The following is a 56,825-nucleotide window of genomic DNA, read 5'->3' as shown; positions in this document are numbered from 1 at the left end:
TCAGGAACCGTTTCAGTCTTGGTCGAGTCGGGCAGCTCGACTTGCACGGCAAAATGTCCCTTGGCCGAGAAGTCTTTGCTGAGTCGGGCGTGCAAGTGTTTGCGAGTGAAATCGTCACGGGGTTCCAGGGCGATTGTCATGAGTTCGTGACTTTTATGCATCGCCGAGATGTACGCCTCGATGATTTTTTTGAGCCGGGTACGCTCGGGTCCTTTCAGATTGATCAGCCAGTCCGGAAGATTGGCAGCGAGGGTGCCACTGCGGTCTTGCTCCAGCAGATGGGCGAAGGCCAGGTTTCTGGCGGCGTGTACTGGAACCTGCAACGTGGCGCGCGCGCTTTGGCGTAAAATATCCAGTTGTTCGGCAAGTTGCTCGGCTGCGGCAGGCCCGGCATGAAGCTGGCTTAGTGCGTCGGCCTGTTCTTCGAAGTCGCTGGTCAGTTGGTTCAAGCCATACAGGAGCGCGTCGCCGGTGATTTTTTTTGGCTGCACCGTCAACCCGTTGTTGCGATCGTGAATCTTGAATACCTGGCGTTCCAGCTCGCGAAGGTTGGCGAACCGTTGCAGGCCACCCCCCGTGCCGAGCCAGTAGAGCAGCACGCTCTGCGGCGAGTCGGCGTCGCTGAGTGCATCCGCTCGGGTCACGATAAACGCGCCTTTGAGTTCCTCGGTGGTGACCGTGGAAGTGTCACCCGCCTGTTCCGTCATCGATAGGGTCAGGCTGGCTGCTACCGGGTCGGGGCCGGGATCGTCGGGTGTGTCCAGCAGGGCTTTGAGCAGGCTGTACTCATCGTCGTCCAGTTGCTTGAGGGCCTGTTGCAGTGTGGCCTCGGCGTGCAGTGCTGCCTTGTGCGCGCTGTGCAGGGCGGTGAATTCTTGCTGGAACGTGACCAGATTCAGTGCTCGCGATTGGTTCAACAAGCCGGAGGCAGCCTTGTCGGCAGCTTGTTCGGCGGTTTCCAGGGCTTCGAGCGAGTGCTTGAACGGTTGCAGGCCATCGCTTTCACCCACTGCTTTCACCAGTGTTTCGAGCGCATCGCGTTGTTTGTTCAGCGCCACCTGGCGCAAGGACAAGGGGATATCGGCATACAGGTTGCCGAACAGTGACGTCTCATCTGTCTCGGTATGGTCATCGGCCGTTTCCAGCCTGGGTGGTGAGGCGAAAAAGGTGATGTTGCTTCGCTGTCGGTCAACCTGGTCGGCCTGGACGAGAGATTGAGCACCATGCGTCGCCAACCCGGGCTTGCCACGGGTTCCGTGGCGTAAAGCAGTGACCTGAGCCTGCAGGTGAGCCGCAAACAGATCGCTCGCGCCCACGATCAACGGGGTGGTGTTTGCGGTGTACTCAAAGCGCATGTTGTCGGTGGGTAATCCGGTCGGGACGAGTCCCTGTCCGGACAGCCAGTTTTCCATGTCGCTGCGTTGATTGAATACCTGGATGGCCACGGGCTTACCCGGCAGATACAGCAATTGCCTGCCGCTGGCTGCATCTCCCGTAGTGATGACCCATGCACCTGTGAGTTTGACTCGGATGTGATTGCTTAACACCAGAGCCACTTGCTCGGTATGAATGGGCTGCTCGTTCAGCCTCAGCGCCCCGACGGGCGGGTCAATGAGCAACTGCAAGGGTTTGAGCTGTTCCTCCGTCAGGGCTTTGCGGGCGAATGCCAGTTGGGCGGCTGCCTCGAAATGCTGACGGTAAAGCTGTATCACTCGTGCTTGTCGCGATACGGCAGTGCCGGGAGCACGCTGGGCCCAAAAGGTTCGCCAGCGGTCGCCGTGAAACTGTTCCGGGTCGAGCGTCTTGAACCGTTCGAGCATCTGTACCGGTGTCAGGGACGTTAACGGGTGGGCTTGCCTCAGGCCGGTCACTCGGCAGCGCTGATCCAGCGTCGTCTCCAGCGTCGGGTGTTGCAGGACGAAGGCGCAGGCATGGGTAAAGCTGACAAAACATTCCGGCTGTTCATCCGTGCCGGCGAAGAGCAAGCCGGCTTGTTGCCCGTCCAGGTCCAGTGTCTGTTTCAGCAGTTGATCGAGCGTGTCGCGCATTCCCGGACTGGCAGCAACCAGCTCGCGCAGGCCCTGGCTGCTTTCGCGCCAGCGTGCCGAGGCATTCAGAAACAGGCTTTCGTCGTGGAGGGGCGGCACCGGGGAGAAGGGTGGCATGACAGCCGGCGCCGGGAGGGGAAGGTCGAAGAGCAGTCTATCGGGCATGGCAATATGGCTCGCAGTGGCGGAGCGGCGGTTGCGCTCCATGAGCGAGCCATTTAAGGAGAGTTCTGCGGGGCATTGGCACTACATAGTTACCGCACCGACCATTCAGCGAGGTTCATCAAACTGTCACGCAACTGTGGCAGCGGGCTTGAACGAATATCATCAGACTCGCGCTCTACTGGGGTTCTGCGTTTTGGTGTTTTTCATGCGTGCTTTGTTTTTATCGGCGGTCGTTTTTCTGGCCGCGCTGTTCAGCCTGCCATCTTTGGCGGCTTCTCGTTGTGAGGTGAATGTTCCAACCGAACGGGTCGATCTGGCGCAGGTGAGCCTGGCATACCAGAGCATCGGTCGTGCGTCGGACCCGGCGTTGCTGCTGGTGATGGGCCTGGGCGGGCAGTTGATTCATTGGCCGGACGAGGTAGTGGTGGCGCTGTGTCAGCAGGGTTTTCGGGTGATCCGGTACGACAATCGCGATGTCGGGCTGTCCACCTGGCGGCAAACGCCCGTCGACGCCAACCTGACGTTCGAAGTGCTGCGCTACAAACTCGGTTTACCCGTGGCGGCACCGTATACCCTGACCGACATGGCTGACGATGCCTTTGGGCTGATGGATGCCTTGCACGTCGAACAGTTCCACGTGCTGGGCGTCAGCATGGGCGGGATGATCGCCCAGCATATGGCGGCCATGGCGCCGCAACGGGTCGAAAGCCTGACCCTGATCATGACCAGCTCCGGCGCCGAAGGCTTGCCGGCACCGAGTGCGGCGTTGGTACAGCTCCTTTCGCGCCGGGGCGCGCCGAATCGCGAAGTGGCGCTCGAGCAGCAGGCCGATCTGCTGGCAGCGCTGGGCAGTCCGACGGTGAGTGATGATCGACAGGCTCTGTTGCAACAGGCGGCACTGTCCTACGACCGGGCGTTCAACCCCGAGGGCGTGAAGCGCCAGATCATGGCGATCCTCGCCGAGCCGAGCCGGGTGGCGCTGCTCAACCAATTGCGATTGCCGACGCTGGTGGTGCATGGCACGGCCGATCCGCTATTGCCGGTGATGCATGGCGTGCACTTGGCGGCCCATATCCGCGGCAGTCAGTTGAAGCTGATTCCGGGCCTGGCCCATCGATTCCAGGAAGCGTTCAAGACGCCGTTGCTGGCGGCGGTGTTGCCGTACTTGCAGGCCCATCGCGAAGACACTTCACATTGGGCGCAGATTGATCCGGTGCCGGCGCCGAACCTCCTGTAACCCCCGCAACCCCTGTAGGAGCTGGCTTGCCAGCGAAGAGGGCATGTCAGGCGACATCGATGCTGGATGTGCTGGCCTCTTCGCGAGCAAGCTCGCTCCCACATTAGAACTTCGCCGGGCACAGGATTTGTGTACACCCCGACAAGCCAGCACCTATATGAATAGATCTGCTACCGCCTTCAGCTCCATCAGTGACTCAGCCCGTACTTCTTGACCTTGTCGAACAGCGTGGTCTTGGCCATCCCCAGTTCGTGGCTGGCCTGGGTCAGGTTGCCGCCGCTGCGTTGCAAGGCGTCGCCGAGCAGGTTGCGTTCGAAGGCTTCCACGGCTTCGGCGAAGGCCAGGCCTTGATTGTTGCCGCTGGCGCCGGACTTCTTGAAGGCCGGCAGACCGAGGGCGAAGCGTTCGGCGACGTTACGCAGTTCACGCACGTTGCCCGGCCAGTCGTGGCTCATCAGGTTTGACAGGGTCTGGTTGTCCAGCTCCGGCACCGCGCGGTCGAAGCGCAGGGACGACTGCTGCAGGAAGTGTTCGAACAGTTGCAGGATGTCTTCACGACGCTCGCGCAGCGGTGGCAGTTCCAGGGTCACCACGTTCAGGCGGTAATACAGGTCGCTGCGGAATTCGCCGGCCTTGCTCGATTCGTCCAGATCGGACTTGGTCGCCGCGATCACCCGGCAATCCACCGCCACGCTCTGGTTCGAACCGAGGCGTTCGAGGGTGCGCTCCTGCAGCACCCGCAGCAGTTTGATCTGCAAGGGCAGGGGCATGCTTTCCACTTCATCGAGGAACAGCGTGCCGCCGTCGGCGTGTTCGATCTTGCCGATCCGCCGCTTGCCGGCGCCGGTGAACGCGTTGGCTTCATGGCCGAAGATTTCACTTTCGAACAGGTTCTCCGGCAGGCCGCCGCAGTTCAGCGCCACGAACTGCTTGGTATGTCGGCGGCTGAAATCATGCAGGCAGCGCGCGACCAGTTCCTTGCCGGTACCGGTTTCGCCTTCGATCAACACGTTGGCCGAGGTATCGGCGACGTTGGCGATCAGTTCCCGCAGATTCTGCATGGCCGGTGAGCGGCCGATGATGCGACCTTCCAGGGAATCCCGTTCCGCCAGTTGCCGGCGCAACGACGATACTTCCCGCGCCAGGCTACGTTGTTCCAGCGCACGGCGGGCGACATCCACCAGACGTTCGGGAGAGAAGGGTTTCTCCATGAAGTCGTAGGCGCCTTTTTGCATGGCGCCGACGGCCATGGAAATGTCGCCGTGGCCGGTGATCAGCACTACTGGCAGGCTGCGATCACGGGCCTTGAGCCGGGTCAGCAGCTCCATGCCGTCGATGCCCGGCAGGCGGATGTCGCTGATGACGATCCCGGCAAAGTTATCGCCGACGCGCTCCAGCGCTTCTTCGGCGCTGCCCACGCCCACGCAGGGAATGTCTTCCAGGGTCAGCGCCTGTTGGCAGCCGAGCAGCACATGGGGGTCGTCTTCGACGATCAGCACACTAAGGTCGTTGTTCATATTGGCTCGGCGTGAAGGGGGCTTACCAACGGTAAACTGAGGACAAAGGTGGTACCACCGCTGGCCGGGTGTTCGACGCCCAGGTGGCCGCCGGTGGCCGCGGCCAGGCTCGCCGACAGCGTCAGGCCGAGGCCCAGGCCCTGTTCGCCGGGTTTGGTGGTGAAGAAGGGTTCGAACAGATGCTTGCGCGTCTCGACGTCGATGCCATGGCCGTTGTCGCGAACCCGAAGACGATACTTGCCATCGAACTCCTCGCCTTCAAGCCACAGCTCCGGCAGCGGCTGGGCCTGCATGGCATCGAGGGCGTTGCCGATCAGGTTGACCAGGATCTGCTCCAGTCGCGTCTGGTCGATCTGCACCTGCAGGTCGGTGAAGTCACGATGCAGTTGCAGGTGCGCGCCTTCCACACGACTGCCGAGCACTTGCAGGGCGGCGTCCACGGCCTTGCCGAGGCTGGCCTGGCCTTTGTCGTCGCCGCGACGGGCAAAGGAACGCAGGCTGGCGGTGATCCGGCCCATGCGGTCGATCAGTTCGTTGATGGTCTTGAGGTTGGTGCTGGCGACGTCCAGCTGACCGCGCTCCAGAAAACGCACGGTGTTGCCGGACAAGGTCCGCAGGGCGGCGAGCGGCTGGTTCAGTTCGTGGGCGATGCTGGTGGACATCTGGCCAATGGCGGCGAGTTTACCGGCCTGCACCAGTTCATCCTGGGCGCGGCGCAAGGTCTCTTCGGCCTGCCGGCGTTCGCGGATCTGCCCCTTGAGCCGTTCGTTGCTGGCGCGCAGGTCGGTGGTGCGTTCGGTAATCCGACGCTCCAGTTGATTGTTGGCTTCCTGCAAGGCTTCCCGGGCGGCGAGGCGGGTGGCGATCACTTTGCGCCGCTCGTTCCAGGCGATCAGCAGGAACGCCACCAGGGCAAACGCCACCGCCACCAGAATCCCCTGATTGATCGCTTCACGTCGCAAATCCTGGAGAGGGGTGAGCAGGGTGAAATTCCAGGGGGTGTCGCTCAGCGGGCGAGTTTGTGACAGGTAGCTGATGTTTTCTTCGTCGGACACCAGCTCGCTGTTGGCCGGAAAGGTCAGTTTTTCCTCGCCTTCGGCCAGTTTTTCCCGGGCCAGCGGTTGCAGTTCGTTCAACGGGAACCAGTAGTACTGCAGGCTGCGGGCCAGTTTTTCCTTGGTCTCTTCGCTGAGCGGTATCACCGATTTCAGGCGCCGCGCCGGATCGCTGGAAAGAATGATAATGCCGTTCTCGTCGCTGACGAAGGCCTCCAGGCGCGCCCGCTGCCAACGTTCTTCCATGGCTTCGAGGCGGACCTTGACCACCGCTACACCGATGATCTTGCCGCGTTCTTCCAGGCCGTGGGCCAGGTAGTAACCCGGCTCGCCGCTGGTGCTGCCGATGCCATAGAAGCGTCCCGGCTGGCCACGAACGGCATTCTGGAAGTAAGCGCGAAAGGACAGGTCTTCACCCAGGTAACTGTCGACGTCGCGCCAATTGCTGGTGGCCATGACGCGGCCGGTGGTGTCCATCACGTAGATAGCCCGACTGCGGCTGCGCCGGTTCAGGCCTTCGAGGTATTCATTGACCGTCTGCCGGTGTTCCGGTGACGGGTCGCCCAGCAACCTGGAAACACTGGATTCGAGTTCCAGCAGGCTGGGCAGGTAGGTGTACTTGCTGATCTCGCTCTCGACGGCGCGGGCGTGCAATTCCAGCTGACGCTGGCCGTTCTCGCTGAGGCTGCGAATCCCGTAGTGCTCACTGACCCAGAAGCCGAGGTAACCCAATCCGATCATCAGGGCGATGACCAGCGGCGGCAGGAACAGATGACGGATCAGACGAGGTTTCACGGCGAGTGATGGCGGCGCGGCGCGGTAAAGAGTGGGGTCGCATTTCATCACAGATGCCTTGGGTCAACCACAACACAAATCTACAAGCCACCACCGACCCCCTGTGGGAGCGGTGCCGTTCTTAGTGCTGCAGAATCTTGGCAAGGAAATGCTGTGTACGTTCGGCGCGGGCGTTGATGTCGCCGAAGAACTCCTCTTTCTTGCAGTCTTCGATGATCTTGCCCTGGTCCATGAAAATCACCCGATCCGCCACTTTGCGGGCGAAGCCCATTTCGTGGGTCACGCACATCATGGTCATGCCTTCGTGGGCCAGTTGCACCATCACATCCAGCACTTCGTTGACCATTTCGGGGTCGAGCGCCGAGGTCGGTTCGTCGAACAGCATGACGATCGGGTCCATCGCCAGTGCACGGGCAATCGCCACGCGCTGCTGCTGACCACCGGAGAGTTGCCCGGGATGCTTTTTGGCGTGGGCCGAAAGGCCGACGCGCTCGAGCAGTTGCAGGGCTTTCTTGGAGGCCTCTGCCTTGCTGCGACCCAACACCTTGACCTGTGCGATGGTCAGGTTGTCCATGATGCTCAGGTGCGGGAACAGTTCGAAATGCTGGAACACCATGCCCACGCGCGAGCGCAGTTTTGGCAGATTGGTCTTCGGATCGGCGATGGAGGTGCCGTCGACCACGATGTCGCCTTTCTGGAACGGTTCCAGGGCGTTGACGCATTTGATCAGGGTGGATTTGCCGGAGCCGGACGGCCCGCACACCACGATCACCTCGCCTTTTTTGACCTCGGTGCTGCAATCAGTCAGTACCTGGAAGTCCCCATACCACTTGTTGACGTTCTTGATAGAGATCATACGGCGAACCTTTTTTGCAGACGCTTGACCAGCTGCGAGGCGGCAAAGCTGATAATGAAGTAGGTGAAACCGGCGAAGATCAGGAACTCATTGGAGCGGCCGATGATGTCGCCACTGGCACGGGAGGCATTGAGAAAATCCACCAGGCCGACCGCGTAGACCAGCGAGGTGTCCTGAAACAGGATGATGCTCTGTTGCAGCAGTAGCGGGGTCATCTTTCGGAACGCTTGCGGCAGGATGATCAAGCGCATCATCTGGCCGTAGTTCATGCCCAGGGCCTGGGCCGCACCCATCTGGCCCTTGGGAATCGACTGCACGCCGGCCCGGACGATTTCGCAGAAGTACGCCGCTTCGAACATCATGAATGCCACGATGCACGAGGCGAACGCGCCGATCGGCGTGTCTTCGCCGGTGATCCAGCGCAGCACGAACGGCACCGCCAGGTAGAACCAGGTGATGACCAGCAGCAGCGGGATCGAGCGGAAGTAGTTGACGTAGGCGCCGGCAATGTTCGACAGCAGTTTGCTATGGGACAGGCGCATCAGGGCCAGGATCGTGCCGAGGATAATCCCGCCGGTCACGCCCAGGGCCATGAGTTTGAGGGTCATGACCATGCCGTTCCACAAGCCCGGCAAGGACGGGATGATGCCCGAGAAGTCGAATTCCATCATTTACCCCCTACGGAGATCAGGCCCGGTACGGCCACTTTCTTCTCGACACCGCGCATCAGCAGCATCAGGCCCATGTTCAGGGTGAAGTAGATCAGCGTCGCCAGGGTGAAGGCTTCGAACAGGTTGGCGGAGAACTCGGCGGTCTGCTTGGTCTGCGCCAGCAGTTCCATCAGGCCGATCAGCGAGGCCACGGAGGAGTTCTTGAACACGTTCAGGAATTCCGAGGTCAGCGGCGGAATGATGATCCGATAGGCCTGGGGCAGCAGCACGTTCCAGTAGATCTGCGGCAGCTTGAAGCCCATGGCGCGGGCCGCCGATTCCTGGCCGCGGGGCAGCGCCTGGATACCGGTACGCACTTGTTCGCAAACCCGCGCGGTGGTGAACAGGCCCAGGCACACGACGACGCTGAGGAAGGCCGAGGTGGTCGGGTTCAGGTCCTGTTTGTACCAGTCCTGCAGGTTTTGCGGCAGCAGGTCTGGCACCAGGAAGTACCAGATGAACAGCTGCACCAGCAGCGGCACGTTACGGAAGAGTTCAACGTAGCAGGTCGCGATGCCCGACACGATGCGGTTCGGCACCGTGCGCATGACGCCCAGGATCGAGCCCAGCAGCAGCGCAATGATCCAGGCCGCGACGGCGATGGCGATGGTCCAGCCCAGACCGGACAGGTACCAGTCGAAATAAATCTCGCTGCCCACGCCGGTGGGCTTGAAGAAAACGCCCCAGTCCCAGTTGTAATTCATCAGGGTCTCCCCTCGGATTCAATCGATGTACAAATGCCCGCCTGGGGGAACTCCGTTCCCGCCTGACCTTGAAGATCAGGCACACACGAGCGGCTCGACAGCCACCGGTTCGAGTGTTTCCAAAAAATGCCAGCAGGGAGTGACCATCCCTGAAAGGGCAGAGGCCCTCTCAGGAGATAAGGTTAGTCAGAAATCAGGATTTCTTTTCGTCAGCCGCTTTATCGGTTGGGTTGGCGATCAATTCCTTGATCTTGTCGCTCATCGGGAAGTTCAGGTTCAGGCCTTTAGGCGGGATTGGCTGCAGGAACCATTTTTCGTAGATCTTGTTGATCTCGCCCGACTTGTAGGTGGCGATGATTGCGTCGTCGACCGCCTTCTTGAACGGCTCGTCACCCTTGCGAACCATGCAGCCGTAGATTTCATAGGACTGGGCAGTGCCGGTCACCGCCCAGTCAGCCGGCTTCTTGGCCTTGGCCATTTCACCGGCCAGCAAGGCGTCGTCCATCATGAAGGCCACCGCGCGGCCGGTTTCCAGCATTTGGAAGGACTCGCCGTGGTCCTTGGCGGAGATCACGTTCATGCCCATCTGCTTGTCGGCGTTCATCGACTTGAGGATACGCTCGGACGTGGTGCCGGCGGTCGTCACGACGTTCTTGCCTTTGAGATTGTCGAAGTCCTTGTACTCCGAAGCGGCTTTCGACAACAGGCGAGTACCCACTTCGAAGATGCCGACAGAGAAGTCGACTTGCTGCTGACGCTCGACGTTGTTGGTGGTGGAGCCGCACTCGACATCCACGGTGCCGTTCTGCACCAGCGGAATACGGGTTTGCGAAGTCACGAGGTTGTATTTGACCTGGAGATTGGGCATGTCCAGGTCTTTTTTGATGGCTTCAACGATTTTCAACTGGATATCGTGGGAGTAGCCAACCGGTTTGCCGGAAGCGTCTGCGATATAGGAAAACGGAATGGAAGCGTCACGATGCCCGAGGGTGATGGTGCCGGACTCTTTGATCTTCTTCAGGGTGCCGGTGAGTTCGGCAGCGAAAACCGGAGTGCTGATCAGAGCGGCAGCAATGGCTGCGCCCAGGAGATGGGGAACGATGCGCATCAAATTTTCCTCGACATTGTTTTTTTTATGGAGCCAGTTGATCGGCCCTTTTGTGCTTCGAATGGCTGCCGGCTAAGGAAGTGTCGGCGCAACAGGCATTCGTCCAAGAGTGTAGAGCATGACTCGTGCCAGGCCAGGCTGTATAGGTCAAGCTACTGATTTATAAGAGAATTAATTTTTATTGAGGTGATTACTGTCGACGAATAATCCGGTTTACCGAATCGACCGCCGGGTCGCGTTCGGAAAACCGAATGCGAACGCAGCGCGCCCCCGTAGGAACGAGGCTTGCCCGCGAAGAACGACGACGCGGACATTCAGGCAGACCGCGGCGATCCCTTCGCGGGCAAGCCTCGCTCCTACAGGGGGCGGCGGTGTTATCCAGAATGCAAAAAAGCCCCTGAATCGTTGGATTCAGGGGCTGTGGTTAACCGGCTTGCCGATCAGGCCGCTTCGATCTTGCTGCGGTTCTGTTCGACCTTGCTCAAGTAGTCCGCCAGCTTCTGCTGTTCTGCCGCCGTGGTGAACAACCCGAGCTTGCTGCGACGCCACAGAATGTCGTGCGCGGTGGTCGCCCACTCCTCGGCGCACAGGTAATCGACTTCGCGGGTGTAAAGACCGCCACCGATGTGTTCGCCCAGATCACTCAGGTTCTGCACGCCTTCGAGCATGCGCCAGGTGCGGCTGCCATAGGTGGTGGCCCAGCGGCGTGAAATTTCAGTCGGTACCCAGTCGAACTTGTCGCGAATCAGCGAGCTCAGCGCCTGCGGGGTGGTCATGTCTTCGCCGCCGGGCAGGGCGGCCGTCGCGGTCCAGCTTGGCTTGATCTGCGTGAAGTACGGAGCCAATTGCGCCAGCGCCGACTCGGCCAATTTGCGATAAGTGGTCAGCTTGCCGCCGAACACCGACAGCAGCGGCGCTTCTTCGCCCGTGCCCGACAAGGCCAGGGTGTAGTCGCGGGTGACGGCCGACGGGTTGTCGGATTCGTCGTTGCACAGCGGCCGAACGCCGGAATAACTGTGCAGGATGTCGTCGCGGCTGATGCGCTTCTTGAAGTGGGCGTTGACCACTTTGAGCAGGTAATCGGTTTCGCCTTCGGTAATCGCGACCTTGGCCGGGTCGCCGGTGTACTCGCGGTCGGTGGTGCCGATCAGGGTGAAGTGGTTCAGGTACGGAATGGTGAAGACGATACGCTGATCTTCGTTTTGCAGAATGTGCGCGTGTTCGCCTTCATACATTTTCGGCACGATCAGGTGGCTGCCCTGGATCAGGCGGATGCCATACGGCGATTCCATTTTCAGGTCGTCACGGATGAACCTGGCGACCCACGGACCCGCCGCGTTGACCAGCGCCTTGGCGCGGATCGAAAACAGGCTGCCATCGGCGCGTTCCAGGTGCAGGTGCCACAGGCCCTTGGTACGACGAGCGCTGACGCAACGGGTCTGGGTGTGAACGTGGGCGCCATTTTCGCGGGCGGCCATGGCGTTCAACACCACGAGGCGCGCGTCATCGACCCAGCAATCGGAGTATTCGAAGCCTTTGCTGATTTCGCTTTTCAGCGGGCTGTCCGGGCCGAACTTCAGGCTCTTCGAGCCTTCGAGTTTTTCCCTTTTGCCAAGATGATCATAAAGGAACAGGCCGGCGCGGATCATCCAGGCTGGACGCAGGTGCGGACGATGCGGCAGGACGAAGCGCATCTGCTTGACGATGTGCGGGGCCTTGGCCAGCAGCACTTCGCGTTCGGCCAGGGCTTCGCGCACCAGGCGGAATTCGTAATGTTCGAGGTAGCGCAGGCCACCGTGGATCAGCTTGCTGCTGGCCGACGAGGTTTGGCTGGCCAGGTCATCCTTTTCGCAAAGGAACACCGAAAGCCCGCGACCGGCGGCATCCGCTGCGATCCCCGCGCCATTGATCCCTCCACCGATGACGGCGATATCGTAGACCTCGGTGAGAGGGGGCGTAGGCAAGGTAGAAGTGGGCATCGGCTGGCCTCGGCTTTTTTGATTTTCTGTATTGGATTTCGAACATTAATGTTCATTTGCGAAAATGGTAGCCCATAAAGCCGCCCACAGCCAGTTAACTTCGATTGAAAATACTGATCGAAGGGCGGGAAAAGGAAAATTTTCGAACATTTAGATGCGCAGAAGAGCGCAATGGGTGTGGTGCCTGGGCCGACGCTATCGCGGGCAAGCCCGCTCCACAGGGAATTGAGTCGGCCACAGGATTTGTGCACGCCGGTATCACTGTGGGAGCGGGCTTGCCCGCGAAGGCGTCGGTACAGACGACGAAGATGCAGGTTGGTTAAACGACCTCGAGCCGAATCTTGTGCTGACTCAACAACTGCGCCAAAGCCGGCACCGGCTGCTGATCGGTCACCAGGCAATCGATCAGGCTGATCGGCCCCAGGCGAATCATGGCATTGCGCCCGAATTTGCTGGAGTCAGCCGCCAGAATCACTTGGCGCGCATTCGCGATGATCGCCTGGGACACTCGCACTTCCTGATAATCGAAATCCAGCAGGCTGCCGTCTTCGTCGATACCGCTGATACCCACGAGGGCGAAGTCGACCTTGAACTGGTTGATGAAGTCGACGCTGGCCTGGCCGACCACTCCGCCGTCGCGCCGCACATTGCCACCTGTCAGCAACACGTCGAAGTCGTCCTTGGCGCTGAGCATCGAGGCCACATGCAGGTTGTTGGTGATGATTTTCAGGTGATTGTGATTGAGCAGCGCCCGGGCAATCGATTCGGTCGTGGTGCCGATATTGATGAACAGCGAGGCGTGGTCGGGAATCTGCGCCGCGATGGCTTCGCCGATACGCTGTTTTTCATCGCGCATCTGATCGGCGCGCATGGCGTAGGCGGTGTTTTCGACGCTGGAATCGTAAGCGGCGCCGCCGTGGTAGCGGCGCAACAGATTGGCTTCCGCGAGCTGATTGATATCGCGGCGGATGGTTTGCGGGGTAACGACGAACAGCGTAGCCATTTCCTCGATGCTGACATAGCCGCGTTCGCGGACCAGTTCGAGGATTTGCTGCTGACGGGGAGGCAGATTCATGGGGCGTCCTTTGGGCTGCCGTGCAAAATTTGCCCATGATGCCGGAGGAATCTGCTCCCGACCAGTTACAACCGGATACGAGTCCGGTCCTTGGCTTATTCAGCTCCTTCGTGTGGTTCCCAATCGCGGGTGCGGCTGACCGCTTTTTTCCAGCCGGCGTAGAGTTTTTCCTTTGCCGTTTCGTCCAGGGTCGGTTCGAATTCGCGCTCGATCACCGCCTTGCCGCGCAACTCGTCCAGGCTACCCCAGAAGCCGCATGCCAGGCCGGCCAGGTAAGCCGCGCCCAGTGCCGTGGTTTCGCGCATTTGCGGACGCTCGACCCGAGTGCCGAGGATGTCGGCCTGGAACTGCATCAGGAAGTTGTTCGCCACCGCACCGCCATCCACGCGCAAGGACTTGAGGCGTTCGCCGGAGTCCTGTTGCATGGCGTCGAGTACGTCGCGGGTCTGGTAGGCGATCGATTCCAGTGCGGCACGAATGATGTGGTCCACGCGCACGCCGCGGGTCAGGCCGAACAATGCGCCGCGGGCATACGGGTCCCAATACGGTGCGCCCAAGCCGGTAAAGGCGGGCACCAGATACACGCCGTTGCTGTCCTTGACCTTGTTGGCGAAGTATTCGGTGTCGTGGGCATCGTTGATGATCTTCAGTTCATCACGCAGCCACTGAACAGTAGAGCCGCCGTTGAACACGGCACCTTCCAGCGCGTAAGCCACTTCACCCCGCGGGCCGCAAGCGATGGTGGTCAACATGCCGTGCCTGGACTTCACGGCTTTGTCGCCGGTGTTCATCAGCAGGAAGCAGCCGGTGCCGTAGGTATTCTTCGCCTGGCCCGGCTCGACGCACATCTGGCCGAACAGCGCCGCCTGCTGGTCGCCAGCGATACCGCCGATGGCGATGCCGCTTTTGGTGTGGCCGTAGATTTCTGACGAAGATTTGACTTGCGGCAGCATCTCGCGCGGGATATCCAGCACCTCCAGCATCTTCGCGTCCCACTCCAGGGTGTGGATGTTGAAGAGCAGGGTGCGCGAAGCGTTGGTGTAGTCGGTGACGTGCACCTTGCCACCGGTAAATTTCCAGATCAGCCAGCTGTCGACGGTACCGAACAGCAGTTCGCCCTTGCGTGCACGCTCGCGGCTGCCTTCGACGTTATCGAGGATCCACTTGAGCTTGGTGCCGGAGAAGTACGGGTCAGTGACCAGGCCGGTGGTGTCGCTGATGTACTGCTCATGACCATCGCGCTTGAGCTGCTGGCAGATCTCGGTGCTGCGCCGGCACTGCCAGACGATCGCGTTGTAGATCGGGCGGCCGGTGACCTTGTCCCAGACCACGGTGGTCTCGCGCTGGTTGGTGATGCCGATGGCCGCCACCTGGTCGTGATGCAGGCCGGCTTGAGCCAGGGCCTCGACCATCACCGCGCTTTGGGTGGCGAAGATTTCCATCGGGTCATGTTCGACCCAGCCGGCTTGCGGGTAATGCTGGACGAATTCGCGCTGTGCGGTGCAGACCACATTCGCGTCACGGTCGAAAATGATCGCGCGGGAGCTGGTCGTACCCTGATCGAGGGCAATGATGTAGTTCTTGTTCTGAATGTCGGTCATGTCGATTGCCTTGGACGAAATAAGGGGTTGGGGTCAGGCGCGGGATCGAATGGGCAGGATCGCACGCCAACGCCATCAAGAGGTTCGTGGTTTGCCGTCAATGGCCGGTGCGGCGTCCGTAGTAGCGGGTATGGGGCTGGGCAGATGACGGGCAATCAGCCCGCGATAGGCACCAGCACCGAGGCAGGCACCGACAATCGGTGCAAAAATCGGAATCAGGAAATACGGGATATCGCGCCCGCCGGTGAGGGAAATTTCACCCCAGCCCGCGAAGAAAGTCATCAGTTTGGGGCCGAAGTCACGGGCCGGGTTCATCGCGAATCCGGTCAGCGGGCCCATCGAGCTGCCGATCACGGCAATCAGCAGGCCGATCAGCAATGGCGCCATCGGGCCCTTTGGCAGGCCGTTGTTGTCGTCGGTCAGGGACATGATCACGCCCATCAGGATGGCGGTGATGATGACTTCAACCAGGAAGGCCTGGGCGGTGGACAAGACCGGGTTGGGGAAGGTGGAGAACACCGACGCCAATTCGAGGCTGGCCTGAGTGCCACGAACCATCTGCTGGGTTTGTTCGTAATCGAAGAATAAATTGCTGTACAGCGTGTAAACCAACAACGCTCCACAGAAGGCACCCGCTATCTGGGCGAGAATGTAGAAAGGCAGTTTGCGCTTTTCGAAGTCAGCGAAAATGCTCAGGGCAATGCTGACGGCAGGATTGAGGTGGGCCCCGGAAACACCGGCGGTCATGTAGATCGCCATGCTCACGCCGATACCCCAGATGATGCTGATTTCCCAAAGGCCAAAGCTGGCACCCGCGACTTTGAGCGCGGCAACACAACCCGTACCAAAGAAGATCAGTAGCGCAGTACCCAGAAACTCGGCCATGCATTGGCTCGAGAGCGACGGTTGTTGTAAAGCAGTTGTCATTGAAAACCTCGTTTATTGTTGTTGTCGGGCGCTCTTCATCTTGGTCAAAGCGCGATTTTCACCGAGACAGGATCCCCATCCTGTTCTCGGCCTGCTGCTGGGTGCTGCTGTGAGACATTCGTGCAGTATTCAGATTCGAAAAAATATAGACAAGAAACGCTGCTGTCAAAGGTCGAAAGTGAACCGTCAGTCACAATCGAACTGTTAGTCACATGAATGACCACATCGTTCACGCGGCAGGCTAACCACGGACGAACGGCAAAGGGCCCGCCAAGCCAGGGAAACAGCACCGCAATAGAGCCATTTGTCGATCAATGTCCTAGAATCCAGCGCAGTATTTTTGATCTATCGCCAAGCCTGGAGCTGCCATGACCCCCGCATTGGATTTGTTGAAAAAAGTTCGTGCCGAACATCGTGTGCACAGTTACGAACATGATCCCAAGGCAGCGTCCTACGGACTGGAGGCGGCGGAGAAACTCGGATTGGACCCGGCACAAGTGTTCAAGACCTTGCTCGCGGCCAGCGAAAAAGGTGAATTGCTGGTGGCCGTGGTGCCGGTCGTCGGAAGTCTTGATTTAAAGGGCCTGGCGCATGCAGCAGGGGTGAAAAAAGTCGAAATGGCCGACCCGGCCGCTGCGCAGCGATCCACCGGTTACCTGTTGGGCGGCATCAGTCCGCTGGGGCAGAAAAAACGCCTGCGCACCTTTATCGACAATTCGGCTCAGCCCTTTTCCAGCATTTTTGTCAGTGCCGGTCGTCGCGGCCTGGAAGTCGAATTGGCACCTGCCGTGCTGGCCGAACACACCCAGGCGAAGTTCGCCGATATCGGTCGCGCGTGACGGCTTATCAGTGTTCGGTGTGGGGCGAAGAGTTGATATGCGGGCTGGAAGGGGATCGGGTGAGGCTAGGCGGGGGGGGGGTGATGATTGGCGGGGATGCGACGCTCGTTGCGAGCGGAACGCAGATGCTCGGTTGACCGAAACCTACTGTGGGAGCGAGCTTGCTCGCGATAGTGGACGGTCAGTCAATGATGATATCGACTGACAGTCAGCCTTCGCGAGCAAGCCCGCTCCCACATTTGGTCCGTGTTTGTCAGCTGGCAATGCTGTGCCGGCGGACACCGGATTCGCTGGCCGGCATCTGCGCCGCCGTGCTGCCCGATGCCTGGAACAGCACCAGGTGTTCAGCCGCAACACGAATGCCGACCTCTGCCCCCACCTGATGATCGGCATGGCTCGGGAAAATCGACTCCAGCTGCGCGCCAGTCGGCATCTGCAAGCGATACAAGGTCGACGCCCCCTGGAAAGACTTGCCGACAATCTTCGCCTTCAAACCGTTGTCCGGCGCATAAACGATGTCATCCGGACGCAGCAGCACGTCCACTGCACCACCGATCGGCCAGGTGTACGCCCGGTTGCCGCGCAACTCGCCCAGCTCGGTCTGTACTGACTCCGGGCTGTTCAACTGACCGCGAATGAAGTAACCCTGGCCGATGAAACTGGCCACAAAAGGCGTGAGCGGTTCGTGATACAGGTTGTAGGGCGTGTCCCACTGTTCCAGGCGACCTTCCTTGAAAACCCCCACATGGTCGCTCACCGCGAAGGCTTCTTCCTGGTCATGGGTCACCAGAATCGCGCTGGTGCCACGGGTCTTGAGGATGTCGCGCACCTCGTGGCTGAGCTTGCGTCGCAGCTCGCCATCGAGGTTGGAGAAGGGTTCGTCGAGCAGCAGCAGTTGCGGCTCCGGCGCCAAGGCCCGGGCCAGGGCGACACGCTGCTGCTGGCCACCGGACAGCTCATGGGGGAAGCGCTTGCCGAGGTTTTTCAGGTTGACCAGTTCCAGCAGCTCTTCGATGACACGATCCTTTTTCGGGTGTTTGCGGATCCCGAAGGCGATGTTCTCGGCCACGCTCAAATGCGGGAACAGCGCATAGTCCTGGAACACCATGCCGATCCGGCGTTTCTCCGGAGCGAGGGTGAAGCCGGCGCGGGAGATTGTTTCCCCGGCCAGCTGGATTTCACCTTCGTGCACCGGTTCGAAACCGGCAATCGCCCGCAGGGTGGTGGTCTTGCCGCAGCCCGAAGAGCCCAGCAGGCAACCGATATCGCCGGCATTCAAATGCAGGTTGAGGTTCTGTACCACCCGCTGGTCTTGATAGCCGCAAGCGAGGTTGCGCAGGTTAAGCAGTAATGGATGGCTCATGCGTGGTGATACGAAGGTGGGACCAGAAACTCGAGCAGGGCCTTTTGTGCGTGAAGCCGGTTCTCCGCTTGATCCCAGGCGACGGAGCGTTTGTCGTCCAGCAGGTCGAGGCTGATTTCCTCGCCGCGGTGGGCAGGCAGGCAATGCATGAACAACACATCTTGCGCGGCCAGATCGAGCAGGGCCCGATTGACCTGGAACGGCGCGAACAGCTTCAGGCGCTTCGCGGTTTCTTCTTCCTGGCCCATGGAGGTCCAGACATCGGTGCTCACCAGATGGGCGCCGCGCACGGCATCCTTCGGATCGCGGACGATGGTCACCCGATCGCCGGCCTTGGCCACGAATTCCGGATTGGGCTCAAAACCCTCCGGGCACGCGACTCGCAACTGGAAGTCGAACTGGATCGCCGCTTCTATATAGCTGTTGCACATGTTATTGCCGTCGCCGATCCAGGCCACGGTCTTGCCCTGGATCGAGCCGCGGTGCTCGAGGAACGTCTGCATGTCGGCCAGCAACTGGCAGGGGTGCAGGTCGTCGGACAGGCCGTTGATCACCGGCACGCGGGAGTTGGCGGCGAATTCGGTCAGGGTGCTGTGGGCAAAGGTACGGATCATCACGGCATCGAGCATGCTCGACATCACGATGGCGCAGTCGCCGATCGGCTCGCCACGGCCCAGTTGCGTGTCACGCGGCGAAAGGAAGATTGCCTGGCCTCCGAGCTGGATCATGCCGGCTTCGAACGAAATACGGGTACGGGTCGAGGACTTCTCGAAAATCATCCCGAGCACGCGGTTTTTCAGAGGCTCGAACAGTACGCCGCGGTTACGCAGGTCTTTGAGCTCAACGCCTCGACGGATCACGCTGACCAGCTCTTCGGGCGTGCAATCCATCAGTGAGAGAAAGTGCCTTGCGCTCATCATTGACTACCTTTTTGCAACAGACCGCAGATACTCAAAGCCTTGTTTAACTGAAAAACGGGCGAGACCTGCGGCGTAAGCCGCACGGGGCGACGAAATAGGGGAAGGCGCGATCTTATAATTAAATGTCGCGTCTTACCAATAGGGCTACGGTTTTTAGGGGATTTCAGAGGGGCTATGGGGTGACCGCAGTAGCGCTTTTGAAGTCTGTTTCCTGACAGCAGCCCGTCATTTGTACACCGGGCCCCCAGGGCTTTGCAATAAAACGGGTGGGGATGACATGGCGACGGTCGGTTTGCGGCCTGCCATTCGGGGCGATGGAGGTCTGAAACATTTGATAAAGCAGGGGGCTGGGTTATAACTAAAGGCTCAAGCGACGCAGGAAACTTTTGGAATGGAATCGAAAGAACAGCAGTTAATGGAATTACTCAGCCTCACGGCCCGCTCTCTGACCCATCTCACCGCATCCATGACCTCGATGTCCTTCGAGCTGATGCGCAGTAACGACGAGGTTACCAAGACTGCTGGCCGGCGGATGATCGACCGCATGGCGACCATCAGCACCGGTCTCGACGAGCACTGGCGACTGATCGGCGAACTCACTGGCGTGCATCTCGCCCAGGAACAGGTTGAAACCGTTCAGGAGATCCAGTTGCAGGCGCCGGCGAACCTGCCGCCGAACTGATCCACAAACGCCATCGGCCGGCCTGATGGTCGCCGATTCACAAGACGCACGTCGCTGGCGCGACGCCGGGTCACGCGCCATAGTTTTGTTCCCGCGGCCGACATTGCCCGCCCAGAACAAGACAGAGACTGGCCATGACCAAGACTCTCCATCACCGTGCCTGCCACCTGTGTGAAGCCATCTGCGGCCTGACCATCGAAACCACCGAGGCCGAAGGCCGCGTGCAGATCACCTCGATCAAGGGTGATGCCCAGGATACGTTCAGCCGCGGGCATATCTGTCCCAAGGCCGTTGCGCTGCAGGATATTCAGAATGATCCGGATCGCCTGCGGCAGCCGATGCGGCGGGTTGGCTGTGAATGGCTGCCTATCGAGTGGGAAGACGCCTTCAGCCTGGTCGCCGAACGCCTGGCGGCGATTCAGGAGCGTCACGGGCAGAACGCGGTGGCGGTCTATCAAGGCAATCCCAGCGTGCACAACTACGGGCTGATGACCCACAGCAACTACTTTCTCGGCCTGCTGAAAACCCGCAACCGGTTTTCCGCGACATCGGTCGACCAGTTGCCCCATCACCTGACCAGCCATCTGATGTACGGCCACGGCTTGCTGTTGCCGATCCCGGACATCGATCACACCGATTTCATGCTGATCCTGGGCGGCAATCCGCTGGCGTCCAATGGCAGCATCATGACCGTGCCGGACGTGGAAAAGCGCCTGAAGGCCATTCAGGCCCGGGGCGGCAAAGTGGTGGTGGTCGATCCGCGCCGCAGCGAAACGGCGGCGATGGCCGATCAGCATCTGTTCGTGCGTCCGGGTGGCGATGCGGCCTTGTTGTTCGGGCTACTCAATACCCTGTTCGCCGAAGGGCTGACCACAGGCAGTCATTTGCCGGTGGACGGTCTGGATGAAGCCCGTGCCGCCGTCGCGAGTTTCACTGCCGAGGCCATGAGCCCGCTGTGTGCCGTGCCGGCCGAACGGATCCGCCAATTGGCGCGCGACTTCGCGACCGCCCCGACAGCGGTTTGCTATGGGCGCATGGGCGTTTCGACCCAGGCGTTCGGCACCTTGTGCCATTGGGTGATGCAACTGATCAATCTGGTTACCGGCAACCTCGATCGCGTGGGCGGGGCGCTGTGCACCGAACCTGCTGTGGACCTGGTGGCCTCGACTTCGGGCGGGCACTTCAATCTGTGGCAGAGCCGGGTGTCCGGGCGTCCCGAATACGCTGGCGAACTGCCGGTGTCGGCGCTGGCCGAAGAGATGCTCACAGAAGGGGAAGGGCAGGTTCGGGCACTGATCACCGTGGCGGGCAATCCGGTGCTCTCCACCCCCAATGGCCGGCAACTGGAACAGGCGCTGGACGGGTTGGAGTTCATGGTCAGCGTCGACCTGTACATCAATGAAACCACGCGTTATGCCGACCTGATCCTGCCGTCGACCGCGGCGCTGGAAAACGATCACTACGACACCACCTTCAATATGTTCGCGGTACGTAACGTGACGCGCTTCAACCGCGCGATTCTGGCCAAGCCGGAAGGTGCGTTGCATGACTGGGAAATTTTCGTGGGGCTGGCCAAGGCCTTTGCCCTGAAGACCGGCAAGGAATTGAAGCCGACGGTCCCGCCGGCGCAGATGATCGATAGCGGCTTGCGGGCGGGGCTGTATGGCGATGCTTCGCAGCACAAGCTGTCGCTGGCGACTTTGTTCGATCACCCCCATGGTGTCGATCTCGGGGCGTTGAAATCCAACCTGGCTCCACGTCTGACAACCGCCAACCACCGAGTTCAGGCCGCACCGGCGGCGATCCTTGCCGACCTGGCGCGTTTCGCCGCCTTGCGGGCTCCGGCCCTGGATGAGTTGCTGATGATCGGCCGCCGTCATGTACGTAGCAACAACTCGTGGATGCATAACTATCACCGTCTGGTGAAGGGCAAGCCGCGCCATCAATTGCTGATGCACCCGGACGATCTGGCCAGTCGTGGGCTCGACGACGGGCAGCGAGTGCGGGTCAGTTCGCGGGTCGGTGTCATCGAAGTTGAAGTGCTCGCCAGCCTGGAAATGATGAAAGGCGTGGTCAGCCTTCCTCACGGTTGGGGCCATGCGCGGCCAGGCGTGCAGATGACGATTGCCAGTGGCCAGCCAGGCGCCAGTGCCAACGACCTGACGGATGAATGTCAGCTCGATGAGTTGTCGGGCAATGCGGCGTTGAACGGTGTACCAGTCACCGTGGCGGCGGCTTGATCAAGTCTGTGGGGAGGCCGAGCATGGCGCTCGGGTTTCCGTTACAATGCGCTACCGTGCCGACCCTTGAGTCGGAAAGTTCAGCCGAGGTGCTCCATGGATATCATCGAAACGATTAAAGAGCAGATTGCTAACAACACCATTCTGCTTTACATGAAAGGTTCGCCAAATGCCCCGCAGTGTGGCTTCTCCGCGAAAGCCGCGCAGGCCGTGATGGCATGTGGTGAAAAGTTTGCTTATGTGGACATCCTGCAGAACCCGGAAATCCGCGCCAACCTGCCAAAGTACGCCAACTGGCCAACCTTCCCGCAATTGTGGGTCGGTGGTGAGCTGGTCGGCGGTAGCGACATCATGACTGAAATGTCGGCCGATGGTTCGCTGCAGGCCACGATCAAGGCCGCTGTCGAAGCGGCTGCTGCCAACAAGTCCGAAGCCTGATCCGATACCTGTAGGAGCGAGGCTTGCCCGCGAAGAACGATGACGCGATTTATCAGTAACACCGCGTTATCGTTTTTCGCGGGCAAGCCTCGCTCCTACGGGAACGCACATAAAAAAGCCCCGCTTCTTTAAAAGAGAGCGGGGCTTTTTATCGGCTTGGGTTCAGCGAGCGCTGATTTACTCTTCGCCCATCTGCGATTGCAGATAGTTCTCAAGACCGACTTTATCGATCAGGCCCAGTTGGGTTTCCAGCCAGTCGATATGTTCTTCTTCGGACTCAAGGATGTCTTCGAGCAATTCACGGCTACCGAAGTCGCCAACGGTTTCGCAATGTGCGATCGCCACCTTGAGATCGGCATGACCGGTTTTTTCGATACGCAGGTCGCACTCAAGCATTTCCTGGGTGTGTTCGCCGATCTGCAGCTTGCCCAGGTCCTGGACGTTCGGCAGGCCTTCGAGGAACAGGATGCGCTTGATCAGCTTGTCCGCGTGTTTCATCTCGTCGATGGATTCGTGGTATTCGTGCTTGCCGAGCTTGTTCAGACCCCAATCTTCGTACATGCGCGCATGCAGAAAGTATTGATTGATCGCGACCAGCTCATTGGCAAGGATTTTGTTGAGATGCTGGATGACTGTAATGTCGCCTTTCATGATGGGGTCCTGCCCTGTATTAGCTGTCTATAAGGCAGAGTTTGAGCCGCATAATTAAGAGTGTCAAACCTAAGTTATTGAAACTTAAGTGAAAATTAATCGGAATAAGAATGTTTGTGTTCCGCGTCTAGAGCGTAACCGATTGATTTTCAGGCATAAAAAAACCGGACATCAGTCCGGTTCTTTGAAATACGGTATTTATGCAGCGGTAAATTCTACAGGAAAGGGAATCGCAGCCTGGGCCGATTGTATTTTGGTCAGGGTTTCGCGCACCACTTCCTTGGCAAGGCAGGCGCATTTACCGCATTGACTGGCAACGCCGGTAGCCTGGCGGACTTCCTTGTAGCTGCAGCATCCTTCATAGATTGCTTCGCGGATTTGGCCGTCGGTGACGCCAGTGCAGAGGCAGACATACATAAGTGAAAACCGTCGCTGGTTGTGACTCAATTGCGATGGATCTTAATGTTAACGAGAATGATTGTCAAAGTGGTTTCTGACAGCTTCGCGTTATAAGGGGGCGCGACCGACGAACGGTTTTTTCCCAGCAATGTGCCAGTAAGCGCCGGGAAGCATTTTAACCTGTCTGCGAAAAACCGTTAAGGACAGCTCAAAAACGCAGTGTATGATGGCCGGTCCTTATGAAGCGGGTTCGTGTCACAGGGCTGTCGCCTGAAGGTGGCAGGCTGGCGCAAACCCGGAACTTCACGTTTTTACACCAGGAGATATCCAATGAGCGTACTCGTAGGCAAGCAAGCCCCTGACTTCACCGTACCGGCCGTACTCGGCAATGGCGAAATCGTAGACAGCTTTACCCTGTCGTCGGCCATCAAAGGCAAATACGGCCTGGTGTTCTTCTACCCACTGGACTTCACCTTCGTTTGCCCGTCCGAGCTGATTGCTCTGGACAACCGCATGTCCGACTTCAAGGCACGCAACGTTGAAGTGATCGCCGTTTCGATCGACTCGCACTTCACTCACAACGCCTGGCGCAACACCCCGGTCAACAATGGTGGTATCGGCGAAGTCCGTTACACCATGGCGGCCGACCTGAAGCACGAAATCGCCAAGGCCTACGACGTTGAGTCCGAAGGCGGCGTGGCTTTCCGTGGCGCGTTCCTGATCGACGACAAAGGCGTTGTCCGCTCGCAGATCATCAACGACCTGCCGCTGGGCCGTAACATCGAAGAGCTGATCCGCCTGGTCGACGCTCTGCAATTCCACGAAGAGCACGGCGAAGTTTGCCCTGCCAACTGGAAAAAAGGCGACAAAGGCATGACCGCTTCGACCGAAGGTGTCGCGGCTTACCTGACCGAGAACGCTGCTGCGCTGTAAGGCATGTTCGAGGCATAAAAAAACCGGCCCTGGAGGCCGGTTTTTTTATGGGCGTTGCGGTTAGTCGTTGTAGTCTTCCCAGCCGCCCATCTGTTTCCAGCGGTTGACGATGCCGCAGAACAGCTCGGCCGTCTTCTCGGTGTCATAACGAGCCGAGTGCGCCTCGCGACCGTCGAAGTCGATATCGGCGGCCTGGCAGGCCTTGGCCAGTACGGTTTGACCGTAAGCCAGGCCTGCAAGCGTTGCGGTGTCGAAGCTGGAGAACGGATGAAACGGGTTGCGCTTCATGTCCAGGCGCGCAACCGCCGCGTTGAGGAAGCCCAGATCGAAGCTGCTGTTGTGCCCGACCAGGATCGCCCGCTTGCAACCGTTGGCCTTCAGGGCCTTGCGGATGCCGCGGAAGATATCGGTCAGCGCCGCTTCTTCACTCACGGCCATGCGCAGCGGGTGATCGAGCTTGATCCCGGTGAATTCCAGCGCGGCGGCTTCGATGTTCGCGCCTTCAAACGGCTCGACGCGGAAGAAGTAGGTGTGATCGGCGTACACAAAGCCTTTTTCATCCATGGCGATGGTGGTAGCGGCAATTTCCAACAAGGCGTCAGTGGCAGAGTTGAAACCCCCGGTTTCAACGTCGACAACAACGGGCAGGTATCCACGGAAGCGCTCAGCCATCGGGTGGCGCGGACCACCTCCGCCGCCTTGACCGTCCTGTTCGTCGTCGAAATGGTCTTCACTCACGCGTGTTCCTCCAGCAGGCGCCAGCGCAGTTTTTCACCGGCGCGCAGCGGGATTACAGTCAGCTCGCCAAATGGCAGGCTGGTCGGGGCGGTCCACTCTTCGCGGACCAGGGTGATGCGATCGGTGTTCACCGGCAGGCCGTAGAAACGCGGGCCGTTGAGGCTGGCGAAGGCTTCGAGCTTGTCCAGCGCGTTGCGCTGTTCGAAGGCTTCGGCGTACATCTCGATCGCGGCATAGGCGGTGTAGCAACCCGCACAGCCACAGGCGGCTTCCTTGGCGTGCTGGGCATGGGGCGCCGAGTCGGTGCCGAGGAAGAACTTGTCGCTACCGCTGGTGGCGGCGTCGAGCAGCGCTTCCTGGTGCGTATTGCGCTTGAGAATCGGCAGGCAGTAGAAGTGCGGCCGAATCCCGCCCACCAACATATGGTTGCGGTTGTACAGCAGGTGATGGGCGGTAATGGTCGCGCCGACGTTGGCCGAGGCCTCATTGACGAACTGCACGGCATCTGTGGTGGTGATGTGTTCGAACACCACTTTGAGCGTTGGGAAACGCTCGACCACACGACGCATGTGCTCATCGATGAAGATTTTTTCGCGATCGAACACGTCGACATCGCCACGGGTGACTTCACCGTGGACCAGCAGGGGCATCCCGACTTCGGCCATGGCCTCCAGGGCAGGGAAAATCTTGTCGATGCTGGTGACGCCAGAGTCCGAATTGGTGGTCGCGCCGGCCGGGTACAGCTTGGCGGCGTGAATGAAACCGCTGGCCTTGGCCTCGCGAATTTCTTCGGGTTGGGTACGGTCGGTCAGGTACAGCACCATCAAGGGTTCGAAACGACTGCCGGCCGGGCGTGCAGCGAGAATCCGCTGGCGATAGCCGTCGGCTTCAGCGGCGTTGCGCACCGGAGGTACCAGGTTGGGCATGATGATGGCGCGACCAAAGGTGCGCGCGACATCCGCAACGGTATTGGTCAACACGGCACCATCGCGAAGATGTATATGCCAGTCGTCGGGACGCAGCAGGGTCAGGCGGTCGGACATGAGGGGATTCCAGGCGGGTCAAACTCAGGGGAATGCTACCGGAAAAGACTCCTCCAGGCACTCGCTATCAAGTTTTGCGGGAAGCTTCCGATATCCAACAGGTATGCCGTGAACCTATGTGTGTCGGTCTTTTTGTTGTAGAAGCCAGTGGAGCCTCCCGTGCGCCAGCGTTATTTAGCCCTGCTCAGTGTGTTTGCCAGCCTTCCTGCGATGGCGCTCACTTTCCAGACCCGCCTGGAGAGCATCGAGTGGACGGTCGAAGGTGACACGGTCGAATGCCGCCTGATTCAGCCGATAACCGATTTTGGCTCGGGTGAGTTCGTGCGCCGCGCCGGTGAGCAGGCGACGTTTCGGCTGAAGGTTTATAACGCGATGATCGGCGGCGGTTCGGCGACCTTGCTGGCGGCTGCGGCGCCATGGCAGCCGGGGCGGGGCGACATCAACCTCGGTGCCGTGCAAATCGGTAGCGGTAATGTGCTGTTCAACAGCTCGCCAGTACAGGCCGGGCGCTTGATCAGTGGCTTGATGGACGGCCGCAGTCCGGTGGTGCGGCATTATTCGGGCGATGGCCGGGTATCGGAAGTGCGTCTGTTGCCGGTCAGGTTCAGCAAGGCCTTCAACGCCTATCAGGCCTGTGTAGCGAAGCTGCTGCCGAAGAGTTTCGAACAGGTCAAACAGTCCCGGATCGGCTTCCCCGGCGAAGGCATCGATCTCGACGCGCAGGCCAAGGCACAATTGCAAGTGATGCTCGAGTTCATGAAGGCCGACCCGACGGTCAATCACATCGAGCTCGATGGTCACTCCGACAACAGCGGCAACCGCCTGACCAACCGGGAGCTGTCGCGGCGCCGGGCCCTGGCGGTCATGGAGTTCTTCAAGGCCAACGGTGTCCAGGCGTCGCAGATCACCGTGCGCTTCCACGGTGAACGTTATCCGTTGGTGCCCAACATCACTGCCGCCAACCGGGCGAAGAACCGTCGGGTCAATGTACATCTCGCGCGGGTGGCGCCGACCGAACAACCGCCCCCTCGCGCCACGGCGTCGGCGAGCGCAGCATCGACGTTCTGAATGCGCTGTAATCGTCGCGTGCTCGACATAATCTGTCGCTTCGTCGTCATAAGCTGTCGCGCCTCTGTAAATTATTCTGCATGACCGGTAGACTTGACGGCTTTCCGTAGAACCCCGTGGAGTGATGGCATGGCGGACGTAAACAAGGTCGTTCTGGCGTATTCCGGCGGCCTGGACACTTCGGTGATCCTCAAGTGGCTGCAGGATACTTATAACTGTGAAGTCGTGACCTTCACCGCTGACCTGGGTCAGGGCGAAGAGGTCGAACCGGCCCGCGCCAAGGCTCAGGCCATGGGCGTAAAAGAAATCTACATCGACGATCTGCGCGAAGAATTCGTGCGTGATTTCGTGTTCCCGATGTTTCGCGCCAACACCGTTTATGAAGGCGAGTACCTGCTGGGTACTTCCATCGCTCGTCCGTTGATCGCCAAGCGCCTGATCGAAATTGCCAACGAAACCGGCGCTGACGCCATTTCCCACGGCGCTACCGGCAAGGGTAACGACCAGGTGCGTTTCGAACTGGGCGCCTACGCCTTGAAGCCAGGCGTGAAGGTCATCGCTCCGTGGCGCGAATGGGACCTGCTGTCCCGTGAAAAGCTGATGGATTACGCTGAAAAGCACAATATCCCGATCGAGCGTCACGGCAAGAAAAAATCCCCGTACTCGATGGATGCCAACCTGCTGCACATCTCCTATGAAGGCGGCGTGCTGGAAGACACCTGGACCGAGCACGAAGAAGACATGTGGAAATGGACCGTCTCCCCGGAGAAGGCTCCTGACAAGGCGCAGTACCTGGAACTGACCTACCGCAACGGCGATATCGTCGCGCTGGACGGCGTCGAAATGACCCCGGCCACCGTACTGGCGACCCTGAACCGTATCGGTGGCGAACACGGTATCGGTCGTCTGGACATCGTCGAGAACCGCTACGTCGGCATGAAGTCCCGTGGCTGCTACGAAACCCCTGGCGGCACCATCATGCTGCGCGCCCACCGTGCGATCGAATCGATCACCCTGGACCGCGAAGTGGCTCACCTCAAGGATGAGCTGATGCCTAAATACGCCAGCCTGATCTACACCGGTTACTGGTGGAGCCCTGAGCGTCTGATGCTGCAACAGATGATCGATGCGTCCCAGGCTCATGTGAACGGCGTCGTGCGCCTGAAGCTGTACAAGGGCAACGTGATCGTCACTGGCCGCAAGTCCGACGAATCGCTGTTCGACGCCAACATCGCAACCTTCGAGGAGGATGGCGGCGCCTACAACCAGGCCGATGCGGCGGGCTTCATCAAGCTCAATGCCTTGCGCATGCGTATTGCGGCGAACAAAGGCCGCAAGCTTTTCTGAGATGCCAGAGAGCGTCGTGCAACGCCGTAATTGAATCCGTGGCCTTGTCGTCGACAAGGCCACGGATCTGAATGGGGGATGTTCTGCCTGGCATTGCTGTGCAGCGTGCTGATGACTTTCCTGTCTGCCTCCACCTGGTCTTCAATCGCTATTGACCGCCCTGCGTCAATGGATGCGTTTGATCAATGACCGTCACGTCATTTGAATTCAAATTGTAAGCAGCATAGAGCGATGCACCACGGTGTTTCTTTGTGTTTTTTGCATGTTTGAATCTGCTCTCCTTCAGTAGTCTCTCTGATTCAGTACAGGTGATGAACACGATGGCGTGGGCCGCTTTTCCCTGTTCTTGTTGAATCTTCTCCAGCGAGGCGCCCATCTCGATTTTTTGGCTCATCCCGCGTATATCGACGATGTACAGGTCTTTGAGTCGCTCCGGCAGGCGGACGTAGTGCTCTGCCGCAGTCTGCAGATCCGTCCCGGGAGGGTCCTGTGCGTAACAGGGAGTGTGTGTGGATCCGCGATCGATCGTCGATTGACTTCGGGCCGATTTTTTTTGTGTCAACCTGGATTCACTCTTTCCCGGGCGCCCGGCCTTGTTCATGGCTGTTATGAAATGCTCGCCTTTTTCAAAATCGGAGGGTGCATAAAGCGACCGATAATTGAAGTTGAGTGTGGCAAAGAAAAGAAAGAGCAGATAGAAAGGAAAGCTGATCAGGAACCAGACGTAGATATCTCTGTCTTCGTCATCGAGGAAGGGTAGGGAGATAGCTGCTGAAGTTTCAGACAGGGTTGCGAATATCGCGATCAGTGTCATGGGGTTGGTGATTCTTTGTTTTATGTTTTCCATGTTTTATTCTCATTGAAGTTTGTCTTTTCTCAGGGGGTTTGTGGGAGAGGTTTTGGTCTGCTACTCGGGATGGTAACTGCTGGCTAGTGTTTCGGGTATGCCGGTTACATTGTATTAGGGTATGGATTGTCGTTTGGCGGTATGAGTGTGAGCACGCGGAATGGGCGAAGTTGTTAATGTGCATCCTGGTTTGGAAAATATCGGTTACTTTCCAGGATAGTTGAAGCGTCATTAGATGGCGGATTTTCCGTCTCTGAGTTTTTTTGTTTATTTTATGGTTGCAAATCGATACAAAAAAATTTTTGTAGAATGGCAGGTCGAGCGTCTGATACGTTTTCTGATGCAGTGTATTCGAAGAATTTTTGTAGGAATAATCTGTGTTGTGCGTAGGGAATGTCTCTTGCTGTGGGTGGCCGGGGGGGGCGGCATGCCATGGGTGAAACGACTAGGCTATTGTGCGGGCTCTAAAAATTCGAACAGCGAAATTGGACTTGCCCATGAATAAAGTGCTGATCGTGGATGATCACCCCGTCATTCGTCTCGCGGTACGTATGCTGATGGAACGTCATGGCTACGAAGTCATTGCAGAAACAGATAATGGCGTGGATGCGTTACAACTTGCCCGCGAACTCATGCCCGATATTGTCATTCTGGACATTGGCATTCCGAAACTTGATGGGTTGGAAGTCATTGCGCGTCTGACATCGGCAGCAATGCCAATAAAAGTATTGATACTGACGTCCCAGGCACCTGGTCATTTCTCCATGCGTTGCATGCAGTCGGGGGCGGCCGGATATGTCTGCAAGCAACAGGACCTCACTGAATTGCTCAGCGCAATAAAGGCGGTGTTGTCAGGCTACAGTTATTTTCCGAATCAAGCCCTGCACACTGTGCGTTCCAGTCTGGGCAATGCCAGTGAATCCGATATGGTGGATCGTCTGTCGGGGCGGGAAATGATGGTGTTGCAGCAATTGGCCCGGGGAAGGACCAACAAGGAGATTGCCGACGGAATGTTCCTCAGCAATAAAACCGTCAGTACTTACAAGACTCGCTTGTTGTTGAAGCTCAATGCCCGTTCCCTGGTCGATCTGATCGAATTGGCGCAACGCAATGGTCTGGTGTGACGGCTGCAATGTTGACGATAGGCGTTAGGCGTTTATCAGGGGGCGGCACTTAGTAAAAAGCCTCCGTTTCGGGAGGCTTTTGAGGTGTCATAGGTCAAAATCATAATCGGCCAATTGCTTTTGCAGTCGGCGCTCCTCCAGCATATTGTCAATGGTGCGGCGTTTGTTGAGGTTGGTCTTTGCCACTTCAACCACAGGTTCGGCGTCATCAGCCTCAATGGGGGTGAAGTCGTCTTCTACGTCCAATTGCTCGTTGCCAGTACTCATAAGGTCAACTCCAGGCTAAGACTGCCTTTGGCGCTCCTTATATCGACATTCTTGCGGCGGGTAAAAAAGATTTTTTCAATCGATAAATCAAAAAACCTAATAGCGCCTCAATCGTCCGAGGTCTTGTGCTTGTATTCGCACAGGTCTTCAATCCGGCAACTGCCACAGCGGGGCTTGCGCGCCAGGCAGACGTAACGCCCGTGGAGTATCAGCCAGTGATGGGAATCGAGCAGGTATTGCTTGGGCACGAACTTCATCAGTTTCATTTCGACCTCGACCACATTCTTGCCCGGCGCAATCCCGGTACGATTGCTGACCCGGAAGATATGGGTGTCGACGGCCATGGTCAGCTGGCGGAATGCGGTATTAAGCACCACGTTGGCCGTTTTGCGACCGACACCGGGTAGCGCTTCCAGCGCTTCGCGGGTTTGCGGCACTTCACCTCCATGACGCTCCAGCAGCAAACGACAGGTCTCGATCACGTTTTTCGCTTTGCTGTTGAACAGGCCGATGGTCTTGATGTACTCCGACAACCCCTCGACGCCCAGGGCATGAATCGCGGCCGGCGTATTGGCTATCGGATAGAGTCTGGCAGTGGCCTTGTTGACGCCGACATCGGTCGACTGCGCCGAAAGAATCACCGAGATCAGTAATTCGAACGGCGACGAGTAGGCCAGTTCGGTCTTCGGTTCCGGGTTGTCTTCGTGAAACCTGCGGAAAATTTCCAGGCGTTTTGCAGCATTCATGGACAGTGATTTTCCTCGAAGACAGTCAGTGTGAAGGAGTCGGGTGGGCCCAGGCTTGCCAGGCGGCGAGCAGCAGCCCGAGCAGAATGAAGCCGCCGGGCGCCAGGATCGCCAGGCGCATCCCACCGTCGGCGGTCAGGACCCAGCCTGGCCAGTCCGGTTGTGTTGCGCCAGCCAGCCAAGGCAGGTGGCTGCCCAGTGTGCCGCTGCCAATCAGCTCCCTCAGCAGGCCCAGCCCCACCATCAGCGCGCCGAACAGGCCACACAGGCGCAGGCGATCACGCCCTGTATGCTGGAAAAAACCGCTCTGGTCCATGACGACGCATTGCAAGGCGATCAATCCTGCATAAAACCCCAGATGCTGGTGCCATTGGAGCGACCAGGCTTGCGCAGCAAGTTGCGCACAGCTGGTCAGCGTGGCCGCCAGCACGACGCCAGCCAATACGTGTACAGCCGGAACCAGTCGGGCGCGCAAGGCGCCCATGCACACGCCAAAGGCACTGCTGACCACGATGAACATCAGCCACAGGCCCAGCGCTTTCATCAATGAGTCCGTCGCGCCGATCAGTGGCGCCAGCATCAGCGAGTTTTGCAGGGTCGATGAGTTATTCATGGGCGCTGCTCCCGATCAGTTGTTGCGAGTGTTCATCGAAGTAGCGCAACGCATCATGAATGGCGTTGATCGCCGCTCTTGAAGTGATGGTCGCACCAGCGATCTGATCGAATGTCCCCTGATCTTTTTTCAGGGCCCAGCCCGCATCGCCGGGTTCGGCTCGCGATTTGCCGGCAAAGACTTGAAGCCAGGCGTTGGGCCAGTCGGCAATCCTGCCACCCAGCCCTGGAGTTTCCGATTGATTGAGGGTTTTGACGCCCAGCAACTGGCCATTTGCGCCGATGGCGATCAGCAGCTCGATTGAACCTGCATAGCCCAGGGTCTGGCTGCGCAGCAATATGGCGCTGGGCTGGCCGGCCTTGGTCACCCGGTAGCCACCCAGCAGCACGCTGTCAGGCAAGCCTGTTTTTACAAGGCTGAGGGGCTGTTCCAGTGGTTGATTGTCATAACTGTCAGGGGGCAGCAGGTCGAGCAGGTTACGACTGTCGATCAGGCGCTGTTGCTCCGCAATGTGCGGCATGCCAGTGCGCTGCAGGAGGTAGGTTGCGCCAAGTCCCAGGCCTGTCAGTAACAGCACAATCACAGCACTCGACGCTCGGTTCATGGCTCGACCCGCTCCTGTCTGGACGCGGCCATCCGCTCCAGCGCCGGTACGCACAGGTTCATCAGCAGTACGGCAAAGGCCACGCCGTCCGGATACCCGCCCCAAGTGCGAAGCACATACGTCAGCAGACCCACGCCCGCGCCGAACAGCAGTCGGGCACCGGGGCTTTTGGCGCCGGACACCGGTTCGGTGACAATGAAGAATGCACCCAGCATGCTCGCCCCAGTGAGCAGATGGAACAGCGGTGAGCCATGGGAATCGGAGCCGGTGCCATTCCAGCACAGCAGACTGATCACGAACAGGCTGGCCAGCATGCCGACCGGCGCGTGCCAGCTGAACACCCGCCGTTGCAGCAGAAACGCGCCGCCGGCCAGAAAGGCCAGGTTGACCCATTCGATACCACGCGCGCCGAAGCGGCCGAATGCCGGGTTATCGGCGAACAGTTCGTCCATGGTCAGGCTTTTGTTGATCCGCAGGCTGTCCAGTGCCGTGGCCTGGGCCCAGGCATCCGGCGTCTGGCCGAGATCGACAGCGAACACCTGCCGCAAGCCACCGAGCAGGTCCATGCCATGGGACGACGGCCAGTGGGTCATATGCTGGGGAAAGGCCACCAGCACCAGGGCAAAACCGAGCATGGCCGGGTTGAACGGATTCTTGCCGACGCCGCCATACAGGTGCTTGCCGAACAAGAGCGCAAAAGCCGCAGCACTGACCGTCAGCCACCACGGGCAATAAGGCGGCAAAGCCAGTGCCAGCAGCGTCGCACTGACCAGCGCGCTGCCGTCGCTCAAGGTCGGTTTGACGGGGCGTTTGCGCAACTGCAATACCAGCGCTTCAACCGCCAGTGCAGTAACGCCCGCCAGCATCAGGTTGATCAACACGCCCCAGCCATACCACCAGAACAACATCAGCATCCCCGGCACTGTGGCCAGCAATACCTGCTTCATCGCCTGCTGAAGGCGTTCGTCGGCCGATTCAGGCAGTGGCATGAGCATCCACCTGCTGCTCGGCTTCAGTCACCGCGCGCGCCAGTGCTGCAATGTGTTCGGCCGGTGCTTCACTGGCTTGAGCTTTCTTGAGTTCGGCACGGCGCATGGCCAATTGGATCTTCGCCCGATTCAGCTGCGCATTGTTCGCCGGAGCAGCAGGCGCCGGGGAGGGTGGCGCACTGCTCTCCAGTTTGGCCAAGGCTTGCTCGGCGGCCTCGAACTGCTGTTGCAGTACGATTAGCTGCGATTGCTGTTCGAACGTTGGCGGATGCCCGAACGCCTTGAGCGATTTGTTCAGTTGCGCGCGGCTCATCGCCAGATCGATCTTCGCCTTTTTCAACGCCGCATCGGCACTGGCGGCCTTTTGCGCGAGTACGCGCTCCAGAGCTGCCTGCACCGGGTCGAGCGTCACGTCACTGGGCTGCGGCACGGCGCGTTGCGCCCGTGCGTGGCGCTCGGCGAGTTTCTGTTCTTCTTCACGACGCAAGCGGGCATTGCGCTGTTCGAAGCGGCGCCGTGCGTGATTGCGTTTCGCGGCGCGAGCCTGTTGCTGTTCAAGACTGGACGCCAGGCCGCCGACCACCGGCACTACCGTAGCCAGCGGCAGCGGCCGCATCTCGATGCAATCCACCGGGCAGGGCGCTACGCAGAGGTCGCAACCGGTGCATTCGTCGACGATGACCGTGTGCATCAGTTTCGCTGCGCCGACGATGGCGTCGACCGGGCACGCCTGGATGCATTTGGTGCAACCGATGCACTCGGCCTCGCGGATATAGGCGATCTGTGCCGGCGCCGATCCACGACTGACATCCAGCTCCAACACCGGCACCTTCAGCAGTTCAGCCAGGGCCTCGATGGTTTCGCTGCCGCCCGGCGGGCACTTGTTGATCGGCTCGCCGCTGACGATGCCTTCGGCGTAAGGCTTGCAGCCGGGGTGGCCGCACTTGCCGCATTGGGTCTGCGGCAAGAGGGCGTCGATGCGTTGAATCAGACTCATGTTTTGATCAGCCCGCTGAATCCGAGAAAAGCCACTGCAATCAGACCGGCGCCGATCAGGTCGATCGGCAGGCCGCGAAAGGGCAGGGGGATATCGTTATCGATTGTGCGCTGGCGCAAGTCGCTGAACAGGCTCAGTACCAGCCAGAAACCCAGCCCGGCGCCAAGGCTCATGGCCGTGGCGTGGAACAATCCCTTGTCATTCTGAACATTGATCAGCGCCAGGCCGAGCACACCGGCATTGCCCAGCAACAGCGGCCAGAGGCCTTCGAACGAAAGCTTTGGAAAGATCCGCCCCAGCAACTTCAGCATTGGCGCGATCAACAGCACGCTCAGTGGCAGAAACACGAACAGGCGCAGCGGCGTCAGCCCCAGAGGGACCAGCAGCCAGTGGTAAAGCGCATGGCTCGACATGCCGACAATCAGCATCAGGCACGTCGTCGCGATGCCCAGCGCATGCACCTGGCGGCGCTCGGTGCCCAGCAGTGGATCGACGCCCAGCGGCCAGTGCAATACGAGATTGTTGATCAGAGCTGCGCTGATAAGCGTAAGAAGCATCTCGGTCATGATCGTGCCGGCAAGAACGGGGGCTTTCCAAAGGAACTGTCTAAAAAGAGAGTAGGCATTATCCGGCAAGGATGGAGGGTGGGCCAGATATGAAAATCCCACAGGCGCGACAGGCACGACTGTGGGATCGATTTACTTCAGGATATCACTTGATGCGCTGACCTGGCTTGGCGCCACTGTCGGGGCTGAGCAGGTAGATTTCTTCACCCCCAGGGCCGGCGGCCATCACCATGCCTTCGGAGATGCCGAATTTCATTTTCCGGGGCTTGAGGTTGGCGATCATCATGGTCAGGCGACCATCCAGCTTGGACGGATCCGGGTAAGCGCTCTTGATCCCGGAGAACACGTTGCGTTGCTCGTCACCGATGTCCAGGGTCAGGCGCAGCAGTTTGTCGGCGCCTTCCACGGCTTCGGCCTTGAGGATCAGGGCAACGCGCAGGTCGACCGCGGCAAAGGCATCGAACTCGATTTCCGGCGACAGCGGATCCTTGGCCAGTTCGCCATTGCCGGCAGGCGCAGCATCGCCGGTGTCGGTCTGGCTGGCGGTCAGGTCTTCCTTGGAAGCGTCGGTCATGGCTTGCACCTTGACCGGGTCGATACGGGTCATCAGCGGCTTGAACTCGTTCAGCTGATGGTTGCTGAGCAAGGTGGCGTGGTCGTTCCAGCTCAGCGGCGCGACGTTCAGGAACGCCTCGGCATCGGCAGCCAGCAGCGGCAGCACCGGCTTGAGGAAGATCACCAGCTGGCGGAACAGGTTAATGCCCAGGGCGCAGATGGCCTGGACTTCTTCCTGCTTGCCTTCCTGTTTGTTCAGGGACCATGGCGCCTTGTCGGCGATCCAGGCGTTGGCACGGTCGGCCAGGCCCATGATCTCGCGCATGGCACGGGCAAAGTCGCGAGCCTCATAGGCTTCGGCGATGCTTGGCGCAGCGGCCAGGAAGGCTTCGGTCAGTTCCGGCGCGGCATTGCCCTCCACCAGCACGCCGGCATTGCCTTTGTGGATGAAACCGGCGCAACGGCTGGCAATGTTGACGACCTTGCCGACCAGGTCGGAGTTGACCTTCTGCACGAAGTCTTCGAGGTTCAGGTCCAGGTCGTCGACGCCACGGCCCAGCTTGGCCGCGTAGTAGTAACGCAGGTATTCCGGCGACAGGTGATCCAGGTAGGTCCGGGCCTTGATGAAGGTGCCGCGGGACTTGGACATTTTCTGACCGTTGACGGTCAGGTAGCCGTGCACGTTGATCCCGGTCGGTTTACGGAACCCGGCGCCTTCGAGCATGGCTGGCCAGAACAGCGCGTGGAAATTGACGATGTCCTTGCCGATGAAGTGGTACAGCTCGGCGGTGGAGTCTTTGCCCCAGAACGCATCGAAGTCCAGTTCCGGCTTGCGGTCGCACAGGTTCTTGAAGCTGGCCATGTAGCCGATCGGCGCGTCCAGCCAGACATAGAAGTACTTGCCCGGCTCGTCGGGGATCTCGAAACCGAAGTACGGCGCATCACGGGAAATGTCCCATTGTTGCAGGCCGGCATCCAGCCATTCGGCGATCTTGTTGGCCACGGCTTCTTGCAGGGTGCCACTGCGGGTCCAGGCCTGGAGCATTTCCTGGAAGTCCGGCAGCTTGAAGAAGAAGTGCTGGGAATCCTTGAGCACCGGGGTGGCGCCGGAGATTGCTGACTTCGGATCCTTCAGGTCGGTCGGTGCGTAGGTCGCGCCGCATTTTTCGCAGTTGTCGCCGTACTGGTCTTCGGTGCCGCATTTCGGGCAGGTGCCCTTGATGAAGCGGTCGGCCAGGAACATTTTCTTTTCCGGGTCGAAGTACTGTGTGATCGAACGCGTGGCGATGTGCCCGGCGTCGCGCAGCTTCAGGTAGACCTGGCTCGACAGCTCACGGTTTTCTTCGGCGTGAGTGGAGTGGAAATTGTCGAAGTCCACCAGGAACTCGGCAAAGTCGGCGCTGTGTTCAGCCTGGACGTTGGCGATCAGCTGTTCCGGAGTGATGCCTTCCTTTTCCGCGCGCAGCATGATGGCCGAACCGTGGGCGTCGTCGGCGCAGACATAAATGCATTGATTGCCGCGGTGCTTCTGGAAGCGCACCCACATATCGGTCTGGATGTATTCCAGCATGTGGCCAAGATGGATCGAACCATTGGCATAGGGCAGGGCGCTGGTGACGAGGATCTTGCGTGGCTCGGACATGGGGCTCGGCTACTTGATGAAACGGAGGTCGGCCACTATAAAGCGCCGGCGCATATTTTTCACCCCGTGCGCCTGTTTCATTGGATGAGTAACTCGCAGGAGCCCGGCTTGCCGGCGAAAGCAGTCTTGTAGGAGCCAGGCTTGCCGGCGAAGGCGGCCGTGTAGGAGCCAGGCTTGCCGGCGAAGGCGACCTCAAGTACGCCTTCGCCGGCAAGCCTGGCTCCTACGAAGATCGCGACTGTTTGGGCATCCCGCCAGACGATCAGAACAGGTACGATACCCGCCTGATTTTCCAGTCTTGCTATCGGAGTTGCCCATGAGCGCCGTCAATCGCGCAGCGGTGGAAGCCGTCCTTCGCCAATACACCGACCCATACCTGAACCAGGACCCGGTCAGCGCCGGGTGCGTGCGCAGCATCGACATCCAGGGCGATCGCGTCAGCATCCGGCTGGAGTTGGGTTATGCCGCCGGCTTGTTCAAGAGTGGCTGGGCACAGATGCTGCAAATGGCCATCGAAGGCCTGGAGGGCGTGACCAGCGCCCGTGTCGAGATCACCAGCGTAATCGCCGCGCACAAGGCCCAGGCACAGATTCCCGGCCTGGCAAACGTCAAGAATGTCGTGGCCGTGGCGTCGGGCAAGGGCGGTGTGGGCAAATCCACCACCGCCGCCAACCTGGCCCTGGCACTGGCCCGCGAAGGCGCCAAGGTCGGGATTCTCGACGCGGACATCTACGGTCCGAGCCAGGGCATCATGTTCGGTATCCCCGAAGGCACCCGACCACAGGTCAAGGATCAGAAATGGTTCGTGCCGATCGAATCCCATGGCGTCGAAGTGATGTCCATGGCGTTTTTGACCGACGACAACACGCCGATGGTCTGGCGCGGGCCGATGGTTTCCGGTGCGTTGTTGCAACTGGTCACTCAAACGGCCTGGGGCGACCTGGATTACCTGGTCATCGACATGCCCCCTGGCACCGGCGACATTCAACTAACCCTGGCGCAGAAAGTCCCGGTGGCCGGTGCGGTGATCGTGACCACGCCGCAGGACCTGGCATTGCTGGACGCGCGCAAGGGTGTGGAGATGTTCCGCAAGGTCAACATCCCGGTGCTGGGCGTGGTGGAAAACATGGCCGTGCACATCTGCTCCAACTGCGGACATGCCGAGCATCTGTTCGGTGAGGGCGGAGGTGTGAAGCTGGCCAGCCAGTACGGCGTCGAACTGTTGGCCTCGTTGCCACTGTCGATGGTTATCCGCGAGCAGGCCGATGGCGGCAAGCCAACGGTGGTCGCCGAGCCGGACAGCCAGATTGCGATGGTGTACCAGGAACTGGCCCGCCATGTCGGCGCGCGGATTGTGCTGCAGGAAGCAGTGACGCCGGCGATGCCCAATATCACCATCAGCGACGATTAACGACCTGTAATACGATTAAATGTGGGAGCGGGCTTGCTCGCGAATGCGGAGTGTCATTCAACAGATCAGTTGACTGATTTACCGCTTTCGCGAGCAAGTCGAATCGTCGCACCGCCGCTCCCACATTGGTTCTTGGGTGCCCTTTAGATCCGCAACCCGCCATCCATTTCCAGAATCCGACCGGTGTAATAGTCGTTCTCGAAAATGTAGGCCGCTGAATGGGCGATCTCTTCCGGCTTGCCCATGCGCTTGAGCGGGATCCCGGACGTCATTTTCTCCAACGCTTCCGGCTTCATGCCCAGGGTCATCTCGGTTTCGATAAAACCCGGTGCAATGCCCGCCACGCGAATGCCGAAGCGCGCCAGTTCCTTGGCCCAGGTGACAGTCGCAGCCACCACCCCGGCCTTGGCGGCGGAGTAGTTGCTCTGGCCGATGTTGCCGGCACGGGAGATCGACGAAATATTGATGATCGTGCCGCTATTCTTCAGCTCGATCATTTTCGCCGCGACTTCCCGGGTGCACAGGAACACACCGGTCAGGTTGACGTCGATGACCGCCTGCCATTGGGCCAGGCTCATCCTGGTCATCTCGCCGTCCTTGACCTTGACCAACAGACCGTCGCGCAGGATCCCGGCGTTGTTGACCAGGCCATGGATCGCGCCAAAATCGTCGGCCACGCGGGCGACCATGTGCGTCACTTGCTCTTCATTGGCGACGTTGCACAAGTAGGCGCGGGCTTCGACGCCCTTGTCCAGGCACGCGGCGACGGTGTCGTCGAGTTTTTCCTGGTTCAGGTCCACCAGCGCCAGCTTCGCGCCAAGGCCAGCGAAATACTCGGCCATGGACCGGCCTAAGCCCTGGCAACCGCCCGTGATAATGATTACTTTGTCAGTGAGTTGCATTCGCATGCCCCCAATAGCAGATCAGAATGGTGTTCTTCTAAAGAGTCTCTCGATCTGCACCTGACACGGCTTGGTTGCACATGAGAACTGCCCCGATAGAGTAGTTGAACATATCCCAAATATCTGTCCGTTTTTTTGACGGATTCATTACAAGGAGTCATAAATTGAGCGTTGAAGCGGCCAAGAACGCCCGAGAATTGCTTCTCAAGGAATACCGTGGAGTGCTCTCGACGCATTCCAAGGCGATGCCCGGTTTCCCGTTCGGCTCTGTGGTTCCGTATTGCCTGGACGAACAGGGCCGACCGCTGATCCTGATCAGCCGCATCGCCCAGCACACGCATAACCTGCAGAAAGATCCAAAATGCTCACTGTTCGTGGGCGAGCGCGGGGCCGAGGACGTGCAAGCCGTCGGTCGCCTGACCTACCTCGCTGAAGCGGAAAAGCTTGAGGACGAGGCCGCCATCGAAGCGGCGGCTGTCCGTTACTACCGCTATTTCCCGGATTCGCAGAGCTACCACAAGGCCCACGATTTCGATTTCTGGGTGCTCAAGCCGGTGCGCCATCGTTACATCGGCGGTTTCGGCGCTATTCACTGGGTCGACCAGTTGACCCTGGCCAACCCGTTCGCCGGCAAGACCGAGGTGAGCATGATCGAGCACATGAATGCCGATCACGCCAAGGCCATCGCCCATTACGTCGAACTGGCCGGCCTGCCCAGGACCGAACCGGCGCAACTGGCGGGTATCGACACCGAAGGCATGCACCTGCGTATCGGCCAGGGACTGTACTGGCTGCCGTTCCAGGCACCATGTAATACGCCGACACAAGTCCGGGAAGCCTTGGTTTTCCTGGCTCACGCCGAGCATTGGCCGAAAAATGCAGCGGCCGACGCTTGAATTCACGAAACGGCGACGTCATCTAGGGAAGACTGGCAAGGCATTCTTGCGTTGAGGAACCATTTGATGCGCCCTTTTTTATTGCTCTTTGTACTGTTTCCGGTGTTGGAGCTGTTCGTATTCGTCAAGGTGAGCGGGGCGATCGGGTTTTTCCCGGCCCTGCTGCTGGTCATTCTCGGCTCGATGTTCGGCGTATTCGTGCTGCGTATCGCCGGTCTGGCCACGGCACTGCGTGCTCGTGAAAGCCTGAACCGCGGCGAGCTGCCGGCCCAGACCATGCTCGAAGGCTTGATGCTGGCCCTGGCCGGCGGTCTGTTGATCCTGCCGGGCTTCGTCACTGACGTGCTGGGTTTGATCATGCTGCTGCCGATCTCACGCCGGTTGCTGGCCAATAAGATGCGTCAACGTGCCGAGGAACAGGCGATACGCCAGCGTGCGTTCGCCGATGACCTGCAACCCCGTGGCGGTCCGGCTCCGCGTCAGCCTCTGGGGCGCGAACCGGACGTGATCGAAGGCGAGTTCGAACACCGCGATCCCAAGTAATCGTTTCAGCACACGGCACCTTCGGGTGCCGTGTTCATTTTCGGGCAATCAACGTGAAAAATTTTTGACCCCCGCCCTTGTAATAGGCTTGTACGCCCTTATGTAACTGTCACCGCAAGGTTTCTGGCAATTGCGCCAGACAGACTTCCGCGGTTCGCTTGCCGAACCGCACCCGGCTTCGCCGGATTTGTTAAACCCGCCGGGACTACACCGGCCGATGAAAACCACAATTAGGGAGATCGACAATGAAGCTTCGTCCTCTGCATGACCGCGTCGTCGTCCGTCGCAGCGAAGAAGAAAAGAAAACCGCTGGCGGTATCGTCCTGCCAGGTTCGGCTGCCGAAAAGCCAAACCAGGGCGAAGTCCTCGCCGTAGGCCCGGGCAAAGCACTGGAAAACGGTGAAGTGCGCGCGCTGGCCGTGAAAGTGGGTGACAAGGTTGTGTTCGGCCCGTACTCCGGCAGCAACACCGTGAAAGTCGACGGCGAAGACCTGCTGGTCATCGGCGAGAGCGAAATCCTCGCTGTTATCGAAGGCTGAATCCCCGCTCATTTTCCCGCTACTACAAAGTATTTAAGGAATATCGATCATGGCTGCTAAAGAAGTTAAATTCGGCGATTCCGCCCGCAAGAAAATGCTCGCCGGTGTCAACGTCCTGGCTGACGCAGTAAAAGCGACCCTGGGCCCTAAAGGCCGTAACGTGATCATCGAGAAGAGCTTCGGCGCTCCGACCATCACCAAGGACGGCGTGTCCGTTGCCAAAGAAATCGAGCTGAAAGACCGCTTCGAAAACATGGGCGCGCAGCTGGTCAAAGACGTTGCCTCCCGTGCCAACGATGACGCAGGCGACGGCACCACCACCGCTACCGTTCTGGCTCAATCGATCGTCAACGAAGGCCTGAAAGCCGTCGCTGCCGGCATGAACCCGATGGACCTCAAGCGCGGTATCGACAAAGCGACCATCGCGATCGTCAAAGAGCTCAAAGCCCTGTCCAAGCCTTGCGCTGACACCAAGGCCATCGCTCAGGTCGGCACCATCTCGGCCAACTCCGACACCTCCATCGGCGACATCATTGCCGAAGCCATGGAAAAAGTCGGTAAAGAAGGCGTGATCACCGTTGAAGAAGGCTCGGGCCTGGAAAACGAACTGTCGGTCGTTGAAGGCATGCAGTTCGACCGTGGCTACCTGTCCCCGTACTTCGTCAACAAGCCAGAGACCATGACTGCCGAGCTGGACGGTCCGCTGATCCTGCTGGTCGACAAAAAGATCTCGAACATCCGCGAAATGCTGCCAGTGCTGGAAGCCGTTGCCAAAGCCGGCCGTCCACTGCTGATCGTGGCCGAAGACGTTGAAGGCGAAGCCCTGGCGACTCTGGTTGTGAACAACATGCGTGGCATCGTCAAAGTCGCAGCCGTCAAGGCTCCAGGCTTCGGCGACCGTCGCAAGGCCATGCTGCAGGACATCGCTGTCCTGACTGGCGGTACCGTGATCTCCGAAGAGATCGGTCTGAGCCTGGAAAGCACTACCCTGGAACACCTGGGTAATGCCAAGCGCGTGATCCTGTCCAAAGAAAACACCACCGTGATCGACGGTGCCGGCGTTGAGGCTGACATCCAGGCTCGCGTTCTGCAGATCCGTCAGCAAGTGGCCGACACTTCGTCCGACTACGACCGTGAAAAACTGCAAGAGCGCCTGGCCAAGCTGTCCGGCGGCGTTGCAGTGATCAAGGTTGGCGCCGGTTCCGAAGTTGAAATGAAAGAGAAGAAAGCCCGCGTTGAAGACGCCCTGCACGCTACCCGTGCAGCCGTTGAAGAAGGCGTGGTACCTGGCGGCGGCGTGGCACTGGTTCGCGCTCTGCAGGCTATCTCCGAGCTCAAAGGCGACAACGATGACCAGAACGTTGGCATCCAGTTGCTGCGTCGCGCTGTTGAAGCGCCACTGCGCCAGATCGTTGCCAACTCCGGCGACGAGCCAAGCGTAGTTGTCGACAAGGTCAAGCAGGGTTCGGGTAACTACGGTTACAACGCTGCCACCGGCGAATACGGCGACATGATCGAAATGGGTATCCTGGACCCGGCTAAAGTGACTCGTTCGGCTCTGCAAGCGGCTTCGTCGATTGCCAGCCTGATGATCACCACCGAAGCCATGATCGCCGAGATCAAGGAAGACGGCCCAGCTGGCGGCGGCATGCCAGACATGGGCGGTATGGGCGGTATGGGCGGCATGATGTAAGCCAGCCTTACCCCGTACATGAAAACCCCGCCTGCGAAAGCAGGCGGGGTTTTTTATCGCCTGAATTTTGATAGTCACACCGGTCCAATGTGGGAGCGGGCTTGCTCGCGAAAGCGGTAGACCAGTCAACCGATGTGTTGAATGACACACCGCTTTCGCGAGCAAGCCCGCTCCCACATTTTTGATCTGTGTTTCAGGCTCCGACCGGTTCTGCCTTGGTAACCCGTTTAACGTTCACCGCCGGTCGATACAGGATGTAGTAGTAAGACCCCAGACAAATCAACCAGCAAAAAATCGCCGTCCACACGTTGTGCGAAAAAAAATGCGCCCCCTGCATCATCCGGCCAATGGAAAACACCGAGCCCAAGGTGAAGGCGAAGACAAACGCCATGCGCGCCAGGCGCGGGCGCCTGTCACGCAGCACAAAGAACAGCGCAAACAGCGTAAAACCGGTCGCCGCATGACCGCCAGGCCAGCAACGCCCGGGTTTGTCGGTTGGCGGGCGGGGGCTGAGCAGCTCGCTGTAGGTTTCATGGCCGCCGAATTGTTCAAGGCTCCACGGGCATTGCACCGCGGTCAGCGCCTTGACTGGCGTGACAAACGAGGTGGCCAGCGCCAGGGACAACACCAGGCAGCCCAATTCCCGCTTGATCGGCTTGAGTCGGTCCATGAAAAAAGACCCGGCGAAGCCGAGGATGGCCAACACCGAAAACCCGATGACCACTTGCTTGGCCCGGTCATGCAGGATGTTCTCGAGGAAGTCACTATGTCGGCCGATAAAATCACCCGCGACCGGGTCATAGAACAGCCTGGCCAGGTTCATGTCCAGGGCAGTCAGTTCAAGCAGTACCAGAATGATCGCCGCGAGGGCGGGAACGCCCAGGCACACCCGAAAATCGAGAGGGCGCGAGGCGGGGCGGACAGTGGTCGACACCATGGCAATTCCTTGATCGGTTGAATGTTCTGCAGAGCGCTACCGCGCCGAGTCTGAGCCTGATCCTGTCGTCAGCCTGTGAACCGATAGTGAAAAAGTCGTTCAGCCCGCAACAGGGCCGTGGCCAGGATTTGCACCTGCACGCAGTTCTGGCCCTGCGCCTCGCTTGGCCTTAAGCTGCGCGGGCCAAGACGGCCGTTACTGTGTACGCAGGAGGTTCCCATGAGAATTCTATTGGTTGAAGACAACCGCGATATCCTGGCCAATCTGGCCGATTACCTGGGGCTCAAGGGCTATACCGTGGATTGCGCACAGGACGGTTTGTCAGGCCTGCACCTGGCGGCCACCGAGCATTACGACTTGATCGTGCTCGACATCATGCTGCCCGGCATCGACGGCTACACCCTGTGCAAGCGCCTGCGCGAAGACGCCCGCCGCGACACACCGGTGATCATGCTCACCGCTCGCGATCAACTGGACGACCGCCTGCAAGGCTTCAAGTCCGGTGCCGATGATTACCTGATCAAACCCTTTGCCCTGTCTGAACTGGCGGCGCGCATCGACGCGGTCATGCGTCGGGCCCAGGGTGGAGGTCGCCGCACCCTGCAAGTCGGCGATCTGAGCTACGACCTCGATACCCTGGAAGTCACCCGCGCAGGCCGCTTGCTGAAACTCAACCCGGTGGGCCTTAAGTTGCTGGCGGTGCTGATGCAGAAAAGTCCTCACGTACTGCGCCGGGAAATTCTCGAAGAGGCGCTGTGGGGCGACGACTGCCCGGACAGCGACAGCCTGCGCAGCCATGTCCACCAATTGCGCCAGGTGATCGACAAGCCGTTCGCCAAGCCCTTGCTGCAAACCGTGCACGGTGTGGGCTATCGCCTGGCCGAGGGCCGTGATGGAGTTTAGACAGAGCCTTGCGCAACGGATCATCATCGCCTTTGCGCTGATGAGCGCATTGGTGGCAGGGGCCTTCGCCATGGGCATTGTGGCGACCGTGCACCTGGTGGAAGAGAAACTGATTTCGGCAGGCCTGGGCGGCGATCTGCAACGCCTGCTGCTGATGGACAGTATGTCGGACTGGCGCCATCGCCCGGAGCCGGACCAGCTGTTCTATTTCAGTGGTGGGCCGGGCGACTTCGAATTGCCCAAGGATTTGCGCCACCTGGATCCTGGTTTTCACGAAGTGTTTCGCGAGCAGCTGTCGTACCACGCGATGGTCGAAGTCGTCGACGGCCGGCGTTACGTGCTATTGCAGGACCAGAGCGATTTCGAGGAGCGCGAGCGGGTGCTGTTTGCCGTGGTACTGGTGGGTTTCGTGCTGAGCCTGGCGTTGGCGGTGTTTCTCGGCTGGGTACTGGCGCGCAAGGTCATGGCGCCGGTGGTGCGGCTGGCCCGTCAAGTCCGTCACCGGGACCAATTGTTGGGGCTGGCGCCACCGCTGGCACCGGATTACGCCGCCGATGAAGTCGGGGAACTGGCCGTCGCCTTCGACGCTACCTTGGGGCGCTTGCGCCAGGCGTTGAGCCGCGAGCGCTTGTTCACCAGTGACGTCAGCCACGAACTGCGCACGCCGTTGATGGTGCTGGCCAGTTCCTGTGAGTTGTTGCTGGAAAATCCCGGTATCGATCAACGGGGTCGTGCTCAGGTCGAGCGAATCGCCCGAGCCTGCGAAGAGATGCGTGAGCTGGTGCAAACCTTCCTGATGCTGGCGCGCGCACAACGTGACGACGCCAGCATCGCGCCGCAGCAAACCCTGAAGCAGGTGGCCGACGGACTGCTCCATCTCTGGCGCGAGCCGATCGAGGCCAAGGGGCTGAGCCTGATCTTCGAAGCGGGGGCCCCGGCAACCACCTGCTACAACGCCACCCTTCTGCAAGCGGTCATGGGCAACCTGCTGCGTAACGCACTGCATTACACCGAACAGGGGTTCATCCGTTTGACCCTGACGACCACCGGTTTCGTGGTCGAAGACAGCGGCGTCGGCATTCCCGAGGAAAAGCGCGAGGCGATGTTCCAGCCATTCGTGCGGGGCAGCGAGAAGCGCGGCGAGGGCCTGGGACTGGGTCTGTCGCTGGTGCAGCGGATTTGCGAAAACCAGGGTTGGAACGTCTGCCTGACGAACATGGAACCCCACGGCTGCCGTTTTCAGGTGGAATTAAGCCAGAGCGATACTTGATCAGGCATTTCCTGGGTGGCCCAGAGCCATTAATGTCCTCTTGTAAAGTCTGGAAATAATTCGTCATTTGATATGACGAATTTTTCACAAAGGTATGACTTGACGCCGACACGGCGCGGCCTATCGTGAGTCCATCAGCTGTTTTGGAGACCTGATGATGGACGGCCCTATCAAACTTGATTTTTCTGAAAAGTACGACGATCAACACGCTCAACAGTACTTGCGCAAGCATCACGATGGCTTCGCTCGTCGCTTGTCCCATCGACGTGACGAGCAACTGGCGCGACAGGCGCTCAAACTGGTGGGTGAGCCGGGGCTGGTCCTCGATTTACCCTGTGGCGCGGGGCGTTTCTGGCCATTGCTGGCGGAAAAAGCCAATCGCGCCATCATCGGCGCCGACAACTCCGAGTCGATGATCAAGATTGCCCTGCAGGCGCAACCTGCCGCCGTGGTGAAGCGGGTACAACCCTTGCAGACTTCTGCTTTCGACATCGCCTTGCCCGATAACGCCGTCGACAGCATTTTCTGCATGCGTTTACTCCACCACATCGGTGAAGCCGAGCACCGATTGGCCATCCTGCGTGAATTCGAGCGCGTCACCCGTGACAGCGTGATTCTTTCATTGTGGGTGGACGGCAACTTCAAGGCGTGGAAACGCAAGCGGCTTGAGGGGACCCGTGGACAGGTGAGTTACCAAAATCGTTTTGTGTTACCGGCTGCTACGGTCGAAAAGGAATTCGAGCAGGCGGGTTTCCGTATCCAGCAACGACTGGATTTTTTACCGCTCTATGCCATGTGGCGAGTTTACGTATTACGCAAGAGGTAACAGATGGCAGTGCAAGGTACAGCAGAATCGGAAATCGCTCCCCCGGAGCGCTTCGACTACTTCTGGAATCTGCGCGGCGAATGGGTAGAAGAGCCCAACGTCCGGCGCGGTGGAGAAAGTGGTGTGCAGCGCGTTCGGGGCAGCGATGGAAAGCTGCTCTACACTAAACGACAGACCGGGCATATCTATCGCAGCTGGCTGCATCCGTTCGGTCGCCCGACGGTATTGCGCGAACGTGATGCGCTCGTCGGTCTGAGGCTGATCGACGTGCGCGTTCCGGACATTGTTTTCTGCGATGCGCAACGCGATCCCGTGCACAAATGGCGTGCCCTGCTGGTGACCAGGTCGCTGGACGGCTTTGAGGAACTCGAACATTGGTATGCCGGCGGCGGTCGCGAGCGTCTCGGTGAAGCGGTGCACGATCGCGTGCTCAAGGATCTGGCGGACAATCTGGCCCGCATGCACAGGGCGCGTTGGCAGCACAGTTGCCTCTACATCAAACACGTTTTCGTGCGTGTTACCGGTGAGGGTGAAGCGGCCAGGGTCGAGGTTGCCTTGATCGACCTGGAGAAGTGCCGGCAGCGGTTGACCGCCCGTCACGCCGCTGTCCATGACATGAAGCAATTGCGCCGCCACTCGTCGTTCAGCACCACGGACTGGCAAAAACTCATCTACTTTTATGAGAAGGCGTTTGGCAGCGCTATCAAAGGTTTATAGCAATGAAACTCGAAATTGCACGAGGTTTGTTCCTGGTAGGAGCCTTGGCAGTTGCGTCACTGGCGCTGGCTGTTTGGGAGCAGCCTCGCCCGCAAGTCCTCAGTTCGATGAACGGGGACGCACGTTGTCCAATGCCACGGGTTGCGAAGGCCGCCGTGGCCACCCAACCCGATCGTGATTTATTGCTGCTCATGTTCGGACTTTCTCAAGGACTGAGGCCGCAGAGTTGAACAGATTGAAGCCCAAATAAAAGGCCTCGCAAATGCGAGGCTTTTTATTTTGCGAACGACTCGATTCTTGCACTTGCACTTACCCCTGTGGGAGCGGGCTTGCTCGCGAATGCGGTTTATCCTTCAGCATTGATGTTGAATGACACACCGCATTCGCGAGCAAGCCCGCTCCCACAGGGGTTATGTGTGTTCTTCAGGTTTGTCGGGTTTTGCCAGCAATGTGTACACGCACGGCAACACAAACAGCGTGAACAATGTCCCGATCGACATCCCCGTAGCGATCACCATGCCGATGTCGAACCGGCTGACCGCGCCCGCACCGGTGGCGATGATCAACGGCACCATGCCGAACACCATGGCTGCGGTAGTCATCAGCACCGGACGCAGGCGAATGGCCGCGGCTTCCTCCACGGCCTCGCGAGGAGTCAGGCCTTTGTCCTTGCGCAACTGATTGGCAAACTCGACGATCAGGATCCCGTGTTTGCTGATCAACCCGATCAATGTCACCAGGCCCACCTGGGTGTAGATGTTCATGCTCGACCAGCCCAGGAACAACGGAATCAACGCGCCGCAGATCGACAGCGGCACGGTGACCAGAATCACCAGCGGATCGCGGAAGCTTTCGAACTGGGCGGCCAGTACCAGGAAAATGATCGCCAGTGCCAGGGCGAAGGTGACCCACAACGCACTGCCTTCCTGGACGTATTGCCGTGAGGCGCCGGCGTAGTCGAAGGCATAACCCAGCGGTGCCTCTTCCCGGGCGATCTGGCGCACGGTGTCGATGGCCTCGCCCATGCTGACCAGTGGCACCCCGGAAAGAATGGCCGAGTTGAGTTGCTGGAACTGGTTCAGTTGCCGTGGACGCGCCCGGTCTGTCACGGTGATCAGGGTCGACAGGGCCAGTAGTTCGCCCTGGGTATTCTTGACGTAATAGTTGTTCAGCCAGTCGGGGTTATCCCGGAAAGGCCGCTCGACCTGCGCGATGACTTTGTAGCTGCGACCTTCGATGGTGAAGCGGTTGATCTCCGCTTCACCCAGCAACGTCGCCAGGGTGCCGCCCAGATTCTGCATGGACACGCCCATCTGCGCGGCTTTGGCGCGATCGATATCCACCACCACTTCGGGCTTGTCGAAGGCCAGGTCGAGGTCGACAAAGGCGAACTTGCCCGATTCCAGCGCACGCTTTTTCACCCGGTCGGTCACTTGCAGCAGCGACTCGTAGTCGTTGGCGGAGTTGATGACGAACTGAAACGGCAAGCCCTCGCCAGTACCCGGCAGGGAGGGCAGGTTGAAGCCGAAAATCTGTAGCCCGGGAATGCTCTCCAGTTTGCTCTGGACCTCGGGCAGGATCTGCATTTGCGTGCGGCTGCGCTCGTTCCACGGCTTGAGCAGGAAGCCGCCGATGCCCGATTGCACGCCGTTGAAGCCATTGATCTGGAACGAGGAGTAGTACTCGGGAAACGCCTTGAAGATCGTGATGAATTCGTCGGTGTAGGCGCTCAGGTAGTCGAGGTTGGTCGGTTGCGGGGCATTGGCCATCATGAAGATAATGCCCTGATCCTCATCCGGTGCCAGTTCCGACTTGGTGAACTTGAGCAGTACCGGGATCAGGCACAGTACGATCACCGCAAACACCAGCACCACCGGCCGGGTGTTAAGCGTGCCGTGCAGCAGGCGCTGGTAACGGCGCTTGAGCCCTTCGAAAATCAGGTCCAGGCGATGGGCCAGGCCGCTGGGGTTTTCATCGTGGCGCAGCAAGAAGGCGCACATCATCGGCGACAAGGTCAGGGCGACGACTCCCGAGATCACCACCGCCCCGGCCAGGGTCAGGGCGAACTCCTTGAACAGCGCCCCGGTCAGCCCCGTCAGGAAGCCGATCGGCGCATACACCGCGGCCAGGGTGATGGTCATCGAGACCACCGGCATGGCGATTTCCCGGGCGCCTTCGATGGCCGCATCCAGCGGCGTCTTGCCTTCTTCGATGTGTCGGTGGATGTTTTCCACCACGACGATGGCGTCGTCCACCACCAGGCCGATGGCTAAAACCATTGCCAGCAGGGTCAGCAGGTTGATCGAGTAACCCATCATCTGCATGAAGAACATCACGCCGATCATCGACAGCGGGATGGTGACCACCGGGATCACCACCGAACGCAGCGCACCGAGGAACAGGAACACCACCACAATCACGATCAGCACCGCTTCGAACAGGGTTTTCACCACTTCGTCGATCGAGGCCTGGATGAACAACGTGGCGTCGTAGGCGATTTCACCCTTGAGGTTCGGTGGCAGCTGGGCTTCCAGGTCCGGCATGATCTTGCGCACTTCCTTGATCACATCCAGCGGGTTGGCGCCGGGCGTGGCCTTGATGCCGATGTACACCGAAGGGGTGCCGCCGAAGGAACTGATGGAGTCGTAGTTTTCCGCACCCATTTCCACCCGCGCGACATCCCTGAGCAGGACGCGACTGTCGCCATCGATCTTGAGCGGAATCGCGGCAAAGGCTTCGGCGGATTTGAGCTCGGTGTTGGCGTTGATGCTGGTGACCACGTACTCGCCTTTCACTTCGCCGGCAGCGGAGAGGAAGTTGTACTGGCGCACGGCGTCGGTGACGTCGCCGGCGCTCAGGCCGAAACCCGCCAGTTTCAACGGGTCCAGCCACAGGCGCATGGCGAATACCTGGTTGCCGAGAATTTCCGCTTCGGCCATGCCTGGCAAGGTCGCCAGTTTTGGCTGGATGACCCGCGACAGGTAATCGGTAATCTGCGGGTTGCTCAGCTCCTTGCTGAAGAAGCTGATGTACATCAGCGCCGAGGCGTCGGCGGCTTCCTTGCTCAGTACCGGGTCTTCGGCATCCTGGGGCAGCTGGTTCTTCACTTCGTTGGCCTTGGCCAGCAGCTCGGTGAACAAGCGGTCGCTGTTGGCGCCGATGCGTGCGTAGATCGAGATCACCGAGAAGTTCTGGCGACTGACCGAGGTCATATAGTCGATGCCCTCGGCGCTGGCCAGACTCTGTTGCATCGGTTGGGTGATGTAGCCCTGGATGGTCTCGGCGTTGGCCCCGGGGTAAGCCGTGGTCACCGTGATCAGGGCGTTTTCCATTTGCGGATACTGGCGCAGCGGCAGCTTGCTCCAGGCCTGAAAGCCCAGCAGCACAATCAACAGGCTGACCACGGTGGCGAGCACCGGGCGGCGGATGAACGGGTCGGTAAAAGCCATGGGGAGTCCTTGATCAATCCGCGTGCGGCGGACTGTTCTTCTCGGCTAAAGTCTTGTCGTCGCTGATGGCAATGTGCGCACCGTTGTCCAGCTTGATCTGGCCGGCCGTGACCACTTGTTCGCCGCTCTGCACACCCTTGGTGATCATCACCTGCCCATCGCGGCGCTCGCCGGTTTCGATGAAACGCCGTTCGGCGATCAGGATCGGTTGGTCCTTGTCGTCTTTTTCCAGGCTGCCGTCTTCCGCTTTTTTCTGCGCGACGACGTAAAGGGAATTGCCGTAAAGGGTGTAGGTGATCGCACTTTCCGGCACGACGATGCGCGGCTGCGGATCGGGCAACATCACCTGCAGGCTGGCGAACATTCCCGGCAGCAACTTTCCGTCGGAATTGGCCAGGGTCGCGCGGACCTGGACGTTGCGCGTGCTGTTTTCGACTTTCGGGTTGATTGCAGTGATGGTGCCGGGGAAGGTTTCCGTCGGATAGGCCGAGGCAATGACTTGCACCGGCTGCCCGATGGCAATTTTCGGCACTGACTGCTCGGGCACGAAGAAGTCGACATAGAGACTGCTCAGGTCTTGCAGGGTGGCAATCATGGTGCCGCTGGCCACGTAGTCGCCGACGTCCACCTGGCGAATGCCGATGGTGCCACTGAACGGCGCCAGGATGCTTTTTTTGCCGAGCGCGGCCTTGAGCTGATTGACCGTGGCCCTGCTCTTTTTCAACACCGCCGAGAGTCGGTCGAATTCGCCTTTGGAAATGGCCTGGCTGCCCACCAGTTGACTGCCGCGGCTGTAATCCAGCTGGGCCAGCCCGAGGTCGGCCAGGGCGGTTTCGAGCAGGGCGCTTTCCACGGCGCTGTCCAGCCGGACGATGGGCTGTCCGGCCTTGACCTTCTGCCCTGACTCGAACTGCACATCGATGACGGTACCGTCGGTCTCCAGGCTCAGGTCCACGCCTTGCAGGGCCTTGAGCGTGCCAACGGTCGGCAGGCGGGCTTGCCACGGCTGTTCGGTGGCGGTGGCCACGGCGACGCTGATCGCCGGTTTCGGCGCAGCAAAGCCCTGAATCATCGTATAGATGGAGAAGGCTTTGTAACCGGCCAGCACCAGCACGATCAGCAAAACAACACCCAACATGATCAACATGCGGCGACGCAGCATATTTCCACTTCCTTGGAGAAAATCAGGGCATACAGTCCGGCACATTACTCCGAGTGTGGCAGTGAATCCAACTGCCACTTTTTACAGGCACGCACAAAACCAGTAGGAGCGAAGCTTGCTCGCGAAAGCGGTATTTCAAGGCACATCAATTTTGGATGTACCGCCGCCTTCGCGAGCAAGCTTCGCTCCTACAAGAATGGGTCGTTCAGATGAGATGCAGATGGTTGTCCCAGAGCCCCGCTGGCAGGTCGAGGGGTTTTGCAACAAGGTTTGTCTGGCGGCAATCGTAGTACCGGCACCGTCCCTGACCCGAGGTCACGACAAACCCGTTGGCCACCGCACCGACCCCGGCGCAATCGGGGAGCGGCGCATCCAGGCGCACCTCGCCGCTGTCCAGGTCCCAGATGAAAAAGCGATTGCCCCGTGGCGCGGTCAAGGCGACCAGCCGCAGTTCGCTATGCACCGCAACACTGGCGGTATAGTGCCCCATGGCCTGCAATTGATGCTCAGGCACGGGGAAGGCCACGAACGGCTGCCCCGGCCGTTTGATCGCCAATAGTTCCGACGACTCATGGGACGGCCCCATGAATTGCTGGCCGGCGACAATGGTGCCGTCGCTGGCGATCCCCAGGTGGCGCACGCTGTTCATTGGCTGGGCGAGGGTTTCCTTGCTCAGCAGGGTGCCATCGCGTTGCATCAGGACCAGGCTCGGTTGCATGGCGTCGAGGTTCATCTCGACCCGGCTTTCGGCCTCGGTACGAATGCCGCCGTTGGCCACCACCAGGGTTTCGCCATCGGGCATCCACGACACCTGATGCGGGCCGATGCCATGGGTAGACATCTCGCCGCTGTGCACCAGTCGTTCACCTTCGAACCTGTACACGCCGAGCAAGCCACGACCTGGATCGGAGGTGTCGTTCTCGGTGGCGTACAGCCAGTCGCCGCTCTGGTGAATCACCGCGTGACCGTAGAAGTGCCGGTTCGGCTGCGAAACCACGGTTTGCAGCAGCGTGCCGTCGCGCAGGTCGATCAGGTAGCTCTCGGTGCCCGGACGGCGGGCGACGAACACTGCAATCGGCAGCGTCGGGTGGTTGATGATGTCGTGGCAGCGCTGGCCGACCTGGGTGGCAAACACCCGGGTACCGTCCAGCCGATAACCGACGGCATAGTGTTTGCCGTCGCCATCGTCCCGCGCGGAAAGCAGCAACGGACTTTTGTCCTTCTGCTTGAACAGCGTCCAGCCGCCCAGTGTCACCGCACCCAGCAGCAAACTACCTAACGTCAAAGCCTGGCGTCGCAGCATGGCACTCGCCCTCATCAGTCACCGTCGTTGGCGTTGAAGCCCAGTTGGATGCCCAGCGCCTTGGCCAGTTCGCCTTCGTGCAGGCGGTGGACGACGTTGAGGCTGTCGTAGATATCGTTGAGTTGCTGGCGACCGGCATCGTCATTGAGCATTTCAGTCAGCGAGCGCTGGTTGCTGGCGAACAGTTTCAGTGAGGCAGCGTAAGCGGCGTCGATCTTGTCGGCCAAGGGTTTGTGCTCGCTCGGCAACAGGCCGCGCAGGCCTTTGTTGTCGACGCCATCCCATACCGTTTTGGCGGCGGCCAAGCTGGCTTCGAGTCCGCTCAGGGAGGACTGGCTGCGCCATGCATCGGCCTGGAACGGTTGCGGCACACCCTTGCTCTGGCGGCCCATCGGCGTGCCGAGCTTTTTCTTCAGACTGTCGAGGGCGGTGACTTGCACCCGCAGCAAATCGGCGATGGCTTCGTGGGAATCGGCGTAGCGCGGGTTCGGGAACTTGCTCATCTGCGCGAGCATGCCATCGGTGTTGTTCCAGCCTTTGAGAATATCTTCGGCCAGTTGTTTCTGACGCTCGCCAATCGCAATCAGCAGTGGGCAGTACTTGGCTTTCTGTGCGTCGTTGGCTACGTCTGGCTTGCTGTCGAACAGGATATATTCGTAAGCCGAAAGGCCCTGGACCACGACGCTGGACTTGACCAGGGCGGCGGCATCGATCTGCGGCTGGGCACTGACCAGTTGCTCGACCTGACGGCCGACCAGGTTTTTCTTGTCTGGCCAGAACTGCACTTGCCAGGCGCGATTGCCTTCGGCCAGCGGCCCGATCAGCAGCGGTTGCAGTTCGGCCCAGGCTTTTTGCGCATGCAGGAAGTCGGCGCGGGCGGTGTCGAGGTCTTCCTTGCCTTCGCAGTAGGCCAGCGCACTGACGGCCAGTTGGCGGTCGGCTTCAACCCAGCGGGTGTAGGTTGGCAGAATCACCGACTTGGCAATGGCCGCCGAGGTGACGGCCTGCGGGTCCTGAGGCGAACAGGCGCCCAGGGCTAGCGCGGCAAGGCTGGTGAACAACAATTTGGGACGGAACATGTCGGGCTCCCGCTTATGGAATGGGTGTCAAAGGGAATTCAGAAACGCCAGCAACGCAGCGCGCTGGCCGGCATTGAAAGACAAAACCTGTTGCTGCGCCGCTTGTGCTTCGCCGCCATGCCAGAGCACGGCTTCGAGCAGGTTGCGGGCGCGGCCGTCATGCAAGAATTGGGTGTGGCCACTGACCGCTTGCGTCAAGCCGATACCCCACAGCGGCGGAGTGCGCCAGTCGCGGCCACCCGCCTGGAATTCGCTGCGGTTGTCCGCCAGGCCCTCGCCCATGTCATGCAGCAGCAGATCGCTGTACGGGCGAATCACTTGATTGGCCAGTTCAGGTTCTGCGGCGTTGGCGGCGGTGGTGTACTTGGGTGTGTGGCAGGACTGGCAGCCCGCCTGGAAAAACAGATTCTTGCCGGCCAGCACTTCAGGCGTGCCGACATCGCGGCGCGCCGGTACGGCGAGGTTTCGGCTGTAGAACAGCACCAGGCGCAGAATGTTGTCGCTGACTTCCGGCTCGCCATCCGGACCATTACCGTTGGGCGCCTGCTGACAAGCGCTTTGTGCGTCGGTGCAGTCATCGACAGGGCGCAGGCGGGTGGTGAGGCCCATGTCGCCGGAAAACGCGTGCACATTCTGCTGGTTGAGGTTCGGTTGCCCGGCCTTCCAGCCAAAGCGCCCGAGGACGGTTTTCTGCTGCGCGTCATCCCAGACCCGGTTCGGCCGCCCGGCAATGCCATTTTTTTCGCGGGCCTGAGCCTCGGCATTGGCCAGGATCGCCGCCTCCGGAATCGCTTCGAGCAAACCCAGGCCAATCATCGGCGGCGCCACCCTGGCCGAGAACCGGGTATCGGGATGCATCGGTCCGTAGCCGAGCTGAGTGATCTGCAACGTCGGTTTGCGCAATTGGACTTCGGTGCCGTCCTTGAAGCGAATCGGCAGCGGCATGTAATCGACCCGCACCTTGCCTTCCGGGACGATGCCGGGCACGGCCATGTCCTGGAATTGCCCACCGTAGACCGGCTCCGGGACGACACCGAGCTGCTCGATGACCTTGGCGTAGGCCGGCGTATCGGGAATCGACAGGCGCACCAGCATTGACACGGCATTGGGCGCGTCAGGCGCGGGCGGATGACCGCGGCCGTCCTTGATGTGGCAGTTCTGGCAGGCGTTGGTGTTGAACAAGGGGCCGAGGCCATCCCGGGCGGTGGTGGTCGACGGGGCGATCACCCACGGGTTGCGAAAGAAGCTGTTGCCGACGCTGAAGTCCACGCGCCGAGAGGGCGACAGGTTGGCGGAGGGCAGGGAGAATGAATTCTGATCGGTCTTGCGCACGGTCGCGCTGCCACCGGACCGGGCTTCACCGGGTTCGGCTTCGGTAAAACGCGGGGCGTCATCGCAGGCACTCAGGCCCAGGGCCAGCAACAGTGCGGACAAGCGAAGAAGCAGCGAGGGCATCAGACATCCTGCAAGACGAGCAAAACAAGGGCGCAAAGTCTAACAGGGCAGGGGGGATTGAATAAGAGGAATTATCGTTTGGTTGATGTGGCGCAGGGTTTATCTGGAAGCCGCGATCTCCTGTGGGAGCGGGCTTGCTCGCGAAAGCGCCGTCACATTCAACATTATTGATGACTGACAAACCGCTTTCGCGAGCAAGCCCGCTCCCACATTTTGATCTGCGATCGGGCTAACAAAAAAAGGCGACCCGAAGGTCGCCTTTTGTTCAGACAGCGTTGATCAGAACTCGTGATCGGCATTGTCCGGGTTCAGGTCGCTGATGCCCAGTTTGCCGGCAGCCGCTTCGATCGAG

The 56,825-nt window shown here is 59.7% G+C and carries 52 protein-coding genes (1 of these 52 running past the window's edge); 19 read left to right on the top strand and 33 right to left on the bottom strand.

Going from position 1 to position 56,825, the window contains the following annotated elements:
- On the bottom strand, window positions 1-2,255 hold the 5' end (the start) of the coding sequence (locus F8N80_RS19870) for a dermonecrotic toxin domain-containing protein (protein ID WP_224790720.1). The gene continues 3,463 nt to the left of window position 1, outside the view; only the first 2,255 of its 5,718 coding nucleotides appear in the window; it begins with the start codon at window positions 2,253-2,255; the stop codon falls past the left edge of the window.
- 163 nt (window positions 2,256-2,418) lie between these two features.
- Here F8N80_RS19870 and F8N80_RS19865 point away from each other — a divergent pair, with 163 nt between their 5' ends.
- On the top strand, window positions 2,419-3,450 hold the full coding sequence (locus F8N80_RS19865) for an alpha/beta fold hydrolase (protein ID WP_150784537.1): 1,032 nt from the start codon (window positions 2,419-2,421) through the stop codon (window positions 3,448-3,450).
- 188 nt (window positions 3,451-3,638) lie between these two features.
- On the opposite strand, the gene F8N80_RS19855 is transcribed toward F8N80_RS19865, so the two are convergent.
- From F8N80_RS19855 to F8N80_RS19805, 10 genes are all read right to left on the bottom strand, one after another.
- Entirely contained in the window at window positions 3,639-4,967 is a 1,329-nt protein-coding gene (locus F8N80_RS19855) for a sigma-54-dependent transcriptional regulator (protein ID WP_150745052.1), read from the bottom strand.
- Window positions 4,964-6,865, bottom strand: a complete 1,902-nt coding sequence (locus F8N80_RS19850; RefSeq protein WP_150784536.1) for a sensor histidine kinase — start codon at window positions 6,863-6,865, stop codon at window positions 4,964-4,966. Before F8N80_RS19850 ends, F8N80_RS19855 begins: the two co-directional genes overlap by 4 nt.
- A gap of 73 nt (window positions 6,866-6,938) precedes the next feature.
- Window positions 6,939-7,673, bottom strand: a complete 735-nt coding sequence (locus F8N80_RS19845; protein ID WP_150745054.1) for an amino acid ABC transporter ATP-binding protein — start codon at window positions 7,671-7,673, stop codon at window positions 6,939-6,941.
- Window positions 7,670-8,341 (bottom strand): amino acid ABC transporter permease, encoded by a 672-nt coding sequence (locus F8N80_RS19840; protein WP_150745055.1) that lies wholly within the window; start codon window positions 8,339-8,341, stop codon window positions 7,670-7,672. Before F8N80_RS19840 ends, F8N80_RS19845 begins: the two co-directional genes overlap by 4 nt.
- Window positions 8,341-9,087, bottom strand: a complete 747-nt coding sequence (locus tag F8N80_RS19835; protein WP_150745056.1) for an amino acid ABC transporter permease — start codon at window positions 9,085-9,087, stop codon at window positions 8,341-8,343. The genes F8N80_RS19840 and F8N80_RS19835 overlap by 1 nt, the downstream gene beginning before the upstream one ends.
- 193 nt (window positions 9,088-9,280) lie before the next feature.
- Complete coding sequence (locus tag F8N80_RS19830; protein WP_150745057.1) at window positions 9,281-10,195, bottom strand: glutamate/aspartate ABC transporter substrate-binding protein; 915 nt, start codon at window positions 10,193-10,195, stop codon at window positions 9,281-9,283.
- 440 nt (window positions 10,196-10,635) lie between these two features.
- The gene (glpD, locus tag F8N80_RS19820) at window positions 10,636-12,174 is read right to left on the bottom strand and encodes a glycerol-3-phosphate dehydrogenase (protein ID WP_150784534.1); all 1,539 of its coding nucleotides are present in this window, start codon (window positions 12,172-12,174) and stop codon (window positions 10,636-10,638) included.
- Between the two features lie 319 nt (window positions 12,175-12,493).
- On the bottom strand, window positions 12,494-13,249 hold the full coding sequence (locus tag F8N80_RS19815; RefSeq protein WP_007916700.1) for a DeoR/GlpR family transcriptional regulator: 756 nt from the start codon (window positions 13,247-13,249) through the stop codon (window positions 12,494-12,496).
- A gap of 95 nt (window positions 13,250-13,344) precedes the next feature.
- A complete protein-coding gene (glpK, locus tag F8N80_RS19810) occupies window positions 13,345-14,850 on the bottom strand; it encodes a glycerol kinase GlpK (RefSeq protein WP_150784533.1) in 1,506 nt (501 codons plus the stop codon).
- Window positions 14,851-14,925: 75 nt separating this feature from the next.
- A complete protein-coding gene (locus F8N80_RS19805; RefSeq protein ID WP_150745060.1) occupies window positions 14,926-15,777 on the bottom strand; it encodes an MIP/aquaporin family protein in 852 nt (283 codons plus the stop codon).
- A gap of 368 nt (window positions 15,778-16,145) precedes the next feature.
- On the opposite strand from F8N80_RS19805, the gene ybaK reads away from it, so the two are divergent.
- Window positions 16,146-16,616 (top strand): Cys-tRNA(Pro) deacylase, encoded by a 471-nt coding sequence (gene ybaK, locus F8N80_RS19800; protein WP_150745061.1) that lies wholly within the window; start codon window positions 16,146-16,148, stop codon window positions 16,614-16,616.
- 253 nt (window positions 16,617-16,869) lie between these two features.
- Here ybaK and F8N80_RS19795 read toward each other — a convergent pair whose 3' ends face one another.
- Together F8N80_RS19795 and argF are read right to left on the bottom strand one after the other, a co-directional pair.
- Window positions 16,870-17,979, bottom strand: a complete 1,110-nt coding sequence (locus tag F8N80_RS19795) for an ABC transporter ATP-binding protein (protein ID WP_150784532.1) — start codon at window positions 17,977-17,979, stop codon at window positions 16,870-16,872.
- Complete coding sequence (gene argF / locus F8N80_RS19790; RefSeq protein WP_150745063.1) at window positions 17,976-18,896, bottom strand: ornithine carbamoyltransferase; 921 nt, start codon at window positions 18,894-18,896, stop codon at window positions 17,976-17,978. The genes F8N80_RS19795 and argF overlap by 4 nt, the downstream gene beginning before the upstream one ends.
- 394 nt (window positions 18,897-19,290) lie before the next feature.
- Here argF and F8N80_RS19785 point away from each other — a divergent pair, with 394 nt between their 5' ends.
- The 3 genes from F8N80_RS19785 to grxD all read left to right on the top strand — a co-directional run bounded on the left by F8N80_RS19785 (window position 19,291) and on the right by grxD (window position 22,259).
- Window positions 19,291-19,581: a hypothetical protein gene (locus F8N80_RS19785; RefSeq protein WP_150745064.1), complete on the top strand. Its 291-nt coding sequence runs from the start codon at window positions 19,291-19,293 to the stop codon at window positions 19,579-19,581.
- Between the two features lie 134 nt (window positions 19,582-19,715).
- Complete coding sequence (locus F8N80_RS19780; RefSeq protein ID WP_150784531.1) at window positions 19,716-21,821, top strand: molybdopterin oxidoreductase family protein; 2,106 nt, start codon at window positions 19,716-19,718, stop codon at window positions 21,819-21,821.
- Window positions 21,822-21,917: 96 nt separating this feature from the next.
- Window positions 21,918-22,259, top strand: coding sequence for a Grx4 family monothiol glutaredoxin (gene grxD, locus F8N80_RS19775; protein WP_150745066.1), 342 nt, complete (start codon window positions 21,918-21,920; stop codon window positions 22,257-22,259).
- A gap of 177 nt (window positions 22,260-22,436) precedes the next feature.
- On the opposite strand, the gene bfr is transcribed toward grxD, so the two are convergent.
- Window positions 22,437-22,910, bottom strand: coding sequence for a bacterioferritin (gene bfr / locus F8N80_RS19770; protein ID WP_064679481.1), 474 nt, complete (start codon window positions 22,908-22,910; stop codon window positions 22,437-22,439).
- A 198-nt stretch (window positions 22,911-23,108) separates the two neighbouring features.
- Window positions 23,109-23,327, bottom strand: a complete 219-nt coding sequence (locus F8N80_RS19765) for a bacterioferritin-associated ferredoxin (protein WP_150745097.1) — start codon at window positions 23,325-23,327, stop codon at window positions 23,109-23,111.
- Window positions 23,328-23,639: 312 nt separating this feature from the next.
- Here F8N80_RS19765 and F8N80_RS19760 point away from each other — a divergent pair, with 312 nt between their 5' ends.
- Window positions 23,640-24,242, top strand: a complete 603-nt coding sequence (locus F8N80_RS19760; RefSeq protein WP_064679479.1) for a peroxiredoxin — start codon at window positions 23,640-23,642, stop codon at window positions 24,240-24,242.
- A gap of 60 nt (window positions 24,243-24,302) precedes the next feature.
- On the opposite strand, the gene rnt is transcribed toward F8N80_RS19760, so the two are convergent.
- Window positions 24,303-24,980: a ribonuclease T gene (rnt, locus tag F8N80_RS19755; RefSeq protein ID WP_150745067.1), complete on the bottom strand. Its 678-nt coding sequence runs from the start codon at window positions 24,978-24,980 to the stop codon at window positions 24,303-24,305.
- Window positions 24,977-26,023, bottom strand: coding sequence for a dihydroorotase (gene pyrC / locus F8N80_RS19750; protein ID WP_150745068.1), 1,047 nt, complete (start codon window positions 26,021-26,023; stop codon window positions 24,977-24,979). The genes rnt and pyrC overlap by 4 nt, the downstream gene beginning before the upstream one ends.
- A 159-nt stretch (window positions 26,024-26,182) precedes the next feature.
- Here pyrC and F8N80_RS19745 point away from each other — a divergent pair, with 159 nt between their 5' ends.
- Entirely contained in the window at window positions 26,183-27,091 is a 909-nt protein-coding gene (locus tag F8N80_RS19745; RefSeq protein ID WP_150784530.1) for a flagellar protein MotY, read from the top strand.
- A gap of 129 nt (window positions 27,092-27,220) precedes the next feature.
- Window positions 27,221-28,438, top strand: coding sequence for an argininosuccinate synthase (locus F8N80_RS19740; protein WP_007898502.1), 1,218 nt, complete (start codon window positions 27,221-27,223; stop codon window positions 28,436-28,438).
- A 148-nt stretch (window positions 28,439-28,586) separates the two neighbouring features.
- Here the strand turns inward: F8N80_RS19740 and F8N80_RS19735 are convergent, their stop codons facing one another.
- Window positions 28,587-29,285 (bottom strand): hypothetical protein, encoded by a 699-nt coding sequence (locus tag F8N80_RS19735; protein ID WP_150784529.1) that lies wholly within the window; start codon window positions 29,283-29,285, stop codon window positions 28,587-28,589.
- Window positions 29,286-29,782: 497 nt separating this feature from the next.
- Here F8N80_RS19735 and F8N80_RS19730 point away from each other — a divergent pair, with 497 nt between their 5' ends.
- Window positions 29,783-30,409, top strand: coding sequence for a response regulator transcription factor (locus tag F8N80_RS19730; RefSeq protein WP_150745071.1), 627 nt, complete (start codon window positions 29,783-29,785; stop codon window positions 30,407-30,409).
- Window positions 30,410-30,496: 87 nt separating this feature from the next.
- On the opposite strand, the gene F8N80_RS19725 is transcribed toward F8N80_RS19730, so the two are convergent.
- From F8N80_RS19725 to metG, 8 genes are all read right to left on the bottom strand, one after another.
- On the bottom strand, window positions 30,497-30,676 hold the full coding sequence (locus tag F8N80_RS19725) for a PA3496 family putative envelope integrity protein (RefSeq protein WP_150745072.1): 180 nt from the start codon (window positions 30,674-30,676) through the stop codon (window positions 30,497-30,499).
- Window positions 30,677-30,783: 107 nt separating this feature from the next.
- Window positions 30,784-31,422, bottom strand: coding sequence for an endonuclease III (gene nth / locus F8N80_RS19720; protein WP_150745073.1), 639 nt, complete (start codon window positions 31,420-31,422; stop codon window positions 30,784-30,786).
- Between the two features lie 25 nt (window positions 31,423-31,447).
- Window positions 31,448-32,035, bottom strand: a complete 588-nt coding sequence (locus tag F8N80_RS19715) for an Rnf-Nqr domain containing protein (protein WP_150784528.1) — start codon at window positions 32,033-32,035, stop codon at window positions 31,448-31,450.
- A complete protein-coding gene (locus F8N80_RS19710; RefSeq protein ID WP_150784527.1) occupies window positions 32,028-32,639 on the bottom strand; it encodes an RnfABCDGE type electron transport complex subunit G in 612 nt (203 codons plus the stop codon). Before F8N80_RS19710 ends, F8N80_RS19715 begins: the two co-directional genes overlap by 8 nt.
- Window positions 32,636-33,628 carry an RnfABCDGE type electron transport complex subunit D gene (locus F8N80_RS19705; RefSeq protein ID WP_150784526.1) on the bottom strand — a complete coding sequence of 331 codons (993 nt, stop codon included), beginning with the start codon at window positions 33,626-33,628 and terminating at the stop codon, window positions 32,636-32,638. The genes F8N80_RS19710 and F8N80_RS19705 overlap by 4 nt, the downstream gene beginning before the upstream one ends.
- Entirely contained in the window at window positions 33,615-34,625 is a 1,011-nt protein-coding gene (gene rsxB / locus F8N80_RS19700) for an electron transport complex subunit RsxB (RefSeq protein ID WP_150784525.1), read from the bottom strand. Before rsxB ends, F8N80_RS19705 begins: the two co-directional genes overlap by 14 nt.
- On the bottom strand, window positions 34,622-35,191 hold the full coding sequence (locus tag F8N80_RS19695; RefSeq protein WP_150784524.1) for an electron transport complex protein RnfA: 570 nt from the start codon (window positions 35,189-35,191) through the stop codon (window positions 34,622-34,624). Before F8N80_RS19695 ends, rsxB begins: the two co-directional genes overlap by 4 nt.
- A gap of 145 nt (window positions 35,192-35,336) precedes the next feature.
- Window positions 35,337-37,388 carry a methionine--tRNA ligase gene (metG, locus tag F8N80_RS19690; protein ID WP_150745079.1) on the bottom strand — a complete coding sequence of 684 codons (2,052 nt, stop codon included), beginning with the start codon at window positions 37,386-37,388 and terminating at the stop codon, window positions 35,337-35,339.
- A gap of 316 nt (window positions 37,389-37,704) precedes the next feature.
- On the opposite strand from metG, the gene apbC reads away from it, so the two are divergent.
- Complete coding sequence (apbC, locus tag F8N80_RS19685) at window positions 37,705-38,799, top strand: iron-sulfur cluster carrier protein ApbC (protein ID WP_150784523.1); 1,095 nt, start codon at window positions 37,705-37,707, stop codon at window positions 38,797-38,799.
- Window positions 38,800-38,942: 143 nt separating this feature from the next.
- Here the strand turns inward: apbC and F8N80_RS19680 are convergent, their stop codons facing one another.
- Window positions 38,943-39,701: an SDR family oxidoreductase gene (locus F8N80_RS19680; RefSeq protein ID WP_150745081.1), complete on the bottom strand. Its 759-nt coding sequence runs from the start codon at window positions 39,699-39,701 to the stop codon at window positions 38,943-38,945.
- A 164-nt stretch (window positions 39,702-39,865) separates the two neighbouring features.
- On the opposite strand from F8N80_RS19680, the gene F8N80_RS19675 reads away from it, so the two are divergent.
- The 4 genes from F8N80_RS19675 to groL all read left to right on the top strand — a co-directional run bounded on the left by F8N80_RS19675 (window position 39,866) and on the right by groL (window position 43,372).
- Window positions 39,866-40,597, top strand: coding sequence for a HugZ family pyridoxamine 5'-phosphate oxidase (locus F8N80_RS19675; RefSeq protein WP_150745082.1), 732 nt, complete (start codon window positions 39,866-39,868; stop codon window positions 40,595-40,597).
- Window positions 40,598-40,663: 66 nt separating this feature from the next.
- Entirely contained in the window at window positions 40,664-41,140 is a 477-nt protein-coding gene (locus tag F8N80_RS19670; protein WP_128872612.1) for an FxsA family protein, read from the top strand.
- A 245-nt stretch (window positions 41,141-41,385) separates the two neighbouring features.
- The gene (locus tag F8N80_RS19665) at window positions 41,386-41,679 is read left to right on the top strand and encodes a co-chaperone GroES (RefSeq protein WP_008155545.1); all 294 of its coding nucleotides are present in this window, start codon (window positions 41,386-41,388) and stop codon (window positions 41,677-41,679) included.
- Between the two features lie 49 nt (window positions 41,680-41,728).
- Window positions 41,729-43,372 carry a chaperonin GroEL gene (groL, locus tag F8N80_RS19660; RefSeq protein WP_071553595.1) on the top strand — a complete coding sequence of 548 codons (1,644 nt, stop codon included), beginning with the start codon at window positions 41,729-41,731 and terminating at the stop codon, window positions 43,370-43,372.
- A gap of 193 nt (window positions 43,373-43,565) precedes the next feature.
- Here groL and F8N80_RS19650 read toward each other — a convergent pair whose 3' ends face one another.
- Window positions 43,566-44,309, bottom strand: a complete 744-nt coding sequence (locus tag F8N80_RS19650; RefSeq protein ID WP_150784522.1) for a phosphatase PAP2 family protein — start codon at window positions 44,307-44,309, stop codon at window positions 43,566-43,568.
- Between the two features lie 219 nt (window positions 44,310-44,528).
- Between F8N80_RS19650 and colR the strand changes: the two genes are divergently transcribed.
- The 5 genes from colR (at window position 44,529) to F8N80_RS19625 (ending at window position 48,255) form a co-directional block, all read left to right on the top strand.
- Entirely contained in the window at window positions 44,529-45,212 is a 684-nt protein-coding gene (colR, locus tag F8N80_RS19645) for a two-component system response regulator ColR (RefSeq protein ID WP_150745084.1), read from the top strand.
- Window positions 45,202-46,482: a sensor histidine kinase gene (locus tag F8N80_RS19640; RefSeq protein WP_150745085.1), complete on the top strand. Its 1,281-nt coding sequence runs from the start codon at window positions 45,202-45,204 to the stop codon at window positions 46,480-46,482. The genes colR and F8N80_RS19640 overlap by 11 nt, the downstream gene beginning before the upstream one ends.
- Window positions 46,483-46,639: 157 nt before the next feature.
- Entirely contained in the window at window positions 46,640-47,308 is a 669-nt protein-coding gene (locus F8N80_RS19635) for a class I SAM-dependent methyltransferase (protein ID WP_150745098.1), read from the top strand.
- A 3-nt stretch (window positions 47,309-47,311) separates the two neighbouring features.
- Window positions 47,312-48,025 (top strand): lipopolysaccharide kinase InaA family protein, encoded by a 714-nt coding sequence (locus F8N80_RS19630; protein ID WP_150784521.1) that lies wholly within the window; start codon window positions 47,312-47,314, stop codon window positions 48,023-48,025.
- A gap of 2 nt (window positions 48,026-48,027) precedes the next feature.
- Window positions 48,028-48,255, top strand: coding sequence for a hypothetical protein (locus F8N80_RS19625; RefSeq protein ID WP_150784520.1), 228 nt, complete (start codon window positions 48,028-48,030; stop codon window positions 48,253-48,255).
- Window positions 48,256-48,435: 180 nt separating this feature from the next.
- Here F8N80_RS19625 and F8N80_RS19620 read toward each other — a convergent pair whose 3' ends face one another.
- From F8N80_RS19620 to F8N80_RS19600, 5 genes are all read right to left on the bottom strand, one after another.
- Window positions 48,436-51,474 (bottom strand): multidrug efflux RND transporter permease subunit, encoded by a 3,039-nt coding sequence (locus tag F8N80_RS19620; protein ID WP_150784519.1) that lies wholly within the window; start codon window positions 51,472-51,474, stop codon window positions 48,436-48,438.
- 13 nt (window positions 51,475-51,487) lie between these two features.
- On the bottom strand, window positions 51,488-52,636 hold the full coding sequence (locus tag F8N80_RS19615; RefSeq protein ID WP_150784518.1) for an efflux RND transporter periplasmic adaptor subunit: 1,149 nt from the start codon (window positions 52,634-52,636) through the stop codon (window positions 51,488-51,490).
- 205 nt (window positions 52,637-52,841) lie between these two features.
- The gene (locus tag F8N80_RS19610; RefSeq protein WP_150745090.1) at window positions 52,842-53,939 is read right to left on the bottom strand and encodes a DUF1513 domain-containing protein; all 1,098 of its coding nucleotides are present in this window, start codon (window positions 53,937-53,939) and stop codon (window positions 52,842-52,844) included.
- Between the two features lie 14 nt (window positions 53,940-53,953).
- Window positions 53,954-55,018 (bottom strand): imelysin family protein, encoded by a 1,065-nt coding sequence (locus tag F8N80_RS19605; RefSeq protein ID WP_150745091.1) that lies wholly within the window; start codon window positions 55,016-55,018, stop codon window positions 53,954-53,956.
- A 27-nt stretch (window positions 55,019-55,045) separates the two neighbouring features.
- Entirely contained in the window at window positions 55,046-56,473 is a 1,428-nt protein-coding gene (locus tag F8N80_RS19600; protein ID WP_150745092.1) for a di-heme oxidoreductase family protein, read from the bottom strand.
- Window positions 56,474-56,825: the final 352 nt, after the last annotated feature.

This window comes from Pseudomonas fluorescens (assembly GCF_902497995.1).
Classification (GTDB): domain Bacteria; phylum Pseudomonadota; class Gammaproteobacteria; order Pseudomonadales; family Pseudomonadaceae; genus Aquipseudomonas; species Aquipseudomonas fluorescens_BK.
This window is presented reverse-complemented; position numbering and strand designations above follow the sequence as displayed.

Coding starts and splice junctions, on each gene's coding strand:
- F8N80_RS19715 (WP_150784528.1), bottom strand. CDS start 32,035: ATGAATAACTCATCGACCCTGCAAAACTCGCTGATGCTGGCGCCACTG.
- F8N80_RS19710 (WP_150784527.1), bottom strand. CDS start 32,639: ATGAACCGAGCGTCGAGTGCTGTGATTGTGCTGTTACTGACAGGCCTG.
- nth (WP_150745073.1), bottom strand. CDS start 31,422: ATGAATGCTGCAAAACGCCTGGAAATTTTCCGCAGGTTTCACGAAGAC.
- F8N80_RS19670 (WP_128872612.1), top strand. CDS start 40,664: ATGCGCCCTTTTTTATTGCTCTTTGTACTGTTTCCGGTGTTGGAGCTG.
- F8N80_RS19780 (WP_150784531.1), top strand. CDS start 19,716: ATGACCAAGACTCTCCATCACCGTGCCTGCCACCTGTGTGAAGCCATC.
- F8N80_RS19620 (WP_150784519.1), bottom strand. CDS start 51,474: ATGGCTTTTACCGACCCGTTCATCCGCCGCCCGGTGCTCGCCACCGTG.
- glpD (WP_150784534.1), bottom strand. CDS start 12,174: ATGCCCACTTCTACCTTGCCTACGCCCCCTCTCACCGAGGTCTACGAT.
- groL (WP_071553595.1), top strand. CDS start 41,729: ATGGCTGCTAAAGAAGTTAAATTCGGCGATTCCGCCCGCAAGAAAATG.
- F8N80_RS19615 (WP_150784518.1), bottom strand. CDS start 52,636: ATGCTGCGTCGCCGCATGTTGATCATGTTGGGTGTTGTTTTGCTGATC.
- rsxB (WP_150784525.1), bottom strand. CDS start 34,625: ATGAGTCTGATTCAACGCATCGACGCCCTCTTGCCGCAGACCCAATGC.
- F8N80_RS19725 (WP_150745072.1), bottom strand. CDS start 30,676: ATGAGTACTGGCAACGAGCAATTGGACGTAGAAGACGACTTCACCCCC.
- F8N80_RS19760 (WP_064679479.1), top strand. CDS start 23,640: ATGAGCGTACTCGTAGGCAAGCAAGCCCCTGACTTCACCGTACCGGCC.
- F8N80_RS19735 (WP_150784529.1), bottom strand. CDS start 29,285: ATGGAAAACATAAAACAAAGAATCACCAACCCCATGACACTGATCGCG.
- F8N80_RS19845 (WP_150745054.1), bottom strand. CDS start 7,673: ATGATCTCTATCAAGAACGTCAACAAGTGGTATGGGGACTTCCAGGTA.
- F8N80_RS19840 (WP_150745055.1), bottom strand. CDS start 8,341: ATGGAATTCGACTTCTCGGGCATCATCCCGTCCTTGCCGGGCTTGTGG.
- metG (WP_150745079.1), bottom strand. CDS start 37,388: ATGTCCGAGCCACGCAAGATCCTCGTCACCAGCGCCCTGCCCTATGCC.
- F8N80_RS19600 (WP_150745092.1), bottom strand. CDS start 56,473: ATGCCCTCGCTGCTTCTTCGCTTGTCCGCACTGTTGCTGGCCCTGGGC.
- F8N80_RS19850 (WP_150784536.1), bottom strand. CDS start 6,865: ATGAAATGCGACCCCACTCTTTACCGCGCCGCGCCGCCATCACTCGCC.
- argF (WP_150745063.1), bottom strand. CDS start 18,896: ATGAGCGCAAGGCACTTTCTCTCACTGATGGATTGCACGCCCGAAGAG.
- F8N80_RS19740 (WP_007898502.1), top strand. CDS start 27,221: ATGGCGGACGTAAACAAGGTCGTTCTGGCGTATTCCGGCGGCCTGGAC.
- F8N80_RS19605 (WP_150745091.1), bottom strand. CDS start 55,018: ATGTTCCGTCCCAAATTGTTGTTCACCAGCCTTGCCGCGCTAGCCCTG.
- F8N80_RS19640 (WP_150745085.1), top strand. CDS start 45,202: ATGGAGTTTAGACAGAGCCTTGCGCAACGGATCATCATCGCCTTTGCG.
- F8N80_RS19805 (WP_150745060.1), bottom strand. CDS start 15,777: ATGACAACTGCTTTACAACAACCGTCGCTCTCGAGCCAATGCATGGCC.
- glpK (WP_150784533.1), bottom strand. CDS start 14,850: ATGACCGACATTCAGAACAAGAACTACATCATTGCCCTCGATCAGGGT.
- pyrC (WP_150745068.1), bottom strand. CDS start 26,023: ATGTCCGACCGCCTGACCCTGCTGCGTCCCGACGACTGGCATATACAT.
- F8N80_RS19695 (WP_150784524.1), bottom strand. CDS start 35,191: ATGACCGAGATGCTTCTTACGCTTATCAGCGCAGCTCTGATCAACAAT.
- F8N80_RS19785 (WP_150745064.1), top strand. CDS start 19,291: ATGGAATCGAAAGAACAGCAGTTAATGGAATTACTCAGCCTCACGGCC.
- F8N80_RS19865 (WP_150784537.1), top strand. CDS start 2,419: ATGCGTGCTTTGTTTTTATCGGCGGTCGTTTTTCTGGCCGCGCTGTTC.
- F8N80_RS19835 (WP_150745056.1), bottom strand. CDS start 9,087: ATGAATTACAACTGGGACTGGGGCGTTTTCTTCAAGCCCACCGGCGTG.
- ybaK (WP_150745061.1), top strand. CDS start 16,146: ATGACCCCCGCATTGGATTTGTTGAAAAAAGTTCGTGCCGAACATCGT.
- F8N80_RS19765 (WP_150745097.1), bottom strand. CDS start 23,327: ATGTATGTCTGCCTCTGCACTGGCGTCACCGACGGCCAAATCCGCGAA.
- F8N80_RS19650 (WP_150784522.1), bottom strand. CDS start 44,309: ATGGTGTCGACCACTGTCCGCCCCGCCTCGCGCCCTCTCGATTTTCGG.
- F8N80_RS19630 (WP_150784521.1), top strand. CDS start 47,312: ATGGCAGTGCAAGGTACAGCAGAATCGGAAATCGCTCCCCCGGAGCGC.
- apbC (WP_150784523.1), top strand. CDS start 37,705: ATGAGCGCCGTCAATCGCGCAGCGGTGGAAGCCGTCCTTCGCCAATAC.
- F8N80_RS19625 (WP_150784520.1), top strand. CDS start 48,028: ATGAAACTCGAAATTGCACGAGGTTTGTTCCTGGTAGGAGCCTTGGCA.
- grxD (WP_150745066.1), top strand. CDS start 21,918: ATGGATATCATCGAAACGATTAAAGAGCAGATTGCTAACAACACCATT.
- F8N80_RS19795 (WP_150784532.1), bottom strand. CDS start 17,979: ATGAGCCATCCATTACTGCTTAACCTGCGCAACCTCGCTTGCGGCTAT.
- colR (WP_150745084.1), top strand. CDS start 44,529: ATGAGAATTCTATTGGTTGAAGACAACCGCGATATCCTGGCCAATCTG.
- F8N80_RS19610 (WP_150745090.1), bottom strand. CDS start 53,939: ATGCTGCGACGCCAGGCTTTGACGTTAGGTAGTTTGCTGCTGGGTGCG.
- F8N80_RS19635 (WP_150745098.1), top strand. CDS start 46,640: ATGGACGGCCCTATCAAACTTGATTTTTCTGAAAAGTACGACGATCAA.
- F8N80_RS19815 (WP_007916700.1), bottom strand. CDS start 13,249: ATGAATCTGCCTCCCCGTCAGCAGCAAATCCTCGAACTGGTCCGCGAA.
- F8N80_RS19855 (WP_150745052.1), bottom strand. CDS start 4,967: ATGAACAACGACCTTAGTGTGCTGATCGTCGAAGACGACCCCCATGTG.
- F8N80_RS19665 (WP_008155545.1), top strand. CDS start 41,386: ATGAAGCTTCGTCCTCTGCATGACCGCGTCGTCGTCCGTCGCAGCGAA.
- F8N80_RS19705 (WP_150784526.1), bottom strand. CDS start 33,628: ATGCCACTGCCTGAATCGGCCGACGAACGCCTTCAGCAGGCGATGAAG.
- bfr (WP_064679481.1), bottom strand. CDS start 22,910: ATGAAAGGCGACATTACAGTCATCCAGCATCTCAACAAAATCCTTGCC.
- F8N80_RS19830 (WP_150745057.1), bottom strand. CDS start 10,195: ATGCGCATCGTTCCCCATCTCCTGGGCGCAGCCATTGCTGCCGCTCTG.
- F8N80_RS19730 (WP_150745071.1), top strand. CDS start 29,783: ATGAATAAAGTGCTGATCGTGGATGATCACCCCGTCATTCGTCTCGCG.
- F8N80_RS19680 (WP_150745081.1), bottom strand. CDS start 39,701: ATGCAACTCACTGACAAAGTAATCATTATCACGGGCGGTTGCCAGGGC.